42 protein-coding genes are annotated in these 48,518 nt (G+C 65.2%); 18 read left to right on the top strand and 24 right to left on the bottom strand.

Annotated features, from left to right (window positions below):
* Positions 1 to 177 precede the first annotated feature (177 nt).
* Genes CO669_RS33850 through nthA form a run of 3 tightly spaced genes read right to left on the bottom strand, consistent with a single transcriptional unit; the run spans position 178 to position 1,840 of the window.
* Complete coding sequence (locus CO669_RS33850) at positions 178 to 558, bottom strand: nitrile hydratase accessory protein (RefSeq protein ID WP_198964401.1); 381 nt, start codon at positions 556 to 558, stop codon at positions 178 to 180.
* Positions 558 to 1,217: a nitrile hydratase subunit beta gene (nthB, locus tag CO669_RS33845; protein ID WP_097666868.1), complete on the bottom strand. Its 660-nt coding sequence runs from the start codon at positions 1,215 to 1,217 to the stop codon at positions 558 to 560. The genes CO669_RS33850 and nthB overlap by 1 nt, the downstream gene beginning before the upstream one ends.
* Positions 1,214 to 1,840 (bottom strand): nitrile hydratase subunit alpha, encoded by a 627-nt coding sequence (gene nthA, locus CO669_RS33840; RefSeq protein WP_097666866.1) that lies wholly within the window; start codon positions 1,838 to 1,840, stop codon positions 1,214 to 1,216. Before nthA ends, nthB begins: the two co-directional genes overlap by 4 nt.
* A 62-nt stretch (positions 1,841 to 1,902) precedes the next feature.
* Here nthA and CO669_RS33835 point away from each other — a divergent pair, with 62 nt between their 5' ends.
* From CO669_RS33835 to CO669_RS33810, 6 genes are all read left to right on the top strand, one after another.
* Complete coding sequence (locus tag CO669_RS33835; protein WP_097666864.1) at positions 1,903 to 2,661, top strand: PA4824 family protein; 759 nt, start codon at positions 1,903 to 1,905, stop codon at positions 2,659 to 2,661.
* Between the two features lie 30 nt (positions 2,662 to 2,691).
* Positions 2,692 to 3,498 (top strand): enoyl-CoA hydratase/isomerase family protein, encoded by an 807-nt coding sequence (locus CO669_RS33830; protein ID WP_097666862.1) that lies wholly within the window; start codon positions 2,692 to 2,694, stop codon positions 3,496 to 3,498.
* A gap of 142 nt (positions 3,499 to 3,640) precedes the next feature.
* Complete coding sequence (locus CO669_RS33825; RefSeq protein ID WP_097666860.1) at positions 3,641 to 5,113, top strand: DASS family sodium-coupled anion symporter; 1,473 nt, start codon at positions 3,641 to 3,643, stop codon at positions 5,111 to 5,113.
* Between the two features lie 236 nt (positions 5,114 to 5,349).
* The gene (locus tag CO669_RS33820) at positions 5,350 to 6,489 is read left to right on the top strand and encodes a methionine ABC transporter ATP-binding protein (RefSeq protein WP_198964400.1); all 1,140 of its coding nucleotides are present in this window, start codon (positions 5,350 to 5,352) and stop codon (positions 6,487 to 6,489) included.
* A complete protein-coding gene (locus CO669_RS33815) occupies positions 6,479 to 7,144 on the top strand; it encodes a methionine ABC transporter permease (RefSeq protein WP_097666858.1) in 666 nt (221 codons plus the stop codon). Before CO669_RS33820 ends, CO669_RS33815 begins: the two co-directional genes overlap by 11 nt.
* A 28-nt stretch (positions 7,145 to 7,172) precedes the next feature.
* Positions 7,173 to 7,946: a MetQ/NlpA family ABC transporter substrate-binding protein gene (locus CO669_RS33810; protein WP_097666856.1), complete on the top strand. Its 774-nt coding sequence runs from the start codon at positions 7,173 to 7,175 to the stop codon at positions 7,944 to 7,946.
* A 15-nt stretch (positions 7,947 to 7,961) separates the two neighbouring features.
* Here CO669_RS33810 and CO669_RS33805 read toward each other — a convergent pair whose 3' ends face one another.
* On the bottom strand, positions 7,962 to 8,951 hold the full coding sequence (locus CO669_RS33805) for a helix-turn-helix domain-containing protein (protein WP_097666854.1): 990 nt from the start codon (positions 8,949 to 8,951) through the stop codon (positions 7,962 to 7,964).
* Between the two features lie 180 nt (positions 8,952 to 9,131).
* Here CO669_RS33805 and CO669_RS33800 point away from each other — a divergent pair, with 180 nt between their 5' ends.
* From CO669_RS33800 to CO669_RS33780, 5 genes are all read left to right on the top strand, one after another.
* On the top strand, positions 9,132 to 10,322 hold the full coding sequence (locus CO669_RS33800; protein WP_097666852.1) for a serine hydrolase domain-containing protein: 1,191 nt from the start codon (positions 9,132 to 9,134) through the stop codon (positions 10,320 to 10,322).
* A 15-nt stretch (positions 10,323 to 10,337) separates the two neighbouring features.
* The gene (locus CO669_RS33795; RefSeq protein ID WP_097666850.1) at positions 10,338 to 12,332 is read left to right on the top strand and encodes a primary-amine oxidase; all 1,995 of its coding nucleotides are present in this window, start codon (positions 10,338 to 10,340) and stop codon (positions 12,330 to 12,332) included.
* A gap of 591 nt (positions 12,333 to 12,923) precedes the next feature.
* The gene (locus CO669_RS33790; protein ID WP_198964403.1) at positions 12,924 to 14,915 is read left to right on the top strand and encodes a TonB-dependent siderophore receptor; all 1,992 of its coding nucleotides are present in this window, start codon (positions 12,924 to 12,926) and stop codon (positions 14,913 to 14,915) included.
* Between the two features lie 58 nt (positions 14,916 to 14,973).
* Entirely contained in the window at positions 14,974 to 16,263 is a 1,290-nt protein-coding gene (fsrB, locus tag CO669_RS33785; protein WP_097666846.1) for a siderophore utilization protein FsrB, read from the top strand.
* A 79-nt stretch (positions 16,264 to 16,342) separates the two neighbouring features.
* The gene (locus tag CO669_RS33780; protein WP_097666844.1) at positions 16,343 to 17,158 is read left to right on the top strand and encodes a hypothetical protein; all 816 of its coding nucleotides are present in this window, start codon (positions 16,343 to 16,345) and stop codon (positions 17,156 to 17,158) included.
* 25 nt (positions 17,159 to 17,183) lie between these two features.
* Here the strand turns inward: CO669_RS33780 and CO669_RS33775 are convergent, their stop codons facing one another.
* Genes CO669_RS33775 through CO669_RS33745 form a run of 7 tightly spaced genes read right to left on the bottom strand, consistent with a single transcriptional unit; the run spans position 17,184 to position 26,088 of the window.
* Positions 17,184 to 18,179, bottom strand: coding sequence for an FAD:protein FMN transferase (locus CO669_RS33775; RefSeq protein WP_097666842.1), 996 nt, complete (start codon positions 18,177 to 18,179; stop codon positions 17,184 to 17,186).
* Entirely contained in the window at positions 18,176 to 18,748 is a 573-nt protein-coding gene (locus CO669_RS33770) for a nitrous oxide reductase accessory protein NosL (protein ID WP_097666840.1), read from the bottom strand. Before CO669_RS33770 ends, CO669_RS33775 begins: the two co-directional genes overlap by 4 nt.
* Positions 18,745 to 19,572, bottom strand: coding sequence for an ABC transporter permease subunit (locus CO669_RS33765; RefSeq protein ID WP_097666838.1), 828 nt, complete (start codon positions 19,570 to 19,572; stop codon positions 18,745 to 18,747). The genes CO669_RS33770 and CO669_RS33765 overlap by 4 nt, the downstream gene beginning before the upstream one ends.
* Entirely contained in the window at positions 19,569 to 20,489 is a 921-nt protein-coding gene (locus CO669_RS33760) for an ABC transporter ATP-binding protein (protein ID WP_097666836.1), read from the bottom strand. Before CO669_RS33760 ends, CO669_RS33765 begins: the two co-directional genes overlap by 4 nt.
* Entirely contained in the window at positions 20,486 to 21,844 is a 1,359-nt protein-coding gene (locus CO669_RS33755; RefSeq protein ID WP_097666834.1) for a nitrous oxide reductase family maturation protein NosD, read from the bottom strand. Before CO669_RS33755 ends, CO669_RS33760 begins: the two co-directional genes overlap by 4 nt.
* A gap of 46 nt (positions 21,845 to 21,890) precedes the next feature.
* Positions 21,891 to 23,834 (bottom strand): TAT-dependent nitrous-oxide reductase, encoded by a 1,944-nt coding sequence (nosZ, locus tag CO669_RS33750; RefSeq protein WP_097666832.1) that lies wholly within the window; start codon positions 23,832 to 23,834, stop codon positions 21,891 to 21,893.
* A gap of 22 nt (positions 23,835 to 23,856) precedes the next feature.
* The gene (locus CO669_RS33745; RefSeq protein ID WP_245444639.1) at positions 23,857 to 26,088 is read right to left on the bottom strand and encodes a NosR/NirI family protein; all 2,232 of its coding nucleotides are present in this window, start codon (positions 26,086 to 26,088) and stop codon (positions 23,857 to 23,859) included.
* A gap of 298 nt (positions 26,089 to 26,386) precedes the next feature.
* Between CO669_RS33745 and CO669_RS33740 the strand changes: the two genes are divergently transcribed.
* From CO669_RS33740 to CO669_RS33720, 5 genes are all read left to right on the top strand, one after another.
* The gene (locus CO669_RS33740) at positions 26,387 to 27,214 is read left to right on the top strand and encodes a ferritin-like domain-containing protein (RefSeq protein WP_349627027.1); all 828 of its coding nucleotides are present in this window, start codon (positions 26,387 to 26,389) and stop codon (positions 27,212 to 27,214) included.
* A 474-nt stretch (positions 27,215 to 27,688) separates the two neighbouring features.
* Complete coding sequence (locus CO669_RS33735) at positions 27,689 to 28,720, top strand: TRAP transporter substrate-binding protein (protein ID WP_097666826.1); 1,032 nt, start codon at positions 27,689 to 27,691, stop codon at positions 28,718 to 28,720.
* 15 nt (positions 28,721 to 28,735) lie between these two features.
* The gene (locus tag CO669_RS33730; protein ID WP_097666824.1) at positions 28,736 to 30,625 is read left to right on the top strand and encodes a TRAP transporter large permease; all 1,890 of its coding nucleotides are present in this window, start codon (positions 28,736 to 28,738) and stop codon (positions 30,623 to 30,625) included.
* A gap of 21 nt (positions 30,626 to 30,646) precedes the next feature.
* On the top strand, positions 30,647 to 32,296 hold the full coding sequence (locus CO669_RS33725) for an acyl-CoA synthetase (protein WP_198964399.1): 1,650 nt from the start codon (positions 30,647 to 30,649) through the stop codon (positions 32,294 to 32,296).
* Positions 32,297 to 32,535: 239 nt separating this feature from the next.
* On the top strand, positions 32,536 to 33,891 hold the full coding sequence (locus CO669_RS33720; RefSeq protein WP_097666820.1) for an autotransporter outer membrane beta-barrel domain-containing protein: 1,356 nt from the start codon (positions 32,536 to 32,538) through the stop codon (positions 33,889 to 33,891).
* 66 nt (positions 33,892 to 33,957) lie between these two features.
* On the opposite strand, the gene CO669_RS33715 is transcribed toward CO669_RS33720, so the two are convergent.
* The 9 genes from CO669_RS33715 to CO669_RS33675 all read right to left on the bottom strand — a co-directional run bounded on the left by CO669_RS33715 (position 33,958) and on the right by CO669_RS33675 (position 43,746).
* The gene (locus tag CO669_RS33715) at positions 33,958 to 34,935 is read right to left on the bottom strand and encodes a TRAP transporter substrate-binding protein (protein ID WP_097666818.1); all 978 of its coding nucleotides are present in this window, start codon (positions 34,933 to 34,935) and stop codon (positions 33,958 to 33,960) included.
* A 32-nt stretch (positions 34,936 to 34,967) separates the two neighbouring features.
* Positions 34,968 to 36,281, bottom strand: a complete 1,314-nt coding sequence (locus CO669_RS33710) for a TRAP transporter large permease (protein ID WP_097666816.1) — start codon at positions 36,279 to 36,281, stop codon at positions 34,968 to 34,970.
* 1 nt (position 36,282) lies between these two features.
* Positions 36,283 to 36,831 (bottom strand): TRAP transporter small permease, encoded by a 549-nt coding sequence (locus CO669_RS33705; RefSeq protein WP_198964398.1) that lies wholly within the window; start codon positions 36,829 to 36,831, stop codon positions 36,283 to 36,285.
* A 209-nt stretch (positions 36,832 to 37,040) separates the two neighbouring features.
* Positions 37,041 to 37,838 carry an MBL fold metallo-hydrolase gene (locus CO669_RS33700; RefSeq protein ID WP_097666814.1) on the bottom strand — a complete coding sequence of 266 codons (798 nt, stop codon included), beginning with the start codon at positions 37,836 to 37,838 and terminating at the stop codon, positions 37,041 to 37,043.
* A gap of 13 nt (positions 37,839 to 37,851) precedes the next feature.
* Positions 37,852 to 38,628 (bottom strand): TatD family hydrolase, encoded by a 777-nt coding sequence (locus CO669_RS33695; RefSeq protein ID WP_097666812.1) that lies wholly within the window; start codon positions 38,626 to 38,628, stop codon positions 37,852 to 37,854.
* Between the two features lie 12 nt (positions 38,629 to 38,640).
* On the bottom strand, positions 38,641 to 40,641 hold the full coding sequence (gene metG, locus CO669_RS33690) for a methionine--tRNA ligase (RefSeq protein WP_097666810.1): 2,001 nt from the start codon (positions 40,639 to 40,641) through the stop codon (positions 38,641 to 38,643).
* Between the two features lie 110 nt (positions 40,642 to 40,751).
* Positions 40,752 to 41,798 (bottom strand): DNA polymerase III subunit delta', encoded by a 1,047-nt coding sequence (locus CO669_RS33685; protein WP_097666808.1) that lies wholly within the window; start codon positions 41,796 to 41,798, stop codon positions 40,752 to 40,754.
* On the bottom strand, positions 41,795 to 42,481 hold the full coding sequence (gene tmk / locus CO669_RS33680) for a dTMP kinase (RefSeq protein WP_097666806.1): 687 nt from the start codon (positions 42,479 to 42,481) through the stop codon (positions 41,795 to 41,797). Before tmk ends, CO669_RS33685 begins: the two co-directional genes overlap by 4 nt.
* A 2-nt stretch (positions 42,482 to 42,483) precedes the next feature.
* On the bottom strand, positions 42,484 to 43,746 hold the full coding sequence (locus CO669_RS33675; protein WP_097666804.1) for a D-alanyl-D-alanine carboxypeptidase family protein: 1,263 nt from the start codon (positions 43,744 to 43,746) through the stop codon (positions 42,484 to 42,486).
* 153 nt (positions 43,747 to 43,899) lie between these two features.
* Between CO669_RS33675 and CO669_RS33670 the strand changes: the two genes are divergently transcribed.
* Complete coding sequence (locus tag CO669_RS33670) at positions 43,900 to 44,856, top strand: alpha/beta fold hydrolase (protein ID WP_097666802.1); 957 nt, start codon at positions 43,900 to 43,902, stop codon at positions 44,854 to 44,856.
* Here CO669_RS33670 and CO669_RS33665 read toward each other — a convergent pair.
* The 4 genes from CO669_RS33665 to CO669_RS33650 all read right to left on the bottom strand — a co-directional run bounded on the left by CO669_RS33665 (position 44,853) and on the right by CO669_RS33650 (position 47,142).
* A complete protein-coding gene (locus CO669_RS33665) occupies positions 44,853 to 45,371 on the bottom strand; it encodes a GNAT family N-acetyltransferase (protein ID WP_245444635.1) in 519 nt (172 codons plus the stop codon). The genes CO669_RS33670 and CO669_RS33665 overlap by 4 nt on opposite strands.
* Before the next feature lie 9 nt (positions 45,372 to 45,380).
* A complete protein-coding gene (locus CO669_RS33660) occupies positions 45,381 to 45,923 on the bottom strand; it encodes a phage tail protein (RefSeq protein ID WP_097666800.1) in 543 nt (180 codons plus the stop codon).
* A 37-nt stretch (positions 45,924 to 45,960) separates the two neighbouring features.
* The gene (locus CO669_RS33655) at positions 45,961 to 46,488 is read right to left on the bottom strand and encodes a phage tail protein (protein ID WP_097666798.1); all 528 of its coding nucleotides are present in this window, start codon (positions 46,486 to 46,488) and stop codon (positions 45,961 to 45,963) included.
* A gap of 117 nt (positions 46,489 to 46,605) precedes the next feature.
* Positions 46,606 to 47,142, bottom strand: a complete 537-nt coding sequence (locus CO669_RS33650) for a phage tail protein (protein WP_097666796.1) — start codon at positions 47,140 to 47,142, stop codon at positions 46,606 to 46,608.
* 431 nt (positions 47,143 to 47,573) lie between these two features.
* Here CO669_RS33650 and CO669_RS33645 point away from each other — a divergent pair.
* On the top strand, positions 47,574 to 48,518 hold a 945-nt coding region (locus CO669_RS33645), incomplete at its 3' end, for an IPT/TIG domain-containing protein (protein ID WP_245444633.1).

The following is a 48,518-nucleotide window of genomic DNA, read 5'->3' as shown; positions in this document are numbered from 1 at the left end:
TGTCAGTGATGTGTCCGAACAGGTGTCAGCCATGTCTCCGGACTAAACAGAAGGCGGGTGATCCAGTATCCCAGAGACCGTGCTTGAGCCGAGAAGCCGCGGCGTACTGGATTTCCCGCCTGCGCGGCGAATGACAGCGGTAGTTGGGGCGCGAGTGCACTCAAACAAGCCGCAAGACTAACCCGCAAAATCCTCCGGCTTTAGCTCGATCGGCTTGCCGTGCGGCGTGCGATCGGCCGCATGGTCCCAGGCGTCGCGATAGCGGTGCAGCGTGTCCATCGAGGCGACGCCCTTGCTGGCGACGAGGCCTTCCAGCGTGGCGAGCCAGTGCAGATAATAGGTCTCGCCCGTGTCAGGATCGCCGGCGGCCTGCGCGCGCTTGATCTCGGCGGCGAGGCTCGCGGCCCATTCCGGCCAGGTGAACACGCCGCGCTCGTGCAGGCTCAACGCCATCGCGAACGCATGGGCCTCCCAGGGGGCACGGAACACTGGGCCGTCGTCGTCGCGGGGAATGCTCGGAATGGCCGCCGTCGCGGCGGCGGCAAGCGCGCTGCTCATCACGCCGGATCCAGATAGGGCTCGAACGCGTCGATCGAGACCTTCAGGGTCGGATCGCCGTCCTCGCCCCAGAGATCGCGGCCCTCGAACACGACCGTGTAAAGCCATTGCGGATGTTCACCGTGCTCCATCGCCGCCGTGTCCGGAAACACGTGGCAGCCATGGTTGAGCTCGACCACCCCGACATGGCCGCGCACGTAACGCGGCAGCCGCGTGTGCGTGGCCGGATGGATGTTCTTGGCCCGCACGCGATCGCCGATGTTGAATTTCGCCGGTGCAGGGGCGGGGCGGGCGAACTTGCCGCGCACCATGATGCGCTCGACCTGGGTGAGATCGAACTTGCCGTGCTTGAGCGTCTTGCCGGGCTGCATCGCATGACCGGCAGCGACCTCCTCGCGGGTGAGGTAGCCCTTCTCGATCAGCATCTCCTCGAGCCCGAGGAACCATTTCTTGTAGTAGGAGCTCGACAGATACACGTGCGGCGGGATCGTCTCGCGATAGAAGCGCGAGGTGTCGATGTTGAAGGCGCCGGCCGCGCCCATCGCGCGCACCATGGCGAGGACACGGGACTCCCATTCCTCGTGGAAGACGGGTTCATTGATCTCAGCCTCGACCTTGCCGAACCCGTCCATGCCGCCCATGTCGTGCACGCCGTTCATGACGGCGCTCCGGGCGTCCTGGGGAATCCGGTGCCGATCATGGAATCGCGCGTGACCAGTTCGGCGAGCTGCTCCTCACTCCAGCCCTCGGTGCCCGCGGGGCGCATCGGCAGCACCAAAAAGCGCGTCTCGGCGGTGGAATCCCACACCCGGATCTCCATGTCCTTCGGCAGGCTGACGTCGAAATCGGCGAGCACGCCGCGCGGATCCTTCACTGCGCGCGAGCGATAGGGCGCGGCCTTGTACCAGACCGGCGGCAGCCCCAGCATTTCCCAGGGGTAGCAGGAGCACAGCGTGCACACGACCATGTTGTGCCGCTCCGGCGTGTTCTCGACCACGACGAGATGGTCGCCGACGCGGCTGACATGGCCGAGCGTGCCGATCGCCTTGGAGCCGTCTTCCAGCAGCGCCTTTTTGAACGCCGGATCGGTCCAGGCCTTGGCGACCACGCGGGCGCCGTTGTGCGGGCCGATCTTGGTCTCATAGGCCTGGATGATGGCATCGAGCGCGGCGGGCTCGACATAGCCTTTTTCGGTCAAGATCGTCTCGAGCGCGCGCACGCGCAGCTCGGTTTCCGAGAGTTCGGAATGGTCGTGATCGTGGTCGTGATGATGTTCACTCATGGCGCGAAGATAGTCCCAGAATCCGGGCCTTGTCGAGGCGAAGACTCTGCTAACATCCCCCCATGGGCTGGGCTTCACAAACCGCAATTATCACCGCAATCGCGGCTCTTGTCGCACTTCCGGCGCAGGATGCGCGCGCCGCGAATGGCGCCTATGCGGTGGATGCCGCCGACATTTCGGAGGTCGGCTCCTGCAAGGTCGAGAGCTGGCTGTCGATGGCGACCAACACCGATGTCGCGGCCGTCGCCAATCCCTCCTGCGTGGTCGATCCCTTCAGGCCGGTCGAGCTGAGCCTGCAGACCATCCGCGCCCGCAGCGACGGCGACTGGAGCACCACCGTGGCGCCGAAAGCCAAGACGAACTTCATCCCGACGGGGATCGGACGATGGGGACTGTCGGCCTATAGCGGCGGATCGTTCGACGTGACGACCGGCGAGGCGCTGTCCGCTTTCGCGGTCATCCCCGCGACCTTCCGCCTCTCGGAGACCATGCGCATCAACGTGAACGGCGGCTGGCTGTGGGATCGCACCGTGGATCGCCATTATTTGACTTATGGCGTCGGCTTCGACTGGAAGTTCACCGACACGCTGCAATGGACGATCGAGGCGTACGGCCAGGCCGGGGCATCCGAGGTCGCGAGCGTCGTGCAGCCGCGCTTGCAGACCGGGCTACGCTACCGGCCGAACGAGATATTTTCCGTCGACGTGATCTACGGCCGCAACATCACCGGCGAGAACGCCAACTGGATCACCATCGGCACCACGATCCGGTTTCCGGTCCACGGCAGTGAGCCGGAGCACCGGCGCACCGGGCATCTGTGATCAAGAGCAACAAGAACAGGGAGACGACGGTTGAGTGATTATGTGACGATCGAGAAGGGGCACGGGCCGGAGGGACGGATCGCAATCGTGCGCTTCGACCGCGGCGACGGCATCAACGCGCTCTCGCCCGAGGCGCTGCGGCAGCTCACCGCCGCGGCGCGCAGTTTCGAGGATGACGCGACGACCTCCGTCGTGGTGCTGACCGGCAGCACCAGCGCCTTCAGCGCCGGCTTCGACTTGAAAGACCCCGAGGGCCGCTCGCGCAAGGAGATGGATCTCGGCACGCTGCGCCGGCACCTCAAGCTCGGGCCGCGCCTCACCCATGCCTGGCAGGAGATGGAGCAGATCACGATCGGGGCGATCGAGGGCTTTTGTGTCGGCGGCGGCGTCGCGCTCGCCGTGGCGCTCGACTTTCGCGTGATGGGGCACGACGCCCACTTACGCGTGCCCGAGATCGGGCTCGGCATGAACATGAGCTGGCAGAGCATCCCGCGCATGCTGCACCTGATGGGACCGGCCCGCACCAAGCAGGCGGTGATCCTGGCCGACCAGCGCATCAGCGCGGATGAGGCCTATGAATGGGGCCTGGTCGAGCAGGTGACCGACCCCGGCCATGCCTTCGATGCCGCCATGGATCTCGCGCGCAAGATCGCCGCGCAGCCGCCGCTCTCGGTTGCGATGACGAAGCTCACCGTCAACCGGCTCACGCATGCGCTCGACGATCTCGCCAGTCACATGGACGTCGATCAGTTCGCGCTCGCCGGCTTCAGCGAGGATCACAAGGAGGGTGTCGAGGCGTTCCTGGGGCGCCGCAAGCCGCACTTCAAGGGGCGGTAGACCGATGCCGGGCCGTTTGATGCCAAGCCATCAAATGCCAGGCCATTGATCGCACCCCCGACAGTCCGTATACGCCGCACAGGGACCAAAGCAGGCTCGGCCAACGAGCCGCACGAGGCGACGACATCAGAGGGGAGGGCCCATGACCGCCAGTTCGCAGGCGCCTGAGGCAAAGGGATTTCGCTGGAAGCTGGTCGCACCGCTCGCGGTGTGGCTGGTGATCTATCTGTGGCCGGCGCCCTCCGGGCTCAACGTCAATCAATGGCACTATTTCGCGGTGTTCGCGGCCGTCATCACCGGGCTCATCCTGGAATCGATGCCGGTCGGCGCGGTCGGCTTCATTGGCCTCACCGTCGCCGGCGTTGCCGGCTACATCGATCCGGATCCCGGCAAGTCGCTGCGCTGGATGCTGGCGGGCTTTGCCGAGAGCACGGTCTGGCTGATCGTCGGCGCCTTCGTGTTCTCGATCGGCTATCGCAAGAGCCAGCTCGGCCGGCGCATCGCGCTGGTGCTGGTGCAGCGGCTCGGCCGCAACACGCTCGGGCTCGGCTATGCGGTGGCGATGTCGGACTTCCTGCTCGCGCCGGCAACGCCGTCCAACACCGCGCGCAGCGGCGGCATCGTCTATCCCATCATCTCCAACATCCCGCGAATCTATGGCTCCGAGCCGGGACCGACCGCGGGCAGGATCGGCACCTATGTGATGTGGACGGCGTTCGCCGCGACCGCGATCACGAGCTCGCTGTTCTTCACCGCGCTCGCACCGAACGCGGCGGCGCTGGCGATCGCCAAGAAGACCGTCGGCGTCGAGGTGAGCTGGGGGCAGTGGTTCGTGGGCTTCGCGCCGCTCGGCATCCTGCTGATGGTCGTGGTGCCGCTGCTCAGCTATCTGGTGTGCCGCCCCGAGGTGAAGCGCAGCCCGGAGATTTCCGCATGGGCGGCGAAGGAGCTCACCGCGATGGGCCCGATGTCGCGCAACGAATGGATCATGCTCGGCCTGATCGTGCTCGCGATGTTCCTGTGGATCGCGGGCTCCAGTCCGGACATCCACGTTCCCGTGCTCGGCTCCAATTTCGTCAATGCCACCACCGTCGTCTTCATCGTGATCTCCCTGATGCTGGTGACCGGCGTGATCGAGTTCGCCGATATCGTGAGCGAGAAGAGCGCCTGGGAGGTGTTCTTCTATTTCACCTCGCTCTTGACGCTGGCCTCGGGCCTCAACGAGATCGGCTTCATCAAATGGTTCGCGACCGAATACGCAAAGCCGCTCGCGGGGCTGGCGCCGTCGACCGCGATGCTGCTGCTGGTCGCGCTGTTCTTCTGGATCCACTATTTCTTCTCGAGCATCACCTCGCATGCCGCCGCCGTGCTGCCGGTGGTGCTCGCGGTGGGATCAGGCATCCCGAACCTGCCGGTGACGACGCTCGCCATGCTGTGCATGTACTCGCTCGGCCTGATGGGCGTGATCTCGCCCTATGCCACGGGACCGGCGCCGATGTATTTCGGCAGCGGCTATATCGGCAAGCGCCAGTTCTGGGGCTTTGGCCTGATCTTCGGGCTGTTCTATTTCGCGGGGCTCTTGCTGATCGTGCTGCCCTGGCTGCAGATGGGATGAGCCGAGCCGGAGGCTGATACCCCCGGCGAAGGGAATATTCTTCTCCGGGGTGGGATTGGGAAATCTTCGTCCACCTCCTCGCAAATATCTGACATTGCAAGAAAGACTGGAAAAGGCGATGGTGCGTGCTGCGATGCAGCGCGGCACTTTGAGGCGCCTGTTGCTGTTCCACCCCCAGTCGCTGATGCGACCCGGCTTTCGTTTGCCTTTTCGGGTGAGCGAGAGAACTATTGTGCATGAAGGCCGTCTCCATGAACGCTCACCAATCGCTTGTCGTCGGACAGCCGATCGCGCCGCCCGAAGCGATGTCGCGTGCCGCAACTGAGCCGGACGCCATGGTCCGCTTCGAAGGCATCTCGAAGATTTATCCCGCCTATCGCGGCAAGCCCGGCGTCAACGCGCTGCAGAATATCGACTTCGCGATTCCCCGCGGTTCCATCACCGGCGTGATCGGCCGTTCCGGCGCCGGCAAGTCGAGCCTGGTGCGGTTGATCAACGGCCTGGAGAAGCCGACCACGGGCCGCGTGATCGTCGACAACAGCGATATCTCGGCGCTGGCGGGCCGCGAGCTCAGGCTGGCGCAGCGCTCGATCGGCATGATCTTCCAGCACTTCAACCTGCTGTCCTCGCGCACCGCGGCTGACAACATCGCATTGCCGCTCGAGATCGCCGGCTGGACCAGGGCCGACATCAAAGCCCGCGTCGCCGAGCTGCTCGCGCTCGTCGGCATCGCCGACAAGCACGACCGCTATCCGTCCGAGCTCTCCGGCGGCCAGAAGCAGCGCGTCGGCATTGCCCGCGCGCTGGCGACGCGGCCGAGCGTGCTCTTGTCGGACGAGGCGACCTCGGCGCTCGATCCGCAGACCACACGCGCGATCCTCGACCTGCTCGCCAACATCAACCGCGAGCTCGGCGTCACCATCGTGTTGATCACCCATGAAATGTCCGTTGTGCGCCAGCTTGCTAAGGACGTCGTGGTGCTCGATGCCGGTCGCGTCGTCGAGAGCGGCCATGTCGCCGACATCTTCACGCATCCGAAACACCCGATCACGCAGTCCTTCCTTGCCGAAGTGATCGGCGACAGCCTGCCGGTCTCGCTGGCGAGCCGGATCGTGGCGGAGCCGCCTGCCGGCGGGCAGGCCGTGATCCGCGTCCAGGTGCGCGGGGCAGGGGCCGGCGACACCGTGGTGGCGCGGCTCGCCCGCGAGCTCGGCCTCGACGTGGCGCTGCTGTCGGCCCGCATCGACGAGATCGGCGGCCAGCATGTCGGCTCGCTCGTTCTCGGCATTCCCGGCCGCGAGGATGCGCAGGGGCGGGTCCTCGCCTGGCTGTCTCAATATCAATTTTCGGCGGAGCATCTCGGCTATGTCGCCTGAACTCATCAACCTGATCATCCAGGCCACGGGCGAGAGCCTGTACATGGTCGGTATCGCCGCGCTGCTCGGCACCGCCTTCGGCCTGCCGCTCGGCGTCTTTCTCGCAACCAGCCGCAAGGGCGAGCTGTTCGCAGCCCCCTTCGTCAACCGCGTGCTCGGTGCCATCGTCAATGCGACGCGCTCGACGCCCTTCATCATCCTGGTGGTCGCCATCATCCCGTTCACGCGGCTTGTCGCGGGCACCTCGATCGGCTCGACCGCAGCGATCGTGCCGCTGACGATTGCGTCGGCGCCGTTCATCGCGCGCCTCGTCGAGGCCGCGATCCGCGAGGTCGACGGTGGCCTGATCGAGACCGCGTCCTCGTTCGGGGCCTCGCCCATGCAGATCGTGCTCAAGGTGCTGATCCCGGAGGCGCTGCCCGGCCTGCTGCTGGCGCTGACGCTCGCCGTGGTCAGCCTGCTCGGCTATTCCGCCATGGTCGGCGCGGTCGGCGGCGGCGGCCTTGGCGATCTCGGCATCCGCTACGGCTATCAGCGCTTCATGCCGGAGATGATGCTGGCCGTCGTGGTCGTGCTGATCGCGCTGGTGCAGCTCGTGCAGAGCGCGGGCGACTATCTGGCGCGGCGGGTCAATCGCCGGCTGCGGCATCGCTGAACCGATCAATCTGAAACTGGAGACTTCCATGCGTTTTCTCGCAACCCTTGCGGCTGCAGCCTTGCTTGCGACCTCAGCTCACGCCGAAACCATCCGCGTCGGCGTCACCGCCGGTCCCCACGCCGAGATCATCGACGTCGTAAAGAAGGTCGCCGCCGAGCGCGGGCTCGACATCAAGGTGGTCGAGTTCACCGACTACGTGATCCCGAACCAGGCGCTGGCCTTGAAGGATCTGGAGGCCAATTCGTTCCAGCATGAGCCGTACCTGAAGAACCAGATTTCCAAGACCGGCTGGAAGATCGTCAAGGTCGCCAACACGATCGGCTCGCCGCAGGGCGTCTATTCGCAGAAGTACAAGAAGCTGGCCGACCTTCCCGAGGGCGCACGCGTTGCCATCGCCAACGATCCCTCCAACGGCGCACGCGGCCTGATGATCCTGGCGCTGCACGGCGTGATCAAGCTGAAGGACCCGAACAACGTCGCCTCGACCATCGCCGACATCACCGACAACCCGAAGAAGCTCCGCTTCGTCGAGCTCGACGCCGCCCAGCTGCCGCGCGCGCTGCAGGACGTCGACCTCGTTGCGATCAACAACAATTACGCCGTCCAGGCCGGCCTCAATCCGGCCAAGGATGCGGTCGCGCAGGAGAGCGCCGACGGACCCTGGGTCAACATCCTCGCCGTCCGCGAGGAGGACAAGGACAAGCCCTGGGTGAAGCAACTGATCGAGGCCTATCACTCCGAACCCGTGAAGGCGTTCCTGGAGACGCGCTTCAAGGGCACCTATCTGCCGACCTGGTAAGGCGAACGGCGCGCGTCAGGCGGCCAGCCTGGCGCGCCGCAGGGTCTCCGAAGGCTTTTCGGAGAAGTGGCGCTTGTAGTCGAGCGAGAACTGGCTGAAGTGCCAGAAGCCGTGCTGCACGGCGACGTCGTAGACCGAGGTTTCGATGCCGCCGGCGCGCTTGAGGTCACGGCGCACGCGGTTCAGCCGCATCGCGCGCCAATAATGCATCGGGCTGGTGCCCACGACGTCCTGGAAGCAATAGCCGAGCTTGCGCGGGCTGGCGCCGACGACCTTGCAGACCTCCAGCAGCGAGAGCGAGCGATCACCGCTGCCATGCATCAGCTCGCGGGCGCGATCCACGGTGCGCCTCCGTGCCGCCGCGCTGCGGCCGGGATCGCTCGGCCGTGCAGTCGGCAGCATGTCCATGATCTCGACGAGGAGGGCGTCTTCCAGCGCCTGTCTGGCGGCCAGATGGTTGAACGTTTCCGGGGCGGTCGCGATCGTTGCCTGAATGGCTGCGAGATGCGTCCGCAGCCGCGCGACCGGCGCTTCCGCCATTTCGATCAACTGCAACCGGTGCCAGACGGTGCGCGGCAACTCGATGCCGAGCCGAGCCGCAAGCTCCGCGATCAACACCGTGCTGGCAACAACGCCGCGCAGCTCGAAGGCCTTCGGGGTGCACATGTCGATCTCGGCATCGATGCTGGCGAGCACCCGGGCACCGCTGGCGCTGGTCCCGTTGCAGCTGAGCTCGCCGGCGCTGTCCCAGGGCAGGCCGATGCCAAAGCTGTCCGCGCCAAGCTGGCCATATTGGCGGACCTGCTGGCTGGTGATCTCGCGAAACACGTCGACACGGGGCAGGGAAAGCTGGGTGAAACTGCCCCTGAAGGCACCAGCGCTGATCTGGTCGTAGCTCAGTCGCCAGCGGCCGAGGGCGGCGCAGTGCTCATCGACATCCGTGCTGCTCGCCTGAAACAGGCTGGCAGCCGAGTCCTGAATCGGAAGAGTTGCGCTTAAGGCCATGGCGATACGTCGGAATCCCTAAGCCGAGGAGCGAGCAAGGACCACGCCAGACTGGCACGGCCAGAGGCGCTGTCCAGCAAAATATTGCCGGATCTCGATAACGTCTGATCGCGCCGCGGTGCAGGCTTCCGGCCTGCCGTTCCGACATCGCAGCCGGACGGCCTTCGCGGAGGGATCGAGATGCGACCGACCGAGATCATGCGCGGCAGCCCGCCTGCGCCCGAGGCCCAGGTGACCCGCGCCAACTGGCGTGCCTTTCCCGCGATCCGCTGGGGCTTCACCCACACCCGCGAAGTGCTGCCCACCGCAGAGATCCGTCGCTCGGCTCAGCCGACGCTGATGAAAAGCGCGCCGCGCGAACTGGCAAAGCTCAGCTTCACCGCGCCTGACGGCAAAGACACCACGATCGAAGCCACGCTCCGCGAGACCTTTGCCGATACGCTGCTCGTGATGCATCGGGGCACGCTGATCCACGAATGGTACGGCGACGGCATGAGCGCGACCACGCCGCACCTGATCTGCTCGATCAGCAAGGCGATCGCCGGCACGCTCGGCGGCGTGCTGGCCGCGCGCGGCCTGGTCGATCCCGAGGCGAGGGTGCTGCGCTACGTGCCGGAGCTGGAGACCTCGGTCTATGCCGGCTGCACCGTCCGCAACCTGCTCGACATGGCCGTCGCCATCAAGTTCGAGGAGGACTACGAGGACCCCGCCGGCGACGTCGCCCGCTACCGCTTCTCCTCGGGCTGGGACGTGCCGCCTGATGGCGTCGAGCCCGGCCACCAGCGCGCCTATCTCACCACCTTGCGCAGCACCGGCAAGCCGCACGGCAAGGTGTTCCACTACGTCTCACCCAACACCGAGGTGCTCGGCTGGGTCTACGAGCGCGCCTGCGGCATGCCCTACCATCGCATCCTCTCGGACTATCTCTGGCAGCCCCTGGGCGCCGAGGAAGACGGTTCGCTCACGCTGGACAGCCACGGCATGGGCCGCATCGCCGGCGGCATCTCGGTCACCGCGCGCGACCTCATCCGTTTCGGCGAGATGATCCGCTGCCGCGGCGTGGTCGAAGGGCGGCAAGTGGTGCCGGGCTGGTGGATCGATGACATCCGCGAGAACGGCGATCCCCAGGCCTGGGCCGATGGCGATCTCGCCGAGTTCTTCCCGGGCGCGCGCTACCGCAGCAAATGGTTCACGATCGATCCGTCGCGCAACGCCATCACCGCGATCGGCATTCACGGCCAGCACCTCTATGTCGATCTCGACTCCGACACTGTCATCGTCAAGCTCGCGACCCAGCCAAAGGCGATGGACGTGCCGATCGACCAGCGCTGGTTCGCCGCGTTCAACGCCATCACCGCGCATCTCGCCTGATCCCCGGAGATCGCCATGCTCGATACCACCAAAGCCCAATCGCCGGCCCAGACCGCAGCGCCGCATCCGCTCGATCCGCTGACGGCCGGGGAGATCACCGCCGCCTGCGCACTGGTTCGTGCCGCCGCCGTCTCGCCGGACAACTGCCGCTTTCCGACGGTGCGGCTGGAGGAGCCGACCAAGCAGGAGCTGGCCTCGGGCGGAGCCGGGCGCCGCGCCTTCGCGTTGACCCTGGACATCACGACGGGCGAGGCGATCGAGCACATCGTCGATCTCGGCCGCAATGAGATCATCGCGCGACAAGTCATTCCGAATCGCGAGGCGCCGTACGGGCAGCCGCCGGTGATGCTGGAAGAGTTCTTCAAGTGCGAGGCCGTGGTGAAGGCCGATCCCGGCTGGCGCGCCGCGATGCGCCGCCGTGGACTGACGGACAAGGACATCGAGCTGGTCCAGGTCGATCCGTTCTCGTCCGGATTCTTCGACAAGGCGTTCGAGCGTGGCGCCCGTATCGTGCGGGCCGTCAGCTATTTTCGCGAGCACCTTCAGGACAACGGCTATGCGCACCCGATCGAAGGCGTCGTCGCCGTGGTCGACCTCATCGGCGGCAAGGTCATCGACCTCACCGACGGGGATCCGATCGTGCCGATCCCGCGCAAGAAGCGGAACTACGGCGCGCATGAGATGCAGGACCCACGCACCGACATCAAGCCGCTGCATATCGAGCAGCCGGAAGGCGCGAGCTTTCAGGTCGATGGCTGGAAGGTCGACTGGCAGAAATGGAGCTTTCGCGTCGGCTTCACGCCGCGCGAGGGCCTCGTGCTGCACCAGCTCGCCTATCAGGACGGTGCACGCAAGCGCTCGCTGATCCACCGCGCCAGCGTCACCGAGATGGTGGTGCCCTACGCCGACCCGACGGCCAACCATTTCTGGAAGTCGGCCTTCGATGCCGGCGAATACGGCCTCGGCATGCTCGCCAATGCGCTCGAGCTCGGTTGCGACTGTCTCGGCAACATTCACTATTTCGACGTGCCCGCCGCCGATAACAAGGGCGAGCCCTTCGTCATGCAGAACGCCATCTGCATGCATGAGGAAGACTACGGAATTGCCTGGAAGCACTACGAATTCCGCAACGGCCTGTTCGAGGTCCGAAGGTCTCGCCGGTTGGTGATCTCGTTCTTCGCGACCGTCGGCAACTACGATTACGGCTTCTACTGGTATCTCTACCAGGACGGCACGATCCAGCTCGAGACGAAACTCACCGGCATCATCCAGACCGCCGCCGTGAGGCCGGGCGAGAAGTACCGCTGGGGCGGCATGGTCGACGATCATCTCGGCGGTCCCACGCACCAGCACTTCTTCAACGTGCGCCTGCACATGGATCTGGACGGCGGCGGCAACACCGTGACCGAGCACGACTTCGTGCCGCGGCCGTGGGGCCACGACAATCCGTATGGCAACGTGTTCGACACCACCACACGCGTGCTATCGCGCGAGCGCGATGCCGCGGCGGTCGCCAATGGCGAGACCGGCCGGTTCTGGAAGATCAGCAATCCCAACGAGACCAACTCGGTCGGCGGCGCGCCGGCCTACAAGCTCGTCGTCAACCCGAGCCCTTTGATGCTGGCGCAGGAGGGCAGCCATGTGCGCCGGCGCGGCGGCTTTGCGACAAAGCATGTCTGGGTCACCGCGTTCGACGCGAGCGAGAAATACGCCAGCGGCGACTATCCCAATGTCCATGCTGGCGGCGACGGCCTGCCGCGCTACGCCGCGCAGAACCGCAACATCGAGAATGCCGACATCGTGCTGTGGCACTCGTTCGGCCACACCCATGTCTGCAAGCCCGAGGATTTTCCGATCATGCCGGTGGAATATGCCGGCTTCGTGCTGAAGCCGACCGGCTTCTTCGCGGCCAATGCGGCAGGCGATATCCCGCCGGACCGCAACAGCCGCAGCGTGCTGGCGGGCGGGAGCAACGAGGCCGCGACCTGTTGTCACGCGGACCGCGCGTAGCGCAGCCATCAACGACTCGCGTCTTCGCCTTCGGTCGCAACGCTGATCGCGCGATGCCGCCGCCGCATGCGCTTGCGTCTCGCAACAGACTGACGGCTTCCAGTCTGGAAGTATTCCAATTCTAAGGAGGCAGCGCCGCAGCATGCGTGAGCGCATTCGTCGCACATGCAGCTCCCATGTCTGGAGAAATTCTAACGCCGTTCCTATCGCACTCCGAAACCGCCTGAGTTAGGGCGGGACATCAAGAACGATACCGGCGAAGCCGGCAGTGCGTGGGGCTCAGCAGACGTGACCAACTCCAGACTTCCTTCGCGTTTTGATACGCGTCTTCGACACATCCGAGTGCTTTTCTTCGGTGCTGCCAGCACTTTGGCTCTCGCAATCCCCTTCGGTCCCGCACAATCCCAGACCCAGATCCCCGCCGTCACTGTCGATGCGCCGGCCCAGCGCGCCCGTCCGGCGGCGATCGCCTCGTCGCGAAGGGCGACGACACGGACCTCGCGCGCCACTCGCCGCTCTCCCGCGCAGCAGGCCGCGCCAACCCAGTCGGCATCCTCGAACGGAAATACCGGCGAACGCGCCAACGGTCCGGTGCGCGGCTTCGTCGCGACGCGAAGCGGCACCGCGACCAAGACCGATACGCCCTTGATCGAAACGCCGCAGTCGGTGTCGGTGATCACGACCGACCAGGTCAGGAACCAGGGCGCGGTCTCGATCGGCGAGGCGCTGCGTTACACCGCCGGCGTCAGCGGCGACGTCAACGGCGGTTCGGACACCCGCTTCGGGGGCCTGCAGATCCGCGGCTTCGACATGACCATGCCGGGCCTCTATATCGACGGCCTGCGCATCCCCTCGAGCAATTACGTGCATTTCAACGGCCTCGACCCCTACGGCGCCGAGCGCATCGAGGTGCTGAAGGGACCTTCATCGGCCATGTATGGCGGCAGCGGCACAGGAGGCCTGCTCAACTACGTGACGAAGCTGCCGACCGCGCAGCAGTTCGGCGAGGTCTCGATCTCCGGCGGCAGCTTCAACCGCTATCAGGGCCAGTTCGACATGGGCGGCCCCGCCAACAAGGAAGGCACCGTGCTGTGGCGCCTGACCGGCGTCGTGCGTGACGGCGAGACCCAGGTCGATTTCACCAAGGACAATCGCGTCTTCATCGCGCCGGCCGTCACCTTCAAGCCGAATGAAGACACCACGCTGACGATCCTCGCCAATTATCAGCGCGACCGGGCAGGGTGGGGCCTGCAGTTCCTGCCGGCGTCCGGCACGGTCTGGCCGAACAATGGCCGCACCATCCCGGTCTCGTTCTTCGCGGGCGTGCCGAGCTTCGATGCGTTCAACACGGAGCTTGCGACCGCCGGCTATCAGCTCTCGCATGATTTCACCGACAACATCACGTTCCGGCAAAACATGCGTTACGCCTACCAGCACAACGAGGAGAAGGTCTTCTACGGCGCCGGCTACACCAACGAAGCCGCCGGCGACTACGCCCGCGTCGGCAGCTACAGCAATTCGTACATCAACTCGTTTGCGGTGGACAATCAGCTGCAGGGTAAGTTCGCGACCGGCTTCCTGCAGCATACCGTGCTGGCCGGCGTCGATTATCGCAACACCAGTTTCCGCGACACCGCCTTCGGCGTGACGACCTCCTCTCCGACGGTCAACGTCTTCAACCCCGTGTACAGCTACGACTACGCCGTGGACACCACGCCGAACGACAAGACCGGCGTCAAGCAATCGCAGACCGGCCTTTATCTGCAGGATCAGATCAAGCTCGGCCGGCTGTCCTTCCAGCTCGGCGGCCGCCAGGACTTCGTGACGACTCAGGTCGACAACGGCATCGCCAACAATTCGATCTCGAAGGATGCATCGGCCTTCACCGGCCGCGCCGCCGTGATGTACAATTTCGACAACGGCATCGCGCCTTACGTGAGCTACTCGGAATCGTTCCTGCCGGTGCTCGCGACGGCCAGCGGCCAGCTGCTGAATCCCGAGACCGGTGTCCAGTACGAGGTCGGCGTCAAGTACCAGCCGCTCGGCTGGAACGCGCTGTTCACCTTCGCGGCTTTCGACCTGACGCGCGACAACGTCGTCGTCTATGCGCCGCCGACCTATACGGCCTCGCAAATCGGCCAGGTCAAATCGCGCGGCATCGAGCTCGAAGGCACCATGTCGCTCGCCGACGGCTGGAACCTGCGTGCCGCCTACGCCTATGTCGATGCCGAGCTGTCGCGGGATCCGGTCAATCTCGGCAAGGCGCCGACGACGGTGCCGCTCAACCGCGCTTCGCTGTGGAGCGACTACACGCTGCAGGCCGGCCAGTTCGCCGGGCTTCAATTCGGCGGCGGCATCCGCTATGTCGGCGCGACCTGGGGCGATGACGCCAACACCTTCAAGGTGGGTTCCGCGACCGTGCTGGATGCGCTGCTCGCCTACAGCAGGGACAATTGGCGGCTGTCGCTGAACGTCACCAACCTGACCGACCTGCGCTATGTCGCCGCCTGCTACGGCGCCGCGTCGGGTTGTTTCTACGCCGAGGGACGCAAGGCCATCGGCAAGCTGACCTATCGCTGGTGAGATCGACGTAACGACGGTCCGGCTACGGGAGCCGGACCATTGAAGTGAGACTTGGGCGATGAGAGCGATATTCGGCAGGCTGCATCGCTGGGCGGGACTGCTCACGGCCGGATTCCTGTTCTTCTCCGGCATCACAGGCGCGATCATCTCCTGGGATCACGAGATCGACGACGTCCTGAACGGTCATCTGTTCGACGTCTCGACCAAGGGTCCGGCGATCCCCTCGATCGAGCTCGCCAGGATGATCGAGCAGCGCGACCCCCACGCGCGCGTCGTCTATCTCTTCATGACGCCGGAGGAGGGGCACTCGCTGTGGTTCTTCGTGATGCCGCGGATCGATCCGGCGACCGGCAAGCGCTATACCCTCGACTACAACCAGGTCTTCCTCGATCCCAACACCGGCGCTGAGCTCGGCCGGCGTTATTGGGGCGCGGTCTGGCCGGTCACGCGGGAGAACTTCGTCTCGTTTCTCTACAAGCTGCACTACACCATGCACATCCCCGAATTCTGGGGCAGCGACCGCTGGGGCATGCGCGTGCTCGGCGTGATCGCCATCATCTGGACCATCGATTGCTTCGTCGGCTTCTACCTCACGCTGCCCTCGCGCCGCCGCGCCAAGGCGGAGCGGGCGCCCGCCGTCGCGCGCCAGCTCGAGCGCGGCTTCTGGGCGCGCTGGGCGCCGGCCTGGACCATCAAGACCTCGGGCAGCGCCTACCGGATCAATTTCGACATCCATCGCGCCTTCAGCCTGTGGACCTGGGGCGTGCTGTTCGTGATCGCCTTCACGGCATTCTCGCTGAACCTCTATTTCGAAGTGTTCTCGCCATTGATGAAGATAGTGTCGAACTACACACCGACGCCCTATGAGCAGCGGCCTTATCGCGATCTCGACGATCCCATCGAGCCCAAGGTGACGTTCGCCGAGATCGCCGCGCGCGCGGCCGCCGACGGCAAGGCGCGCGGCTGGACCATCCCGGTCGGCTCGATCAATTACGGCCCGGCCCACGGCGTCTATGCCGCCGCCTTCTTCCATCCCGGCGACGATCACGGCGCCGGCGGCGTCGGGCCGGCGCAGCTCTATTACGACAGCGAGGACGGCCGCCCCATCGGCGAGCGGCTGCCCTGGGTCGGCACCGCCGCCGACATCTTCGTCCAGGCTCAGTTCCCGCTGCATTCGGGCCGCATCGTTGGCCTGTTCGGCCGCATCCTGATCTCGATCATGGGACTGGTGGTCGCCGCGCTGTCGGTCACCGGCGTCGTGATCTGGTGGCGCAAGCGCCGCGCCCGGGTCCGGGTCCGCGAGACTGCGACGCTGCGCTTGAATCGGCAGCTCACGCCGGCAGACTAGGGCGCACCGTCGTTGCGGGTGAACCTTCGGACCTCGCAGCGGCACAAAGATGAGATCGCTCCCAGTCCGCGGACATTGAATGAAATCGCTTGCCTTGCTTTGCTTGCTCGTCCTGGCCACGCCCGCCCATGCGGCGACGCCCGAGCAGCGCTATCTCGACCTGCGCGATCGCTACATCGCAAAATTCTCGAAAGCCAAGGAGAGCGATGAGCTCTCCAAGCAGCATGACGCGGCTCTGAAGGAGCTTGCGGGCGTGTTGCGGGGCCTGGTGGGGCCGGTCACGATCAAGGGGCTCCCCGCTGACGGCAAGTCGAACGCCGACACGCTCTTCAAGGGCGATTCGGGCTTCGGCCATCTCGACGGGCTCAGCTTCGCCTCCGAGGGCGACAAGAGGCAGGCCGTGGTGACCACCACGGGGCTGCTCAAGCACTGGCTGCGCGAGCATCGCGAGGACGGCATGCCGCAGGAGATCGGAGCGGCCTTGAAATCCGACCGCTTCTACTATCAGGCGATCCAGGACTCCGCCTTCGCCAAATATGCGGAGCTGCCGATCACCAAGCCGGCATCCGCGAGCGCCGCGGCCGCGGTGCTGGGCGTGCGCGGCAATGGCGATCTGAAGGGAGCGCCGCATGAGATCGACGTCGTCGCGATCCAGGGCGACAAGGTCTTCTTCCTCGCCGACACCGACGCCGTGAAGACGGCAGAGATTCCGGCCTGTGAAAAGGTCTGGAAGCAGATGATGGCGAAGAAAGTGCCAGAGGATGCCATGGCCAAGGAGGATCAGGCGATGGACGCCTACACAAAATGCTTCGCCAAGGAAGCGCCGAGCCAGGCCTGGTACGCGGCGGCCTTGAAGAAGGCGCAGAGCCAGTTGGACCTGCTGCTATCGCGATAGCGCGGCCCCGGCGTTCCTTTCTCGACTACACCGACAATTCGACCGACTTGCCGGCGTCGTCGATCAGATACACGCGGTCGATGTCGGCACCCGGCAGCAGCGATCTGATCTGGTCTTCCGGCATCAGGCTGAACGCCGTCGACAAGGCGTCCGCGGCGGTCGCGCTGCGGGACACGGTCGTCACGCTGCGATAGCGCTGCGCGCAGCCGCCTGATCGCGGATCGAACAGGTGGTTGAAGCGCGCCCCGGGATCGAACTGGCAGCCGTAGCCGCCCGAGGTAGACACGGCGCGGTCGACGATCGGCAGCACCGTCTTCGTCTGGCCCGCAAGGTCGGGATCGGCGATGCCGACATCCCAGGGACGTCCGTCCGGACGCGAGCCGATCGCACGGGCCTCGCCCATGTCGACCAGGCTATGGGAGATGCCATGCGCCCGCAACAGCTCGACCACCTTGTCCGTGACATAGCCTTGCGCGATCCCGTTCAGGGTGACGGCCATGCCCTTCGGCATCACGATCCGGTCGCGGCTGATCGACAGCCGGCTGCTGCCGACGCGCGCCAGCGCCGCCTCGATCGCGGCTGGTGCCGGGCCGGCCTGATCGGCGCCATCGCGCGCGAAATGGCCGGCATAGAGCTCCCACAGCGGCTGTACGGTGACGTCGAACAGGCCGCCGGTCAGCGTGGAATAGCGCTGCGAGGCCGAGAGCAGATCGATCATCTCGGCGGCGGGATCAAGCAGGATACCGGTCCGGTTCAGCGCGACCAGGGCGGAATCATCGAGATAAAGACTGAACAGCCGCTCGAGCCGCCGCGCCTCGGCGCAGGCCAGCGCGATCAGTCGCTCCGCCCGGTTGCGGTCCTCGTCGTGGATCTCCATCGTCGCGACCGCGCCCAGCATCGTGCCGCGCCAGCTCGCCGGCGCGATCTCGGCACGAACGGAATGAGCTCGAGACAGCGCGCTGAAGCCAGCGGCCGCCGCGCTGATCCGGATGAAGCGTCGGCGCGTCAGCGTGCGCGTCATGGCGTTCTCCTCGATCGTCCGCCCGGCGGGCCTTCCGTCGTCTCGTCGGCCGCCGCGGCGCTGGTTGCGTTCGCCGACGTCAGGACGTAGTCCCGGGACACCTCGTTGAAGCCGACGATCCTGCCGCCGTTCTGTGCGGCGAACGTCTCCGCCGCTGCCCGCTCCGAGAACGGAACGGCCTCGTCGCCGCCCATGCCGCTCTTGGCCCGGCTCTCGATCACGAACATCGCCTTGCGCGCCTCGATCCAGTTGTCGGCGCCGGGCTTGTCCCAGTCGGGCGCCTTGCCCATGTCGGAGACGTAGATCGCCAGAATGTCCTTGGGTTCGTCCGGCAGCATCGTGAAGGCGATGGTGTCGCGCACCGACGAGAACCACACGGGCTCCATCAGGCTCGCGGCGAAGATATGGCCCTTCGGTCCCGGATGCTCGAGCACGTTCATGCCGCAGTAATGACCGATGTCTTCCGCGGTCATCCGATGCGGCGGTGGGATCTTCGCGGCCTGCTTCTCGTTGCAGCCCGCGAGCGCGAACGGCACGAGCAGGACGAGCAGCATGGTTCGGCGTCTCATAGCTCCCTCCGCGAGAAGGCGAGCGCGGCCAGCCCGAGCGGCAGCAACGTCCAGCCGAGCAGGGCGGTCAACAGGACCGGGATCGTCAGGGACGAGGTTTGGGCAAGGCCAGCCATGCCGGCGAAGGTGCTGACATTGGCAAAGCCGGTCAGGTTGATCAGCCGATAGGCGTCGGTCGGGTTCGCCAGCAGCAAGGCGTTGAGCACGGCGGCCGAGATGCTGCGGCCCTGGTCGAGCGCGAGCACGCCGAGCAGCGCCATGTCGTAGATCAGCACCAGCAGCAGCCACAATCCGATGCAGATGCCGGCGGCCGTTCCGCGGTCGCGCACGAGCGCGCTGACCAGATAGCCGATCGCGACGAAGGCCGCGCCGAGCAGCACCGAGGAGCCGACCATCGCCGCGAAGGCCAGGAAACTATCGTTGTCGATCTGGCTGCCCGTCGCGGCCAGCGCACCGACCGCCGCGCCGTAGCCGAGGCAGGTCGCAAAGGCGAGGACGGCGAGGTGGCCCAGAAACTTGCCGAGCAGCACCTGCCAGCGCGCGACCGGATAGCTCAGCAGCAACAGCATCGTCCCGCGCTCCATCTCGCCGACGATGGCGTCGTGCGAGATCAGCAGCGCGATGAGCGGCACGAGGAAGATCGTCAGGCTCGACAGGCTGACGACAACCACGTCCAGTGCGCGGACGCCGACATTGCCGGTCGGCGCGCTGCCGAGAAAAGTCAGCGACAGCGCCAGTCCGGCGAGCAGGAGCGTTGCGGCGAGCACCCAGCGATTGCGGATGGCCTGGTGGATCTCCTTGGCGGCGATGATCAGGACGTTCATGGCGCCTGCTCCGATTGCCGAAGAAAATGAGCATAGAGCTCGTCGAGGGTGGGCGGGACCACGTCGACATCCTCGACGGCATTGCCGGCGGCCGTCGCGCGATGCAGCAGCTCGATCTTCCGCTCCGGCGCAGCGTCGATCTCGACGATGTGGCCATTGAGGCGGCGGCAGGTGGTGTCTTGGGGAGCCCAGGTCGGCATCTCACTCGGAGCGAGGCCTGCCACCTTGAGACGGATGCGGGTGGGCAGCCGGGCGAGACGACGCAGCTCGTTGATCGAGCCGTCCGCGACCTTGATGCCGCGGTTCATGATGATGACGCGGCCGGCGCGCTCCTCGAGCTCGGTCAGCGCATGCGACGACAGCAGCACGGTCGCGCCCGCGGCGGCGAGCCGTGCGATGATGTCGTAGAAGGTCTGGCGCAGCTCCGGATCGAGGCCGGTGGTCGGCTCGTCCAGCAGCAGCACCCGCGGCGCGCCTAGCAGTGCCTGCGCGAGCCCGAGGCGCTGGCGCATGCCCTTGGAATAGGTGCTCACCCGGCGGCGGCTGGCGGCGCCGAGGCCGACGGCGTCGAGCAGATCGAGGGCCTTGGCGACCGGCTCGCGCTTCAGCCGGGCGTAGAAGGCCTGGGTCTCGCGGCCGGTCAGGGCAGGGTCGAAGGAGACGTTTTCGGGGAGGTAGCCGAGTTGCCGCCGCCCCGCGAATTCGCCGGCGGCGGGGTTGTCGCCGAGAACCTCGATGGCGCCCTTGCTCGGCCGGATCAATCCCAGCATGAGCTTCATCAGCGTGGTCTTGCCGGCGCCGTTGTGGCCGATCAAGGCAACGAGCTCGCCCTGGCCAAGCGCGAACGACGCGCCGCGCACGGCCTCGACGCGGCCATAGGCCTTGGTGACGTCGCTGACGCGTACCGTGCTGGTCATCGCGTCTCCTTCGGCGCAGGAATGCGCGGCGGCGACACCAGCGGATGACTGTCAACGACGCCGCCCGGCAGCAGCGCCGGAAACTGCGCCTGCGCCCAGCGGATCACCTGGACGGCGGGGCTGTTGATCAGGACCTTCGCCGCGGGTGCCGTCCACAGCACGCGGTCGATGAGGTCGTTCGGCCGGTATGCCGTATCGGCAATGCCGTCCCCGTTCAGGTCGAATGCCGGATTATCGCTCCAGTAATTGCCGCGCCCGCCGGTCGACCAGTCGAGGTTGCGGGTGCCGACATATTTCACCTGGTTGGCGTTGCGGACAAAGGCGTTGCCGGTGATTTCGTTACCCTCGGAGCCGGCCGTGAAGTGCACGCCGATGGCGCAGCGCTCGAACCAGTTGTTGCGGAACTTGTTGTGATTGGTGTTGTAGATGAACACGCATTTCTCCGGGCCGCTCCGAAGCGTGCTCTCCCGCTTCTGTTGCGGCAGCATGCCCCGCTCGTCGTCGGGACCTTCCGCCGCCATGTCCGTTGCCGCGCTCAGCGGACCACCCGTCACCCGGTTGCCGTCGATCTCGGCGTAGTTTGCATAGTTGAACAGAAGGCCGTGGTCGCGGTCGTGATCCGAAATGTTGCCCCGGATCACCAGCCGGTTGGAATACATGATGGCATAGCCGACATGGTTGCCGATCGAAACGTTGCCGCTGACTTCACTGTCGTTGGTGTACATGTAATGGACGGCGAAGCGAACCTGCTCGAACCGGTTTCCAATGAAGCGGTCCTTTCGGCTTGAGATGGTGAAGATGCCGTCCCGGCCGTAGCGGAAGGTGTTGTCGGCGATGGTGACGTCAGGCGCGTTCCAGAGCGAGACGCCGTTTCCTGCCTCGCTGAGACGCCCGCCACGCAATCCCTCGATCTCGTTGCGGACGACGCGCGAGCCCTGGGCGCCGTGCACATAGACGCCGAACAGATTTCCCACCAGCCTGACGTCCTCGACCGTCGCGCGCTCGGCCGTCTTCTGCAGGAAGATTCCGGAATTCATGGCCTGAAGATCCCGGCCGGAGGCCCGGATGGTCAGACCGCGAATGGTGACGTCGGGCGCGGTGACCGTGATGACGTTGCCGGAGCCGTCGCCATCGAGCACCGCATCGCGGCTCCCGACCAGTTGCAGGGGACGGTCAATCCGGATCGAGCCGTGATATTCGCCGGAGGCAAGCGTGACGACGTCGCCGGCGCGCGCGCCATCCAGCACCGCTTGCAGCGGCTGCCCGGGCACGGCCGAGAGCGTCTCCGCACTGGCGAAGCCGGACAATCCGGCGGCGACCAGCGCCGCCGGAAACATGCGCAAGAGAAGACCCACGAGGTCGCTCCGATCAGATCGATTCAAGACCGACTTCAAACCGACTTCAAACCGACTTGGGTTCGACGAACATCCGGCCCTTCATCTCCATGTGCATGGCGTGGCAGAACCACGAGCAATAGTACCAGTAGACCCCTGCCTTGTCGGCCGTGAAGGTCACGGACGCGGTGGCCATCGGGCCGATCTCCATCTGGATGCCGTAGTTGACGATGCAGAAGCCGTGCGTCAGGTCCTCGACGGCGTCGATATTGGTGACGAAGACGGTGACTTCGTCACCCTGCTTGACCTGGAACTGATCGAGACCATAGGCGGGCGCGGTGGACGTCATGTAGACGCGCACCTTGTTGCCGTCGCGAATGATCTTCGAATCCGCCTCCAGATTGATGCCGTCCGCCTTGGCCTGCTTGACCGCATCGGCGAACATCGGATCCGCGCGATCGTAGATCGAGATCGGGTTGATCTTCGAGCGGTGGACGATGGTTGCGTCATGCGGCTCGGCGAAGCTCGGGCCGTCATGCACCAGCTTCATCTGATCGCCCGAAATGTCGATCAGCTGGTCGTTCTCGGGCTTGAGCGGCCCGACGTTCAGGAAGCGGTCCTTCGAGAACTTGTTCAGCGAGATGAGCCACTTTCCATCGGCCTCCTTGGTCTGGCCCATCGAGGAATGGTTGTGACCCGGCTGATAGTGCACGTCGATCTTCTGAAGGATGGGATTGACCTTCTCACCCTTGAAGGCCCGCTTGGCGAGGTCGATGCTCCACTTGCAGACCTGGCTGTCGAGGAACAGCGTGGTGTAGGCGTTGCCCTTGCCGTCATAGGCCGTATGCAACGGTCCGAGTCCGAGTTCGGGCTCCGCGACGACGACGTCGCGCGGCTTGATCTTGTCGTCGAACAGGTCGTCGAATTTGCGGACGTCCATCACGGTCACGGTCGGCGAGAGCTTTCCGGCCGCCACGATGTGGATGCCGTCGGGCGCGGTGTTCATGCCGTGCGGATTGTTCGAGACCGGCACGTAGCGGGTGTAGGCCGAGCCCTTGCGGCCATCGATCACGGGCACGCCGTTCAATTCCTTGAAGTCGCCCTTCTTCACGGCCTCTTCGATCCGCTTGATGTTGAAGATGACGACCCAGTCCTGTTCGCTTGCGGTCATCTCCGCCAGAGTGACGCCTTCCTCGCCGTTGTAGCAGGTCGAGAAGCAGTATTTGCCTTGATAGTCGGAATCGACATTGTCGAGGTTGCCGCTGACCATCACCTGCCAGGCCACCTTCATCGTGTCGCCGTCGATCGCGGTGAAGATGGAGCGGTACTGCTTGGGATCGTCGAGAACCTTGCCGTCGTTGGGCAGCGGCACGCCATCCTCGCCGTTGGCGAACACATAGCCCGTGCGTGGATATTTCTGCAATCGCAGGCCATGCACCGTGTGCTGGTTCGGCAGTTCGATGATCTTGTCGCATTTCATGATATCGAGCCGCACCCGCGCGACGCGGCTGTTGGCCTTGTCGTTCATGAAGGCATAGCGACCGTCGTAGGTGCCGTCCGTGAACGAGACGTGCGGGTGGTGGAGGTCGCCGTTCATGAACGTGCCGCCGCGGTTCTTGAGGAATTCGCGGGTCGCCGGCTGCATTCCTTCGGTCAGAACCTTGAGGCTTTCATTGGTCTGGCCCCAGCCGGTCGCGCTGCAGCGGTTGAACACCGGCACGCGCATCAGTTCGCGCATCGAGGGGAGGCCGATGATCCGCATCTCGCCGGACTGACCGCTCGAGAAGAACACGTAGTATTCGTCGAGGTCACCGGGCGCCACCTCGGTCTTCTGCACGGCCGGCCGGGCCGCCGGCGCTTTCGGAGCAGCATTCTTGGTCTGCGCGTCCGCAGACGAGACGAGGCCGTCCTTCATCGCCACTCCGCCGGCAAGGCCCACGCCCGCCGCGGCCGCCGTCGTTCCGAGCACTGTTCGTCGGCTGACGCCCTTGGCCTGTTCGTTCTCGCTCATGATAGCCTCCTCGGCTTCCGGTTCAGTTTGGGGGTGGTGATACGACTGGTGATGCGCCGACAGGCTTGCCGCCGGCGGTGATGACGGTCGCGGGACCCTTGCCGCTCGCACGCATCGACGGCGAGGACATGGCCGCGAACTTCTCGCGCTTCAGCCGCACCTGGATCATGTGCGGGCAGCGGTGATCGTCGTAATAGAGTTCCTGACAATGCATGCAGTAGATGCACTCGTTGACGTTGATATGACCCTCGGGATGAATCGACTGCACCGGGCATTCCTTGGCGCAGCGTTGGCAGGGTGATCCGCATTCTTGCCAGCGGCGGAGCCATTCGAAGGTCCGGATGCGGCCGGGTATCGCGAGCGCAGCGCCGAGCGGGCAGAGGTAACGGCAGAAGAAGCGCTCGATGAAGAGGCCGATGAAGAGCAGGCCGACGGCGTAGGCCACGAACGGCCAGCTCCGCGAAAACTTCAGGATGATCGCGGTCTTGAACGGCTCGACCTCGGCGAACCGCTCGGCCATGTCGACCGAGTAGAGCGACAGGCCGAACAGGCCGAGGAAGATGATGTACTTGATCGGCCAGAGTCGCTCGTGCAGTCCCCACGGCACCGTTATCTGCGGCACCTTCAGCCATTTCGCGACAGTGTTGGTGAGCTCCTGCAGGGCGCCGAACGGACACAGCCAGCCGCAGAACGGGCCGCGGCCCCAGAACAGAAGCCCGCCGGCCGTTGCGGCCCACAAAATGAAGATCAGCGGGGCTGCGAGGAAGAATTCCCAGCGGAAGCCCGTCACCAGCGCATTGGTGAAGGTGACGACGTTGACGACGGAGAGTTGCGCATTGGCGTACCAGCCGAGCCAGACCAGAACGAGCGCGAGATAGCCCCGCCGGACCCAGGTGTAGAGCACCGGGCGACTAACCAGCAGGTTCTGGAAGAAGAAGATGCCGGTGAGGGCGGCCAGCATGAACGCGGTGATGCCGATCGAGACGGTGCTCGACCGCCAGATCCGCATCCAGAGCGGCTCGTCGGCGTCCGCGGCCGGTCCAGCCGGTGCGGCTGCAGCCTCTGCCTGCGAGGGTGGAGGCGCCGCACTTTCCGGCACTGTCACCGCCCGCTGCTCGCGGCGTATGTAGCTGTCGGGGAGGGTGTAGTTGAGGTCGAAGGTCAGGAAGGCCTTGTCGCGGCCGCCGAGGCTCCGCTGCACCAGCAGTTGAAGCTGCCACGGCTGGGTCGGATCCAGCGTGAACTCCGGAGGCGTGACGAACAGGCCGACTTCCCTGAACTCCGGCGCGCCGGCCGCTTCCAGCGCACCGAGGCGGGTATGGTTGCGGTCGCGGAAGCGGGTGCTGTTGCCTTCCTGCAGGATCTCGATGCGATCGAAGATGCCGCCGCGAACGTAAGCCGACCCTTTGAAGGAGTAGGGGCCGTTGCCGGCCACGACGATCGCCTGTTGCCCGGGTTTCAGGCCGTCCTTCAGCCGTCGATAGCCGTCCTCGCCGAGCAGGCTACGGCCGATCGTGGGCGCACTCACGAGCGCGGCGTAGAGATCAACAAAGGTGTCGTCGGGCTCACCTGGTTCGGGGTACTGGCTCGCCGCCGCGCTGCCCGATTTCGCGAAGGCTTCGTTGATGTCGCCGATGCTGAGATGAAGCCGGCGTATCGAACCGTCGCCTGCCAGACTCTCCCAGTCGCGGATTTCACCGTGTTCGAGATCGAGCGTCTTGATCACGGGGGGCAGGGCTGCCGCAACCGCCGCGCCACCGCCGGCCCCAATGCGACCGCTTCGAATGAGCTTGGAGGCAGCGCGGACGACGCTGTCGCCCATCACCAGCACGGTCACGGTTGCGCCGCTCACGATGTCGACCTGCGGCGGCTTCTCGGCACCACTTGCGACAGGCTTCATGTCCTTGCCGATCAGGGAGTTCACGGCGGCGACGATGCGGGCCTCCGGAATGCCGACCAGCACGATCGGCTCCTTGTGATCGACGAGCTTGATGCCGGTGATGACGCCCTTCGGATCAATCCCGGCCAGCAGGTGAATCGGTTTGCCGGAGTAGCCGACCGAATTGGCCAAATCGGAGTTGAGGAAGACAAATCCCTGGAGCTGGTCGCCGCGGTAGACCCGCACGATGGGCGGATCGCCTTGCGGCGGGCCAAAACGATCCGCTCCGGGGAAAAAGTCCGCAGGCGCAATCTTCGGCAGGTATCTCGGTAAATCACCGGCGGCGGATGCAGGCGAAATATATGTCAGGCACATCAGCAGCAAGCCTGCGAGCGCGAGCGCTGCACGTCTTGCGAAGGCGGTGTCGTCGTCCGGTCGATTCGGCATATCGATCCAAATGCGATCTGCGCGACCGACAGGGCGCGCACATCTTGAAATTCTTCTTCGATGATTTGTCGCCGCTGACGTGCAACACTCGTCGCGTGCGCCGGCATCTGTCAACCCGGCCCCGGGAATATATGTTCGCGCGGAACCAGATCAGAGATCTGCATTTGGAGTCCTTGGTATGCCATTCCTACGCACTTCATTGCTCGGTGCCGAGCCCGCCGGGGTATTGAAGTCGCTCGACGAACTCTTTGCGCTGGCGCACGCAATGGAGCAGGAAGCGGCCAACAAGTACGATTCCCTTGCGCAGGACATGCGCGGGCAGGGCAAGGATGATCTGGCCGAAGTGTTCGCGCGGCTTGCCGCCGCCGAGCGCGAGCACGTGGACAGTGTCGCACAGTGGTCGCAATCGCACCGCGGCAAGAGTCCGGATCCCGCCTTGGTGCGCTGGGAGCCGCCGGAAACGCTTCCTCCGGAAGCTGCCGCCGAGGTCAAGACGTCGCGGCTGATGACCCCGTACCGGGCGCTCGCCATGGCCGTCCGCAACGAGGAGAGGGCCTTCGCCTTCTGGTCCTATCTCGCCGCCTATTCCGACGACGCCGACATCAAGAAGGCATCCGAGGCGATGGCCAAGGAAGAGCTCGGCCATGTTGCCACGCTGCGCAAGGAGCGGCGCCGGGCCTATCATCACGAGCACGACCGGAGCAGCGCCGAGGCATCGTCAGAGCATCTGCGGCAAATTGATGCGCGGCGCCTCGAGCTTCGCATGGTCGCGCAACTCGACGATATGCAACAACGCCAGAGCGGCCCGGCCGCAGTCCGGATCCAGGCCATTCGCCAACAGGCGATCGAGATGGCCGAGGCCGCCGCTGGCCTCGGAAGCTTTCCAGCGTCCATGGAGCGCAAAGGCCCGTTGGAGATCGCCGAAGCGCTCGTCGACGGCTACCTCGATGGCGCCGAGCGGTCGAGCGACGCGACCCATCTCGAAAGCCTGCAGGTGCTTGCAGAGCGCGCGATCGCGAGACTGGCCTGGCTGCGATCCTTGGCGGCGGAGTGACGCTGGCGGCCGCCGCGCCGGAAGTCCCACAACGACTCGCAGGGGTCAGCCGCCGGATCCCAGCACAGCGAAGCAGACGCAAGGGGATGGCGGACCCAGGGCGGTTCGAGCGAGACGGGATCGGCCAGCCCCAATGTAGCCATGGCCTAATCCGTAATTCGCATAAGGTATATTATGGAATATCTTTATATACAATCAGATCAAACGTTTAGACGTAACTCCTGCCATTGCGCCTTCGCTCACGCCGGATCTTCGACCTCGGCCTTGAGCCTCGTCCCGGTCGTCGACGCCTACTGTGCATGGGGTTGTTTTTGAGATTTTGAATCCGGCCGTTGTCTCCGAAAGCCGATATTGCCGTGACCTTGTCCGGCTGCAATAAGCGAGGCCTCGCGAGATCGCAGATGACCTTCAGGCCTTCCGTCCGTATAGGTTTGCGTCTCAGAACAACAACAAACCTTCCGAGGAAGCAGACCCATGGTCCTTTCGACGCGCTTTTCCCGACGCACGCTTCTCAAGGCCTCCGCCGCGACCGCGGTCCTGGGCGGCCTCAGTGCGCCCCATGTGGCCCGCGCCCAGAGCGCCGAGTTCACCTACAAATATGCCAATAACCTGCCTGACACCCATCCGCTGAACGTCCGCGCCAAGGAGATGGCAGCGGCGATCAAGAACGAGACCAACGGCAAGTTCGACCTGCAGATCTTTCCGAACAACCAGCTCGGTTCCGACACCGACATGCTGAGCCAGATCCGCTCCGGCGGCGTCGAGTTCTTCACGCTGTCCGGCCTGATCCTGTCGACCCTGGTGCCGGCCGCGTCCATCAACGGCATCGGCTTCGCGTTCCCGGACTACGACACGGTCTGGAAGGCCATGGACGGCGATCTCGGCGCCCATGTCCGCGGCGAGATCAAGAAGGCCGGCCTCGAGGTCATGGACAAGATCTGGGACAACGGCTTCCGCCAGACCACGTCGTCGACCAAGCCGATCACCGGGCCCGACGACCTCAAGGGCTTCAAGATCCGCGTGCCGGTGTCGCCGCTGTGGACCTCGATGTTCAAGGCGTTCGACGCGGCGCCCGCCTCGATCAATTTCAGCGAGGTCTATTCGGCGCTGCAGACCAAGATCGTCGAAGGCCAGGAGAACCCGCTGGCGATCATCTCGACCGCCAAGCTCTACGAGGTGCAGAAGTACTGCTCGCTGACCAACCACATGTGGGACGGCTTCTGGTTCCTGGCCAACCGCAGGGCTTGGGAGAAGCTGCCGCAGGACGTGCGCACCATCGTCGCCAAGAACATCAATGCCGCTGCCGTCAAGGAGCGTGAGGACACCGCCAAGCTCAACGCCAATCTGCAGCAGGAACTGGCGACCAAGGGCCTGACCTTCAATCAGCCCGCCGTGGCGCCGTTCCGCGACAAGCTGCGGACCGCCGGCTTCTATGCCGAGTGGAAGGGCAAGTATGGCGATCAGGCCTGGGACCTTCTGGAAAAGGCCGTCGGCAAGCTGTCGTAACGCGTTGGGGCCATCATGGCTCATGTCGAGGTCGAGGTGACCACAGTGGTGGGCGAGGTGGCGTTTCAGTCCCCTCGCCGACCTTCGCTGCTGGCTTCGCTCGAGCGCATGCTCGGTCTCATCGTCGAAATCCCGGCGGCGATCCTGGTCGTCGCCGAGATCGTGATCCTCTTTGCAGGCGTCGTCGCGCGCTACGGCTTGCACCGGCCGCTGATCTGGTCGGACGAGCTCGCCTCGATCCTGTTCCTGTGGCTTGCCATGCTGGGCGCGGCGGTCGCGTTCCGCCGCTCCGAGCACATGCGCATGACCGCGGTCGTCGCCAGCGCGCGTCCGGCCATGCGGGCCTATCTCGATCTGGTCGCGACCTCTGCGGCGCTGGCATTCCTGGTCCTGATCGTCTGGCCGGCCTGCGACTACGCCTATGAGGAAAGCTACATCACCACGCCGGCGCTCCAGATCTCCAACATGTGGCGCGCCGCCGCGCTGCCGGCCGGCATCGGCCTGATGGCGGCCTTCGCCTTGCTGCGGTTGTTGCGCGCGGCCGATTGGCGGATGGTCGCGGCCGCGATCGTCAGCGTTGCCGTCATCATCGGCCTGTTCTGGCTGGCGGAGCCCTCGCTGCGGCCGCTCGGCAATCTCAACCTCGTCATCTTCTTCGTCGGCGTCGCCGGCTTCTGTGTGTTTGCCGGCGTTCCCATTGCGTTCGGCTTTGGCCTTGCGATCTTCGGCTACCTCGCGCTGACCACGCGCACGCCCGTGATGGTGCTGGTCGGGCGGATGGACGAGGGCATGAGCCACCTCATCCTGCTGTCGGTGCCGCTGTTCGTATTCCTCGGCCTGCTGATCGAGATGACCGGCATGGCGCGGGCCATGGTGGCGTTTCTGGCGAGCCTGCTCGGTCATGTCCGCGGCGGCCTGCACTACGTGCTGGTCGGCGCCATGTACCTGGTGTCAGGCATATCAGGCGCCAAGGCCGCCGACATGGCGGCGGTCGCGCCGGTGCTGTTTCCGGAGATGAAGCAGCGCGGCGCCAAGCCCGGCGATCTCGTCGCGCTTCTGGCGGCGACGGGCGCCCAGACCGAGACCATTCCGCCGAGCCTCGTGCTGATCACGATCGGCTCGGTCACCGGCGTGTCGATCGCCGCCCTCTTCACCGGCGGCCTGCTGCCCGGCGTCGTGCTCGCGATCACGCTCTGCATGCTGGTGTGGTGGCGCTACCGCCACGAGGACATGAGCCACGTCCGCCGTGCGACCGGCAGCGAGATCGGCAAGACCTTCATCGTCGCCCTGCCCGCGCTCGCGCTGCCCTTCGTGATCCGCTACGCCGTCGTCGAAGGCATCGCGACCGCGACCGAGGTCTCGACCATCGGCATCGTCTACGGCGCCCTGGTCGGCCTTCTGGTCTACCGCCGCTTCGACTGGCGGCGGCTGTTTCCGATGCTGGTCGAGACCGCGGCACTGTCGGGCGCCATCCTGCTGATCATCGGCACGGCGACAGGTATGGCTTGGGGGCTGACGCAATCCGGCTTCTCACGCGCGCTTGCTGCGGCCATGACCGGACTGCCCGGGGGAGCTGCGACCTTCATCGCCGTGTCGATCCTGGCCTTCACCATCCTCGGCAGCGTGCTGGAGGGCATCCCCGCGATCGTCCTGTTCGGGCCGCTGCTGTTTCCGATCGCACGCGCCGTCGGCGTTCACGAGGTGCACTACGCGATGGTGATCATTCTCGCCATGGGTATCGGGCTATTCGCCCCACCCTTCGGCGTCGGCTATTATGCCGCCTGCGCCATCGGACGCGTCGATCCGGCCGAGGGCATCAGGCCGATCTGGGGCTATCTGCTGGCGCTGCTGGTGGGATTGATCATCGTCGCGATCTTCCCCTGGATCTCGATTGGATTTCTCTGAGGCGTTTGACGGAGGGTGTCGATGAGCGAGCGGCAGAACCAGTACGATATCGGCCTCGACAAGACCCCCGCCAATTACGTTCCGCTGAGCCCGCTGAGCTTTCTCGCGCGCAGCGCCGCCGTCTATCCCGATCACGTCAGCACGGTCTATGAGGGCCGCAGCTTCACCTGGGCGCAGACCCATGAGCGCTGCAGGCGCTTTGCGTCCTGGCTCGCCGGCAAGGGCATCGGCGTCGGCGACACCGTCGCGGCGATGCTGCCGAACATCCCGGCGATGAACGAGGCGCACTTCGCCGTGCCGATGACCGGCGCCGTGCTCAACGCGCTCAACATCCGTCTCGATGCGCCCTCGATCGCGTTCCAGCTCGACCATGGCGGCGCGAAAATCATCCTGGTCGATCCCGAGTTTTCGGGTGTCATCACCGACGCGCTGGCGCAGATGAAGGGCCCGAGGCCGTTCGTGGTCGACGTCGACGACGCATCGTTCAAGGGCGGCGGCCGCATCGGCGAGATCGAATATGAAGCAGCTGTCGCGCAAGGCGACCCGACCTTCGCGGCGATCCCGCCGAAGGACGAATGGGATGCGATCGCGCTGAGCTACACCTCGGGCACGACGGGCAATCCCAAGGGCGTCGTTACCCATCATCGCGGCGCGTACCTCAACGCCGTCAGCAACATCCTCGCCGGCAATCTCGGCCAGCATCCGGTCTATCTCTGGACGCTGCCGATGTTCCACTGCAACGGCTGGTGCTTTCCCTGGACCATTGCCGCCGCCGCCGGCATCAATGTCTGCCTGCGCAAGGTTGAGCCGACCAGGATCTTCGAGCTGATCAAGGCGCACGGCGTCACCCACATGTGCGGCGCCCCGATCGTCTACAACACGCTGATCAACGCGCCCGACGCGCCGAAGGGAAACACCGCGCGCCGCGTCGTCGGCCTGATCGCGGGCGCCGCGCCGCCGGTCGCGGTGCTCGAAGGTGCCGAAAGCATTGGCATCAAGCTGACCCATGTCTACGGCCTGACCGAGGTCTACGGCCCCGCCTCCGTTTGCGCCGAGCAGCCCGGCTGGGACGAGCTTCCGCCGGCCGAGCGCGCGCGGATGAAGCGTCGGCAGGGCGTGCCCTACCCGCTCGAGGAGCGCGTCACCGTCATCAATCCGCAGACCATGCAGGAGGTGCCGCGCGATGGCGAGACCATCGGCGAGGTCATGTTCCGCGGCAACATCGTGATGAAGGGCTATCTGAAGAACGAGAAGGCGACCACGGAAGCGTTCGAAGGCGGCTGGTTTCACACCGGCGATCTCGGCGTGCTCGACGAGCACGGCTACGTCATCATCAAGGACCGCTCCAAGGACATCATCATCTCCGGCGGCGAGAACATCTCCTCCGTCGAGGTCGAGGACATTCTCTACAAGCACCCCGCCGTGCTGTTCGCCGCCGTGGTCGCAAAGCCCGATCCGAAATGGGGCGAAGTGCCTTGCGCCTTCGTCGAGCTGAAGGACGGCGCCAGCGCCAGCGAAGCCGACATCATCGCCTTCTGCCGCAGCCACATGTCGGGCTTCAAGACGCCGAAGGCCGTCGTGTTCGGACCGATCCCGAAGACTTCGACCGGCAAGATCCAGAAATTCCTGCTGCGCAGCGAGGTCGGATCGGCGAAGGCGATCACAGCCTGAGCCTGCCCGGCCGCAGACACATTCGGAAACATAGACTGCGCGTTTGCGACATGCATCGCATCGCCCGACATCGTTTGCGCGCCTTCGACGACATCGCGACACGTCAGGAAAAGATTGGAAAACGTTAGAGACGCATTTACGATTCCACCTCACCGGATTCGCTGCTTCCAGATCATTTAGCCGCGCGGGCTGCGCGGCTGGCGACCGGCGCGGTTGGGGCGCTTCATGCGGTTGGTGTCGTGAGCACGGACGTGCGGGTGCGTCTGGCGCTGCTGCTATTGGCGGCCGGCCTGCTGCGGCCCGGGCCTGCCGCGGCACAGACGGCGCGCGAGTTCGGCGCGTTTGCCGGCGCGCAGGGATTTGGACCTGGAGGTCCGACCGCCCCGGGCTTCAACACTCTCGCAGGCCCCTACGGCGGCTCGCCGGCACCCATTCCGGGCGCATCGTTCGGCAATGGCGGCGGCGGCGGCATGCAGGCGGCCTATGGCTGGAATGGCGAGCCGCCCGGCTTTGCCGGCGCGGCCCGCTTCGGTATGCAGCAGGCCTTCGGCGGCGACCGCATCCCGCAGGCCGAGACGGCACAGGCGACGTTTCTTGCGATGAGGCAGTTCACGCAGACCCTGCTCGACCCCGCTATCGACGGGCGCGGCGTTGGGCCCGCCGAGATCGACGCAGAACTCACGGCCTACGCCGATATCGGCAACGACCGGACGCATGGCGGCATCGGACGCGAGGCCTATGGGGCGATCTACGGCAAGCCCTCGCCGGCGGCACCACATTGGAGCGTCTGGGCGGCCGGCTTTGGCGGTTCGCAGATGTCGAGCGGCGGCAACGGATCGGCCAGCCGGAGTTTCGGCACCGTGGCCGGGGCCGATTATTCTCTCTCGCCGCAGACACGCATCGGCTTTGCTCTCGCCGGCGGCAACACCGGCTTTGCCAGCAATGTCTCGAGCGGCCGCTCCGACCTGTTCCAGGCCGGCGGCTTCGTCAGGCACTCGGTCGGATCGGCCTATGTCACGACTGGGCTCGCCTATGGCTGGCAGGCCATCACCGGCGACTATCAGGTCACGCCGGCGGGCACGGACCCGCTCAACGCAGTGGTCAACGCCAACGCCTATTCCGGCCGCCTCGAGGGCGGTTATCGCGCGGCCACGCGCTGGCTCGGCATCACGCCCTATGCGGCCGCGCAGATCACCAGCTTCCACCTGCCCTCCAATGCGGCACAGCCGGCCTCGATCGCCGACAGGTTTGCGGCGGCGCCCGCCAGCACCAGCTTCACCGACAGCCGCACCGAGCTCGGCCTGCGCATGAGCACGTCCGTTGCGCTGTTCGGCGGTGTGATGGGTCTGCGCGGACGGCTCGCCTGGGCGCATGATTTCAGTGCGGGGCAGCCGATTCCGGCGGCGTTCCAGGCCCTGCCGGGTCAGGGACTTGTCGCAGGCAACGCGGCATTGGCGCCCAATGCGGCGCTGGCAGGCGTTGCGATCGAGCTGCGCGACCTCAATGGCTGGTCCGCCACGGCCAATTTCGACAGCGAGGTCTCGGAGCTGGTGCGCTCCTGCACCGGCAGGGCCACGCTGCGTTATGCGTGGTGACCCCGCCTCGCAATCGAGGGACCAACTTCCGCCCGCGGAAGGAGCCGGGTGAAAGGCGGCCCGTCCTTACATCTTCTTGTAGGCGTCGACGATCGCCTGGCCGTCCGCCCCGGCCTTCTTGAGCCAATCGGCGGTGAGCTGTTCGCCGATCTTCTGGAAGCCGGCCTTGAGCGCCGGGCTCGGCGGCTCGACGGTCATGCCTTTGGCCTTGAGCTGGTCGATGTACCAGGTGCTCTTGTCCTGCCAGGCCTTCCAGCCGCGGGTTTCCGCCGTCGCGGCGGCCTTGAGGATGGCCTCCTGGGTCGGCTTGTCGAGCGCCTCGAACGCGGCCTTGTTGACGAAGGTGTAGTCCTTGGGAATCCAGGCCTGCACGTCGTAGAAATACTTGAGCGACTCCCAGGCCTTGGCGTCGTAGCCCGTGCCGCCCGACGACATGAAGGAGTTCACGACGCCGGTCGCAAGCGCCTGCGGCAATTCTGCAGCCTGGATCGTGACCGACTGCGCGCCGACCAGCTCGCCGATGCGCGCGGTCCCGACGTTATAAGCCCGCCACTTCAGGCCCTTCATGTCGTCGATCGAGGCGAGCGGCTTGTTGACATAGACGCCCTGCGGCGCCCACGGCACGACGAACAGCAGCTTGAGGCCCTGCGCGTCGAGCTTCTTGGCGATCGCGGGCTTGGACGCCTGATACAGCTTCATCGCGTCCGGGAAGCTGGTCGCCAGGAACGGCACGACGTCGACGCCGAACAGCGCGTCCTCGTTTTCGTGGATCGAGAGCAGCACCTCGCCCATCTGCGCCTGCCCGGTCATCACCGCGCGCTTGATGTCGGGTGCCTTGAACAGCGAGGCGCCGGGGTGGACCGTGATCTGGAGTTTTCCGGATGTCGCAGCTTCGACGTCCTTGGCGAAGGCGACCAGGTTTTCGGAGTGCGGGTTGTCAGCAGGATACCCGGCCGGCAGATTCCATTTGGTTTGCGCCAGAGCGGGCGTCGCAGCCGCCACCACGCCGGCGGTCAGGAATGCGCAAAATAAACGAGACATCATCGGACTTCTCCTCACTGTCATTCTAAGTACGCTCAATCTGGGAAAGCGAGCTTGGGCAGGACCATCACGATCTGCGGATACTCCGTGATGATGAACACCGCGACGAGCAGCAGGACGAAGAAGGGAAACGCGGCCCGCGCGACGGTGAACGTATCGCGCCCGCTCATGTTCTGCAGCACGAACAGGTTGAAGCCGACCGGCGGGGTGATCTGCGCCATCTCGACATGGATGATGAGATAGACGCCGAACCAAACCAGGTCGAGCCCGGCCTGCTTGACCATCGGCAGCACGATGACCGCGGTCAGCACGATCATCGAGATGCCGTCGATCAGGCACCCCAAGATGATGTACATGATGCTCAGATACAGCGCGAGCATGCCGGGCGTGAGCTGCTGCCCCTGCACCCAGGTGGCAAGCGCCGCAGGGATACCGGTATAGGCCATCGCCGCCGTGGTGTAGGCCGCGCCCGCCAGGATCAGCATGATCATGCAGGTCAGGCGCGTTGCGCTCATGATGCTTTCGAGGAAATTCTTGCGCGTGAGCGTGCCGCTCCACCAGGCGAGCAGCAGTGCGCCGCTGACGCCCCAGGCCGCGCATTCGGTTGCGGTCGCAAAGCCGAGCACGAGCGAGAGGAAAACCGCGAGGATCAGCAGCAGGCACGGTACGAGCTTGGCGGACTCCTGCAGCTTCCGGCGGAACGGCATCGGCGGATCGCGCGGCGGAATCTTGCTGGGGTTCAGCAGCGACCAGATGATGATGTAGCCCGAATAGAGCACCATCACGAGCAGGCCCGGCAGGAAGCCGCCGAGGAACACCTGCAGCACGGAGACATTCGCCGTGACCGCGTAGACCACCATGGGAATCGAGGGCGGGATCAGGAGACCGAGGGTCCCCGAGCCCGCGAGCGAGCCCAGGCTCAAGCCCTTGTCGTAACCACGCTTGTCGAGTTCGGGCAGCGCGATCTTGCCGATCGTCGCACAGGTCGCGGCCGAAGAGCCCGACACGGCCGCGAAGATGCCGCAACCGATCACGTTGACATGCGTCAGCCGCCCCGGCAGCCACTGAACCCAGGGCGACAATCCGCGGAACATCTCTTCGGACAATTTGGTGCGGAAGAGGATTTCACCCATCCAGATGAACAGCGGCAATGCAGCCAGCGTCCAGGAGGAGCTTGCGCTCCAGGTGGTGGTTGCGAGCACCGAGCCGAGCGGCAGGCTCGTCGTCAGCGCCATCGCCACGAAGCCGACGAGGCCGAGCGAGACCGCGATCCAGATCCCGCTGCCGAGCAGCACGATCATGACGCCGAGCAGGATGAAGGAGAGCTCGATCATGCCGAGATTGGCCATGTCAACCGCCTCCGCCCTGCGAGATGCGTTCGACGAATTCCTCCGGCGTCTCCTCCGGCGAGCCCTTCTCATAGCTCGGCCGGTTGCCGCCGATGACATTGACCATCTCGTCGATCATCGCGATCGAAAGGATCCCAAGACCACCCACAAAACCAAGCTGTGGAATCCAGAGCGGAAGCGCGACGACACCCTGCGCCACGTCGTTGAAGCGCCAGGAATCGTAGGTCATCTGCACGGCATGGCGGGTGAAATAGAGAATGAAGGCGGTCGCGACGCCGAGCGCGACGATCTCGGCAACCTGCTTGGTCCGCCCGTGCAGGCGTTCCAGCAGCAGGCCGACGCGGATCATCTCTCCGCGCTTGAAAGTGTGCGCAAGGCCGAGGAACGCCATCGCGGCCATGCACCAGGACGCGAAATCGTCACCGGCGGGAATGTTGATCGCAAACTGGCGCCCCACCGACATGATCATCATGATTGCAAAGATCGCAACCATGAAGACGCCGGCGGCGTAGCCTGCCCCGAGATAAAGGAGATCCAGCGCGCGGCGCACCGGTCCCCCAGTCGTTACGTCGTCCCCTGCCACACCAACCCCATCATCACACGAGGCGATTGAAGCCGATCCGGCGATCACGGTTCGCTCGCCGGTCCTGCCTCACTATCGCCCCTGGCCAACCGCCTGTCTTTCAGACGTTAGATCAACACGATGCAGCCCATGCAAGCAAGGAGTATGCCTGCCCGCGGCGGATTTCTACCGCGGGTTCAATGCGTTTCCAGGCGCAGCCCGTCAAAGGCGGGAACGACGCCCGCGGGCAGCGATTGCCGGAGAACCTCGTAGTCGACATCGGCGGTCATGTTGGTGATGACGGCGCGCTTCGGCTTGAACCGCTCGATCCAGGACAGCGCGTCGTTGATGCTGAAATGGCTGACATGGTTGGTGTAGCGCAGGCCGTCGACGATCCAGAGGTCGAGGTTTTCCAGTGCGCCCCAGCTCTCGCGCGGGATGTCGTTGAGGTCGGGCGTGTAGGCAGCGTCCCCAATACGGTAGCCGAGCGCGGGAATGGCGCCGTGCTGCACCAGGAAAGCCGTCATCGTCACCGCGCCGCCCTTCCCCAGGATGGTCTGGCTCTCGCCCGCCTCGATCGAATGCCGCGTCAGGATCGGCGGGTAGTCGCTGCCTTCCGGCGAGAGGAAGCAGTAGGAGAACCGCGACAGGATATCCTTGGCCGTCGACTGGTTCAAATAGGTCGGGATACGGCGGCGCATATGCATCACGACCGAGCGCAGATCATCCATGCCGTGGGTCTGGTCGGCGTGCTCATGGGTCAGGAACACCGCGTCGATGTGGTCGACATTGGTCGCGAGCAATTGCTCGCGCAGGTCCGGCGAGGTGTCGATCACGATGCGCGTGGTGCCGTGCTCGGAGGTCCGCTCCACCAGCAGCGAGCAGCGGCGACGGCGATTCTTGGGATTGCTGGGATCGCAGGCGCCCCAGCCGAGCGCCGGGCGCGGCACGCCGGCGGAGGAGCCGCAGCCCAGGATCGTCAGCGTCAGCGTCATGCGGCTCCCGATTTCAAGCTTTCACCTTCGAGAACAGGCGGAAGAAGTTTTCGCTGGTCTGGCGCGAGATCTCGTCGAGCGACACGCCACGCGTCTCGGCCAGCACCTTTGCGACCTCGACCACATAGGCCGGTTCGTTGCGCTTGCCGCGGAACTTGCCCGGCGCAAGATAGGGCGAGTCCGTTTCGACCAGGATACGATCGGACGGCAATTCGGCCGCGAGCGCGCGCAAGGCCTCGGACTTCTTGAACGTCAGGATGCCCGTGAAACCGACATAGAGCCCGAGCGACACCGCCTTCAGCGCCAGCTCGCGCCCGCCCGTGTAACAATGCAGCACGGCGCGAAACGATCCCTTGGCCACCTCGTCTTCCAGGATGCGGGCGCAGTCCTCGTCAGCTTCGCGGGTGTGGATCACCAGCGGCAGGCCGGTGGCGCGAGCGGCGGCGATGTGGGCGCGAAAGCCCCTCGCCTGAGCTTCCGGCGAGCCGTTGTCGTAGAAATAGTCAAGCCCGGCCTCGCCGAGCGCGACGACCTTGGGGTGCTGCGACAGCGCGATCAGCTCGTCCGGCGAAATGCCGTCCTCCTCATCCGCGTGGTGCGGATGGGTGCCGACTGAGCAATATACATCGTCATAGCGTTCGGCGATCGCAAGCAAGCCGTTCAGTCGCCGGACCCGCGTCGAGATCGTGACCATACGGCCAATTCCAGCCGCACGCGCACGCGACACGATCCCGTCGAGATCTTCCGCAAAGTCCGGAAAATCCAGATGGCAGTGGCTGTCGACCAACATCAATCCAACGCCTCAGGCTGCCGGCTCGACATAGCGCGGGAAAGCCGGCGTCGGCGCGGGCAGCGTCGAGCCCGGCGCGATCCGCTTGGCCCCGCCGAGCATGGCGAAGGTGCGCTCGGCTTCGGGGACACCGAGGCTGTCGAGCAGCTTGCCCGAAGCGGCCGGCATCGCGGGCTGGGCCAGGATCGCGATCTGGCGCACGACTTCGGCGGTGACATAGAGCACCGTCTTCTGCCGGGCCGGATCGGTCTTGGCGAGCGCCCACGGCGCCTCGCCGGCGAAATAGCGGTTGGCCTCCGCAACCACCGCCCACACGGCGTTGAGCCAGTGATGGATCTGCTGCGTTGCCATGGCCTCGCGCGATGCGGCCACCATGCCGTCGGCCATCGCCAGGATCGCCTTGTCGTTGTCGCTGAACTCGCCGGGCTCGGGCAGCACTCCGCCGAGCTGTTTTGCGATCATCGACAGCGAACGCTGCGCCAGATTGCCGAGATCGTTGGCGAGGTCGGCGTTGATGCGCGCGACGATGGCCTCGTGATTGTAGTTGCCGTCCTGGCCGAACGGTACCTCGCGCAGGAAGAAATAGCGCACCTGGTCGACGCCGTACTGGTCGGCGAGGTTGAAGGGATCGACGACGTTGCCGACCGACTTCGACATCTTCTCGCCCCTGCTGAACAGGAAGCCGTGGGCATAGACCCGCTTCGGCAGCGGGATGCCGGCCGACAGCAGGAATGCCGGCCAATACACCGCGTGGAAACGGATGATGTCCTTGCCGATGATATGCACATCGGCCGGCCAGTAGCGCCAGTTCTTGTCGCTCTCGTCGGGGAAGCCGACGCCGGTGATGTAGTTGGTCAGCGCGTCGACCCAGACATACATCACGTGATCTTCGTCGCCAGGCACCTTGACGCCCCAGTCGAACGTCGTGCGCGAGATCGAGAGGTCGCGCAGACCGCCCTTGACGAAGCTCACCACCTCGTTCTTGCGGGAATCCGGCCCGATGAAATCAGGCTGATCCGCGTAGAGCTTGAGCAACCTGTCCTGGTACGCCGAGAGGCGGAAGAAGTAGCTCTTCTCCTCGACCCATTCGACCGGCGTGCCCTGCGGACCCAGGCGCACGCCGTCGTCGTTCAGGCGTGTCTCGTCCTCGGCGTAATAGGCCTCGTCACGGACCGAGTACCAGCCCGCATAGGTGTCGGCATAGATGTCGCCGTTCGCTTCCATGCGCCGCCAGATCTCCTGGCTGGAGCGATGGTGCTGCTCCTCGGTGGTGCGGATGAAGCGATCGAACGACACGTTCAGGCGCTCGTCCATCTGCTTGAAGCGGCCGGCATTGCGGGTTGCGAGGGCTGCTGCGGTCATGCCTTCGCCGGCCGCCGTCTGAACCATCTTTTGACCGTGCTCGTCGGTGCCGGTCAGGAAGAAAACGTCCTTGCCGTCGAGCCGTGCGAAGCGCGCCAGTACGTCGGTGGCGATCGCCTCATAGGCGTGGCCGATATGCGGGCTGCCGTTGGGATAGGCGATCGCGGTCGTGATGTAGAAGACGTTGTCGCGCGCGGGGGCGACGACGGGCGCGACGGCTTGCGGGGCTGCGACGGGCTTAGGTGCCTGCGGCGGCTTCGACACCTTGGGCTTCGACAGCTTGGGCGTCACGGTCTTCGGCGGCGTGGCGACAGGCGGCGGTGCCGCGGCCACGGCAGATGCAGCGACATTCGCCGTCTTGGCCGCCTTCTTTGCCGGAGCTTTGGCTGGCTTCGTGGCAGGTTTCTTGACAGCCTTCTTCACCACCTTCTTGGCAGCGACCTGCTTCTTCGCAGCTGTCTTGCCGGCCTTCTTTGCCGCCTTTGCTGCGCTCTTCTTCACGCCCTTCCTGGCGGCAGCCTTCTTCGACTTCGCGGCCTTCTTGGCGGTCTTGCGCGCACGCGCCGTCACAGCCTTCCTGGCAGCCTTCTTCGGCGCTTTCTTGACGGACTTCTTCTTGCCCTTAGCGGTCTTCTTAGCTCGCGCTGCCACGACGAATTCCCTTATCGGCTTCTCAAAATTTGGAAACGAACCTGCGTCAGGTCGTTGTTTTGCGCATGACCCCTTCGGAAAACCGCTGCGCACCTTTTCCGGATCATGCTTTAGCGCGTTGCGTCCGCAAGCCAGCCGAACACCGAGAAAACCAAGGGCTTGCGCTCCAGATTGTAGGTTTCGGTGTCACGCGCGGCGCGGACGATCTTTTCCCATACCTCGCTCAAGCGCGCAAGGCGCGGCAGGTTCTGGTTGGCATTGGCCTCGTCCGCATGCAGCCGTTCCGCGATCCAGCGATCGATGCCGTCGATGAAAGCGGCGAGCGCGACGCGGTCGCTGGTGCCGAGCGAATCCCCGAGCGTGTGCAGCTCGCGCGGATCGACCTGCGGCAGGCGCGCAAGCAGCGCCGCCGTGCGCTGCTGAAGTTTCAGCGCGTCGCCGCCGAGCAGCGTCAGCGCCCGCGCAACGCTCCCCTCCGAGGCCTCCGCCGCCTCGCGCAGCGCAGGATCGTTCGGATCGAGCTCGGCGGCCGTCGCCGCTGCCGCGACTACGTCATCCGTGGCGAGCGGGCGCAGGCGCAGCTTGCGGCAGCGCGACTGGATGGTGGCGAGCACGCGCGCGGGCGCGTGGCTGACCAGCAGGAACAGCGATTGCTGCGGCGGTTCCTCCAGGATCTTCAGGAGCGCATTGGCCGCATTCGGGTTGAGCTCGTCCACGGTGTCGACGATGCAGACGCGCCAGCCCTCGGCCGCCGCGGTCGAGCCGAAGAAGCCGATCGTCTCGCGCGTCTCGTCCACCGTGATCACGGTGCGCATCACGCCGCGGTCGTTGGCGGTACGCTCCAGCGTGAGCAAGCCACCATGCGAGCTCGCCGCGACCTGCCGCGCCACCGGATGGTCGGGATCGATCGCGAGATCCTCGGCGCGCTGCACGGCTTGCGCCAGCGGCTGGCCATGGGCGAGCACGAAGCGCGCCATGCGATAGGCCAGCGTCGCCTTGCCGATCCCCTGGGCCCCGCCGATCAGCCAGGCATGCGGAATCCGCCCGCTGCGATAGGCCGTCAGCAGCGCCGCCTCGGCCTCGCGATGGCCGAACAGATGGCTGGTCTCGCGCGGATGCGGAATGGCGCTGTCGCGCTCGGTCTGACGCGGGCTCATGCGGACACCACCGAGGCCGGCGTCGGAAGCAGGCGATCGCGCAGCGCCGTCCAGATGCGGCCTGCGACCGTGTCGGGGTCCGAATTGGCGTCGATCAGCACGCAGCGTGCCGGTTCGTCCGCAGCGATCTTGCGATAGGCCTCGCGCAGACCCTGGTGGAAACTGAGCTGCTCGCTCTCGAACCGGTCGGGCGTGCCGCTGCCGCGGCGCGCGGCGGCGCGCTGCAGGCCGATCTCGACCGGCAAATCGAGGATGATGGTGAGATCCGGCTTGAGATCGCCGATCGTGACCCGCTGCATGGCGTTGATCAGCCCGGCCGGGACGCGGCCGAGGCTGCCCTGATAGGCCCGCGTGGAATCGGCGAAGCGGTCGCACAAAACCCAGGTGCCCTGGTTGAGCGCGGGCAGGATCACTGTGCGGACATGATCATCGCGCGCGGCGGCAAACAGCAGCGTCTCCGCCTCGGGGCCGAGCAGCCTGCCCATGCCCGACAGCACCAGATGACGCATGATCTCCGCGCCCGGCGAGCCGCCCGGCTCGCGCGTGACGCGGATGCGCAGCTTTGCCGCCTTGAGACGGTCGGCGAGCTTCTTGATCTGGGTCGATTTGCCGGTGCCCTCACCGCCTTCAAAGGTGATGAAGCGTCCGCGTCCGGACGGCCGCTGTCCCGCGCTCTCACTCATGATCAGAGCTTCTCGGCGCCTGCGCGGAACATGCCGATCACCAGCTCGCTGGCGCCGTCGATCGCGCGGCGCACGGTCGAGCCGGTGCCGATCGCTTCGGCTGCATAGACCGGCGTCTCCACCGCGATGTTGCCGCTGCGCCAGACCCTGACCACACCGACGCGCTGGCCGGCCTCGACCGGCGCCCGCACCGGGCCGCTATAGACGACGCGCGCGATCAGCTTGTCGCTGCCGTTCTTGTGCACCATCACCTTCACCGGGGTCTTGGCGACGAGCTTCACCGAGCGGCTCTCGCCGCCGAATACCTTGGCGTAGCCGACGGGCTGGTCGGCCGCGATCAGCGTGCGGGTCTCGAAATTGCGAAAACCCCATTCCAGCATCTTCTTGGCTTCCGTGGCGCGATCCTCGGGGTCTTCCAGGCCGTTGACGACGACAATCAGGCGCGTGCCGTTCTGCACGGCCGAGCCGACCATGCCGTAGCCGCCCTCCTTGGTGTACCCGGTCTTGAGGCCGTCGGCGCCCTCCATCGAATTCAGCAGCGGATTGCGGTTGGGCTGGCGGATCTTGTTCCAGGTGTATTCCTTCTCGCCGAACAGTTTGTAGAACTCCGGGAAGTCCAGGATGATGTGCCGGGCGAGGATTCCGAGCTCGCGCACGGTCATCTTGTTGCCGGGGTCGGGCAGCCCGTTGGAATTGCCGAAGGTCGATTTGGTCATGCCGAGCTCGCGGGCGCGCTTGGTCATGAAGTCGACCGCAAAGATCTTCTCGTTGCCGGCCATGGCCTCGGCAAGCGCGATGCAGGCGTCGTTGCCGCTCTGGATGATCGCGCCGTGCAGGAGGTCGTCGACCGAGACTTTGCTGTTGATGGCCGCGAACATGGTCGAGCCGCCCGAGGGCGCGCCGCCGCGGCGCCAGGCGTTCTCGCTGATCCGGTACTCGTCGGTCAGCTTGATGTCGCCCTTCTTGATGGCGTTGAACACGACCTCCGCCGTCATCAGCTTCATCATGCTCGAGGGCGCACGCAGCTCGTCGGCGTTCTTCTCGAACAGCACGCTGCCGCTGGAGGCTTCGATCAGGATGGCGGTCGGGGCATCGCCGTCGAAGCCGGAATCCTCCGTTTTCTTCGCGCCCTGGACGCTCTGGTTGGCGGCCCAAAGTGCCCCGCTCCAGCCGATGCCCACCACCAAGATCGTCGCGACGAGGCCGCGCGCCAGCGCTCCGGCGGTGAACCGGGTGCGACGTAGCGAAGGAAGACGACATGCCATGGTCAAGCCCTGAGAGCAGCGTTCTAACAGCTGGAATCGGTGCGAACAACGCGGGGGTTGGAAGCCTGCCCAGAGATTGCACGATTCTCGCCGCGCCCCTATCGTGGCACCTTATGTTTCCCGACCAAACCCCTGAAACAAGGCGGAAAAGCGATGTCCTCCACCCGCGTGATCAAGGCCAACGGCATCGATCTCTTCATCCGCGAAGCCGGCCACGGGCCCCTGGTGGTGCTTTGCCACGGCTGGCCGGAGCTGTCCTATTCCTGGCGCCACCAGATTCCCGCCCTCGCCGGGGCCGGATTTCGCGTCGTCGCCCCCGACATGCGCGGCTATGGTCAGAGCTCGGCGCCGCCCGACGTGAATGCCTATACGATCTTCGACACGGTCGGCGACGTGGTTGGCCTGGTGCAGGCGCTCGGCGAGACCAGGGCGATGGTGGTCGGGCACGATTGGGGCGCGCCGGTCGCCTGGCACGCGGCGCTGTTCCGGCCGGACATCTTCACGGCGGTCGCGGGGCTGAGCGTGCCGCCGCCGTTCCGCGGGCGCGGCCGGCCGCTCGACCTCTTGCGTCAGGGCGGCGTCACCAACTTCTACTGGCAGTATTTCCAGGCCCCCGGGGTCGCCGAGGCCGAGCTCGAGCGCGATACCGCCCGCACCATGCGCATCGTGCTCGGGGGACGCGGACTCGCCGATCCCACTGCCGCCATGTTCGTGCAGGAGGGCCAGGGCTTTCTCAGCCACGGCACCATCGAGGAGCCGCTGCCCGGCTGGCTCAGCGAGGCGGATCTGGCCTATTTCACCGAGAGCTTCCGCAAGTCCGGTTTTAGCGGCGGGCTGAACTGGTACCGCAACATCGACCGCAATTGGGAGCTGACGGCGCCCTGGCAGGACGCACAGATCCGCCAGCCCTCTTTGTTCATTGCCGGCTCCAGGGACGCCGTCATCACCGGCCTGATCGGCGCCAAGCGCGTCAACGAGCTCGAGCGCGTCCTGCCCAACCTGAAGCAAAAGCTGATCCTCGAGGGCGCCGGCCATTGGGTACAGCAGGAACGGCCCGACGAGGTCAACGCTGCGCTGGTGCAGTTCCTCCGCCAAGCCTCGGCGCGCTAGCCGATATCCTTTCTCATCGCAATGTACGCGGCGCCCGCAGCCCCCCGCTCGACAAATCCGTGCCGCAGGTAAAACCGGCGCGCCCTCACATTGGTCGCGAGCACCGTGAGCGTCAGCGCACCGACACTGTGCTGCCGAGCGCTCGCTTCGAGAGCGTCGAGGATCTTCGCGCCGGCGCCGCGACCGCAAGCGGCTGGCAGCAGCGCGATGTCGATGATGTGCCAGTGCTCGCTTGCGCAATGAAGCAGCAGACGACCGATCGCGCCCCCGTCTCGTGTGACGATCAACGAGATCGCGTTTGGAAACTGCACGGCATAGCCGTTCGTCTGGCCGCGGAATTGTTGTTCGAGAACCTGCTCGAGGATCGGCCCGGACAGTCCTGCGGCTATGAATTGCCTGCTCCGGACCTCGCGGAACAGCTGCCGCGTGAACGGCTCATCACCGGGATCGGCTGACCGCAGGCGCAAATCCGGATCGCCAGGGACAATGTCGAGCGGCGCGCCGCCGTCGATCATGCGTGGGCGCTATGGAAAGCTCGGAAAGATACCCGCATAGGCAATGCACATGATCAGGGCCTGGGTCGGCTGCATGTTGTCGTGAGGCAGGCTCTGCCCGGTGAACGTGACCGCGTTGGGCGAAAAGGTGAGATTGCCGGGCGGATCCACGAAGCCGTTGAACACCGGATTGAGCGCGACCATGTTCATTCCCGTCCCGGGACCGGGCGCGGCATTTTGCGCAGTGTTGCTGCCCAGTTGCAGCGCGTGCGTGTGCATCGCCATGTTGTCGCCGATCAGGCTGACCTGGGAGCTGCCGATGGACTCGCCGACGACGCGCGGCTGCAATCCCGGCCCGTTACCCTGACTGATCGTCACCGCGCCGTTGAGATTGGGCAAAGCGAAGTTGGTCGTGCCGTTGCCACCGTAATTGGTGCCGATCAGCGCAAACAACGGCGTGAAGGCTTGAACGGCGACAAGCTGTCCGAAGCACGGTAGCCAGGCATTGTTGAAGCCGCCAACCGCGAAGGCAAACGGGAACGCCTGAATTTCGCCGACGTAGGGAGTTGACATGTTGCTTTCCTTGAGACGAGCCCAGTACCCGGGCGGCCTAGCCCGGTGACGGAAAAATGCCGTTGAAGCAGATGCAGTAGTTGGCGACGACGGTCGGCATCATGTTGTTGTGTCCGATGTTCTTGCCTGCCGTGGTGACGCAAGGAGCCATCGTCGCGTAGGGCGCGGCATTCATGACCGGCGCGTAAAGATTGCCGGTTGAAGCCGTTGCCAGGTGCACGGCCGGTCCCGGTGTTGCCGTGTCGGCGGTGGCCGTGGACGACATCAGCGAATGGCTGTGCACCGGCATCTCCGCTTCGATCAGCGTATGATCTTCCTCTCCCGCCATTTGGCCAAGCGCATAGGTAGGGAGGCCCTGTCCGGTGCCCTGGCCGATCGGAACGCGACCGCGCAGATCGGGGAGATTGAAGGTCTGCACTCCGTCGCCGCCATAGGTCGTGCCGATGACCGCATAAAGGACGTCGTATTGTGAGATCGCCAGCGACTGTCCGCTGCAGGCCAGCCAGCCATCCGGGACTCGCGTAAAGCCGAACAGACGTATCTCGCCGATAAACGGATCTGCCATCGCAAAACTCCCCTCTCTCTGTGCACGCCAGCCTGATTGTGCCGATGGACAAGACGCGCGATTGGTTCGAAGCGTTGAAATTTGATCTGGTCGGTGGAGACCCGATCCGGGGAGTTGCTAGTTTCGCGAGGGGTAGGTGCCCTGCATCGCGATCAAATAGTTGATGACGAGATAGGGCTGCATGTTGTTGTGCGGTTGGCCGCTGCCCTCGTTCACCAAATTCGTGCCGGTCGCCAGCGGGGTCTCGGCACTGCCTGCGGTCAGGAAGATATTCTTCCCGGCCGGCGCTGTGCTCGTCGCAAAAATGTTGTTGTCGGGCGGTGCACCGCGTCCCTGGCCGTTCGCAGCGGTCGCCTGAATGAGGTGATTGTGCTGCGGCAGCTGGAGCGCGGTCATGTTGACCGACACCGATCCGCCGAGCGCGCCGGCCGGATAGGTGCCGGAGCTGCCGCTCGAACCGAGAATGGCGCGGCCGCGCAGATCGGGGAGCGCAAACGTCGTCACGCCGTTGCCGCCATAATAGGTGCCGAGCAAAGAGAACAAGGCCTGATTGGGCTGGATCGCGAGCAGCGCTCCGTTGCAGAGCGCCCAATTCCTCGGGATCGTTGCGCCGGCGAAAGGCATGATCTGCCCCAGAACAGGTTCGTACGGCATAACCCCTCCCCCAAAAATCAAGTGATCTGTCGCGTGACCATGCGAACGACGACGGCAATGCCTAAATTAAAAAATGAATTTATAGAACCGCACTCGCTGAGATTGTTCACCAGGCTGCGTTGACAGTCAAGCAGGAGCACAACCATAAATCGACATTCCCGGCGATCATTGCCGAAGCACGCATTTGTTGCCGCAATGCCACTGTTCGCTGGAAAGTAGTCCCCCTGGATGAGGTTTCGGGGCGTTCAGCCCTGCATGCGCTTGCATTGTTTCCGGCATCAGCCCCTAAATGCACGCAAGAATTTACGCGATCAATTGCACAATCAGGGATTTCAGCGGGAAAGCTCTTGTGTCGAGAGCTGCCGCAAGGGGGGCCGGTGAGTCACGCTTCTGCTGTGGCCGTGCCAGAAATAGCCCGGGAATGGGCGGGCTTGGCGTACAACAGCCGGACCGGGCATCGGCGCATATCGCGGACCCTTTGGCGCGCGGTTCAAAGCATCGGCCTCGCGGCCGTCTTGATGATTGGTATGATCGCGGCAGCGAATGCGGCGTGCAATGTCACGACCGGCTCGACAAACGCTGCAACGATCACGATCAACGGCACCGGCGGCGGCAACACCGTCGGTCTTTGTGTCACCAACAATTCCGTGGCGTGGGGTCTTTACGGCTCATCGAACGGCAGCAATCCCAACGTTGATGCCTTCAACAACTATCCGATGACGGCGGGAGGCCTCACCCCTACCAATCTGAGTTACACGACGAGCAAGGGAACCTACACGCTCGTTCCCGTGCCGGATGGCGGTTTTACGTCGTTTCCCGAGTACGACATCACGCTCAACTCGCAATCGGGCGGGGGAACCGACACGATTGTGATCTGGTACGCAAGCGCCTGCACCGTGGCCAACCAGTGCAATTTCAATCCCCAACTGACTGACACGTCCTTTACGATCACCGTCAACCTTCCAACGCCAACGGTAACGGCTGTCTCTCCGACCGCGGGACCGACCGCGGGCGGCAACAACGTCGTCATCACCGGCGCGAATTTGACCGGGACAACCGGGGCCGGCGGCGTCAAGTTCGGCGCCACCAATGCCACCAGCTACATCGTCAACTCCGCGACGCAGATCACGGCCGTCGCGCCGGCTGGGGCCGCCGGTACCGTCGACGTCACCGTCACCAACAATGGCGTGACGTCTGCGACTTCGGCCGCCGACCAGTACACTTATGTCAGCCCGCCGACGGTGACCTCGGTCTCTCCGACCCAGGGCCCGCAGACCGGCGGCACGACCGTGGTCATCACCGGCACGAACCTTTCCGGCGCGAGCGCGGTCACGTTCGGAGCAACGGCCGCAACAGGCTTCACGGTCAATTCGGCG

It is taken from the genome of Bradyrhizobium sp. Y36 (genome assembly GCF_002531575.1).
GTDB lineage: Bacteria > Pseudomonadota > Alphaproteobacteria > Rhizobiales > Xanthobacteraceae > Bradyrhizobium.
Note: the sequence above shows the minus strand (reverse complement) of the source record. Positions and strands in the feature narration are given on the sequence as shown.

Coding starts and splice junctions, on each gene's coding strand:
- CO669_RS33775 (WP_097666842.1), bottom strand. CDS start 18,179: ATGACGCGCACGCTGACGCGCCGACGCTTCATCCGGATCAGCGCGGCG.
- CO669_RS33745 (WP_245444639.1), bottom strand. CDS start 26,088: ATGTGCCTGACATATATTTCGCCTGCATCCGCCGCCGGTGATTTACCG.
- CO669_RS33780 (WP_097666844.1), top strand. CDS start 16,343: ATGAAATCGCTTGCCTTGCTTTGCTTGCTCGTCCTGGCCACGCCCGCC.
- CO669_RS33730 (WP_097666824.1), top strand. CDS start 28,736: ATGGCTCATGTCGAGGTCGAGGTGACCACAGTGGTGGGCGAGGTGGCG.
- CO669_RS33820 (WP_198964400.1), top strand. CDS start 5,350: ATGAAGGCCGTCTCCATGAACGCTCACCAATCGCTTGTCGTCGGACAG.
- CO669_RS33805 (WP_097666854.1), bottom strand. CDS start 8,951: ATGGCCTTAAGCGCAACTCTTCCGATTCAGGACTCGGCTGCCAGCCTG.
- CO669_RS33760 (WP_097666836.1), bottom strand. CDS start 20,489: ATGACCAGCACGGTACGCGTCAGCGACGTCACCAAGGCCTATGGCCGC.
- fsrB (WP_097666846.1), top strand. CDS start 14,974: ATGAGAGCGATATTCGGCAGGCTGCATCGCTGGGCGGGACTGCTCACG.
- CO669_RS33825 (WP_097666860.1), top strand. CDS start 3,641: ATGACCGCCAGTTCGCAGGCGCCTGAGGCAAAGGGATTTCGCTGGAAG.
- CO669_RS33655 (WP_097666798.1), bottom strand. CDS start 46,488: ATGGCAGATCCGTTTATCGGCGAGATACGTCTGTTCGGCTTTACGCGA.
- CO669_RS33835 (WP_097666864.1), top strand. CDS start 1,903: ATGGGCTGGGCTTCACAAACCGCAATTATCACCGCAATCGCGGCTCTT.
- CO669_RS33670 (WP_097666802.1), top strand. CDS start 43,900: ATGTCCTCCACCCGCGTGATCAAGGCCAACGGCATCGATCTCTTCATC.
- CO669_RS33650 (WP_097666796.1), bottom strand. CDS start 47,142: ATGCCGTACGAACCTGTTCTGGGGCAGATCATGCCTTTCGCCGGCGCA.
- tmk (WP_097666806.1), bottom strand. CDS start 42,481: ATGAGTGAGAGCGCGGGACAGCGGCCGTCCGGACGCGGACGCTTCATC.
- CO669_RS33795 (WP_097666850.1), top strand. CDS start 10,338: ATGCTCGATACCACCAAAGCCCAATCGCCGGCCCAGACCGCAGCGCCG.
- CO669_RS33700 (WP_097666814.1), bottom strand. CDS start 37,838: ATGACGCTGACGCTGACGATCCTGGGCTGCGGCTCCTCCGCCGGCGTG.
- CO669_RS33725 (WP_198964399.1), top strand. CDS start 30,647: ATGAGCGAGCGGCAGAACCAGTACGATATCGGCCTCGACAAGACCCCC.
- CO669_RS33665 (WP_245444635.1), bottom strand. CDS start 45,371: ATGATCGACGGCGGCGCGCCGCTCGACATTGTCCCTGGCGATCCGGAT.
- CO669_RS33710 (WP_097666816.1), bottom strand. CDS start 36,281: ATGGCCAATCTCGGCATGATCGAGCTCTCCTTCATCCTGCTCGGCGTC.
- nthB (WP_097666868.1), bottom strand. CDS start 1,217: ATGAACGGCGTGCACGACATGGGCGGCATGGACGGGTTCGGCAAGGTC.
- CO669_RS33850 (WP_198964401.1), bottom strand. CDS start 558: ATGAGCAGCGCGCTTGCCGCCGCCGCGACGGCGGCCATTCCGAGCATT.
- CO669_RS33815 (WP_097666858.1), top strand. CDS start 6,479: ATGTCGCCTGAACTCATCAACCTGATCATCCAGGCCACGGGCGAGAGC.
- nosZ (WP_097666832.1), bottom strand. CDS start 23,834: ATGAGCGAGAACGAACAGGCCAAGGGCGTCAGCCGACGAACAGTGCTC.
- CO669_RS33660 (WP_097666800.1), bottom strand. CDS start 45,923: ATGTCAACTCCCTACGTCGGCGAAATTCAGGCGTTCCCGTTTGCCTTC.
- CO669_RS33810 (WP_097666856.1), top strand. CDS start 7,173: ATGCGTTTTCTCGCAACCCTTGCGGCTGCAGCCTTGCTTGCGACCTCA.
- CO669_RS33675 (WP_097666804.1), bottom strand. CDS start 43,746: ATGGCATGTCGTCTTCCTTCGCTACGTCGCACCCGGTTCACCGCCGGA.
- CO669_RS33695 (WP_097666812.1), bottom strand. CDS start 38,628: ATGTTGGTCGACAGCCACTGCCATCTGGATTTTCCGGACTTTGCGGAA.
- CO669_RS33800 (WP_097666852.1), top strand. CDS start 9,132: ATGCGACCGACCGAGATCATGCGCGGCAGCCCGCCTGCGCCCGAGGCC.
- nthA (WP_097666866.1), bottom strand. CDS start 1,840: ATGAGTGAACATCATCACGACCACGATCACGACCATTCCGAACTCTCG.
- CO669_RS33735 (WP_097666826.1), top strand. CDS start 27,689: ATGGTCCTTTCGACGCGCTTTTCCCGACGCACGCTTCTCAAGGCCTCC.
- CO669_RS33685 (WP_097666808.1), bottom strand. CDS start 41,798: ATGAGCCCGCGTCAGACCGAGCGCGACAGCGCCATTCCGCATCCGCGC.
- CO669_RS33765 (WP_097666838.1), bottom strand. CDS start 19,572: ATGAACGTCCTGATCATCGCCGCCAAGGAGATCCACCAGGCCATCCGC.
- CO669_RS33770 (WP_097666840.1), bottom strand. CDS start 18,748: ATGAGACGCCGAACCATGCTGCTCGTCCTGCTCGTGCCGTTCGCGCTC.
- CO669_RS33715 (WP_097666818.1), bottom strand. CDS start 34,935: ATGATGTCTCGTTTATTTTGCGCATTCCTGACCGCCGGCGTGGTGGCG.